The organism is Porcincola sp. LCP21S3_C12 (genome assembly GCF_052118625.1).
GTDB lineage: Bacteria > Bacillota > Clostridia > Lachnospirales > Lachnospiraceae > Porcincola.
The window spans coordinates 1-57,671 of the sequence record NZ_JBQKGW010000008.1 but is presented as its reverse complement, the minus strand read 5'-3'; the positions used below and the strand labels follow the sequence as shown (position 1 = coordinate 57,671).

Annotated in this window: 44 protein-coding genes (1 of these 44 running past the window's edge); 11 read left to right on the top strand and 33 right to left on the bottom strand. The window is 54.8% G+C overall.

Annotation, left to right across the window (positions count from 1 at the left end):
- The 8 genes from ACTQ1N_RS06100 to ACTQ1N_RS06065 form a co-directional block, all read right to left on the bottom strand.
- A protein-coding gene (locus tag ACTQ1N_RS06100; RefSeq protein WP_441955627.1) for a PD-(D/E)XK nuclease family protein crosses the window boundary here: on the bottom strand, positions 1 to 2,259 show its 5' portion. It extends 1,236 nt beyond the left edge of the window; only the first 2,259 of its 3,495 coding nucleotides appear in the window; the start codon lies at positions 2,257 to 2,259; its stop codon lies off the left edge, out of view.
- Between the two features lie 14 nt (positions 2,260 to 2,273).
- The gene (locus ACTQ1N_RS06095) at positions 2,274 to 3,383 is read right to left on the bottom strand and encodes a YARHG domain-containing protein (RefSeq protein ID WP_441955625.1); all 1,110 of its coding nucleotides are present in this window, start codon (positions 3,381 to 3,383) and stop codon (positions 2,274 to 2,276) included.
- A gap of 164 nt (positions 3,384 to 3,547) precedes the next feature.
- Positions 3,548 to 6,202, bottom strand: a complete 2,655-nt coding sequence (locus ACTQ1N_RS06090; protein ID WP_441955623.1) for a valine--tRNA ligase — start codon at positions 6,200 to 6,202, stop codon at positions 3,548 to 3,550.
- 182 nt (positions 6,203 to 6,384) lie between these two features.
- On the bottom strand, positions 6,385 to 7,209 hold the full coding sequence (locus ACTQ1N_RS06085; RefSeq protein ID WP_441955621.1) for a GTP-binding protein: 825 nt from the start codon (positions 7,207 to 7,209) through the stop codon (positions 6,385 to 6,387).
- Positions 7,210 to 7,333: 124 nt separating this feature from the next.
- Complete coding sequence (gene clpX / locus ACTQ1N_RS06080; protein WP_441955619.1) at positions 7,334 to 8,644, bottom strand: ATP-dependent Clp protease ATP-binding subunit ClpX; 1,311 nt, start codon at positions 8,642 to 8,644, stop codon at positions 7,334 to 7,336.
- 2 nt (positions 8,645 to 8,646) lie between these two features.
- On the bottom strand, positions 8,647 to 9,228 hold the full coding sequence (gene clpP / locus ACTQ1N_RS06075; protein ID WP_441955617.1) for an ATP-dependent Clp endopeptidase proteolytic subunit ClpP: 582 nt from the start codon (positions 9,226 to 9,228) through the stop codon (positions 8,647 to 8,649).
- 117 nt (positions 9,229 to 9,345) lie between these two features.
- Positions 9,346 to 10,689, bottom strand: coding sequence for a trigger factor (tig, locus tag ACTQ1N_RS06070; RefSeq protein ID WP_441955615.1), 1,344 nt, complete (start codon positions 10,687 to 10,689; stop codon positions 9,346 to 9,348).
- Between the two features lie 91 nt (positions 10,690 to 10,780).
- Entirely contained in the window at positions 10,781 to 11,344 is a 564-nt protein-coding gene (locus ACTQ1N_RS06065; RefSeq protein ID WP_441955613.1) for a DJ-1 family glyoxalase III, read from the bottom strand.
- A gap of 142 nt (positions 11,345 to 11,486) precedes the next feature.
- Here ACTQ1N_RS06065 and ACTQ1N_RS06060 point away from each other — a divergent pair, with 142 nt between their 5' ends.
- Positions 11,487 to 11,720: a helix-turn-helix domain-containing protein gene (locus tag ACTQ1N_RS06060; RefSeq protein ID WP_441955611.1), complete on the top strand. Its 234-nt coding sequence runs from the start codon at positions 11,487 to 11,489 to the stop codon at positions 11,718 to 11,720.
- A 128-nt stretch (positions 11,721 to 11,848) separates the two neighbouring features.
- Here the strand turns inward: ACTQ1N_RS06060 and ACTQ1N_RS06055 are convergent, their stop codons facing one another.
- The 8 genes from ACTQ1N_RS06055 to ACTQ1N_RS06020 form a co-directional block, all read right to left on the bottom strand.
- Entirely contained in the window at positions 11,849 to 13,159 is a 1,311-nt protein-coding gene (locus tag ACTQ1N_RS06055) for a hypothetical protein (RefSeq protein ID WP_441955609.1), read from the bottom strand.
- Positions 13,160 to 13,248: 89 nt separating this feature from the next.
- Positions 13,249 to 14,628 carry a sodium-dependent transporter gene (locus tag ACTQ1N_RS06050; RefSeq protein WP_441955607.1) on the bottom strand — a complete coding sequence of 460 codons (1,380 nt, stop codon included), beginning with the start codon at positions 14,626 to 14,628 and terminating at the stop codon, positions 13,249 to 13,251.
- Between the two features lie 20 nt (positions 14,629 to 14,648).
- Positions 14,649 to 15,137: a deoxycytidylate deaminase gene (locus ACTQ1N_RS06045; protein WP_441955605.1), complete on the bottom strand. Its 489-nt coding sequence runs from the start codon at positions 15,135 to 15,137 to the stop codon at positions 14,649 to 14,651.
- 245 nt (positions 15,138 to 15,382) lie between these two features.
- Entirely contained in the window at positions 15,383 to 17,179 is a 1,797-nt protein-coding gene (locus tag ACTQ1N_RS06040) for an ABC transporter substrate-binding protein (protein WP_441955603.1), read from the bottom strand.
- A 141-nt stretch (positions 17,180 to 17,320) separates the two neighbouring features.
- The gene (locus tag ACTQ1N_RS06035) at positions 17,321 to 18,301 is read right to left on the bottom strand and encodes an ABC transporter ATP-binding protein (protein ID WP_441955601.1); all 981 of its coding nucleotides are present in this window, start codon (positions 18,299 to 18,301) and stop codon (positions 17,321 to 17,323) included.
- 13 nt (positions 18,302 to 18,314) lie between these two features.
- The gene (locus ACTQ1N_RS06030) at positions 18,315 to 19,376 is read right to left on the bottom strand and encodes an ABC transporter ATP-binding protein (protein WP_154521512.1); all 1,062 of its coding nucleotides are present in this window, start codon (positions 19,374 to 19,376) and stop codon (positions 18,315 to 18,317) included.
- 5 nt (positions 19,377 to 19,381) lie between these two features.
- Complete coding sequence (locus ACTQ1N_RS06025) at positions 19,382 to 20,470, bottom strand: ABC transporter permease (RefSeq protein WP_441955599.1); 1,089 nt, start codon at positions 20,468 to 20,470, stop codon at positions 19,382 to 19,384.
- Positions 20,471 to 20,482: 12 nt separating this feature from the next.
- Complete coding sequence (locus ACTQ1N_RS06020) at positions 20,483 to 21,394, bottom strand: ABC transporter permease (RefSeq protein WP_320808193.1); 912 nt, start codon at positions 21,392 to 21,394, stop codon at positions 20,483 to 20,485.
- 219 nt (positions 21,395 to 21,613) lie between these two features.
- On the opposite strand from ACTQ1N_RS06020, the gene ACTQ1N_RS06015 reads away from it, so the two are divergent.
- Entirely contained in the window at positions 21,614 to 23,233 is a 1,620-nt protein-coding gene (locus ACTQ1N_RS06015; RefSeq protein ID WP_441955596.1) for a C69 family dipeptidase, read from the top strand.
- A gap of 178 nt (positions 23,234 to 23,411) precedes the next feature.
- On the opposite strand, the gene ACTQ1N_RS06010 is transcribed toward ACTQ1N_RS06015, so the two are convergent.
- The 6 genes from ACTQ1N_RS06010 to ACTQ1N_RS05985 all read right to left on the bottom strand — a co-directional run bounded on the left by ACTQ1N_RS06010 (position 23,412) and on the right by ACTQ1N_RS05985 (position 30,111).
- Positions 23,412 to 24,407 (bottom strand): glucosaminidase domain-containing protein, encoded by a 996-nt coding sequence (locus ACTQ1N_RS06010; protein ID WP_441955594.1) that lies wholly within the window; start codon positions 24,405 to 24,407, stop codon positions 23,412 to 23,414.
- Between the two features lie 101 nt (positions 24,408 to 24,508).
- Complete coding sequence (locus ACTQ1N_RS06005) at positions 24,509 to 25,261, bottom strand: amino acid ABC transporter ATP-binding protein (protein WP_441955592.1); 753 nt, start codon at positions 25,259 to 25,261, stop codon at positions 24,509 to 24,511.
- Complete coding sequence (locus ACTQ1N_RS06000; protein WP_441955590.1) at positions 25,242 to 25,919, bottom strand: amino acid ABC transporter permease; 678 nt, start codon at positions 25,917 to 25,919, stop codon at positions 25,242 to 25,244. Before ACTQ1N_RS06000 ends, ACTQ1N_RS06005 begins: the two co-directional genes overlap by 20 nt.
- A gap of 215 nt (positions 25,920 to 26,134) precedes the next feature.
- Positions 26,135 to 26,965 (bottom strand): transporter substrate-binding domain-containing protein, encoded by an 831-nt coding sequence (locus ACTQ1N_RS05995; RefSeq protein ID WP_441955588.1) that lies wholly within the window; start codon positions 26,963 to 26,965, stop codon positions 26,135 to 26,137.
- Between the two features lie 285 nt (positions 26,966 to 27,250).
- Positions 27,251 to 28,216, bottom strand: coding sequence for an AEC family transporter (locus ACTQ1N_RS05990; RefSeq protein WP_441955586.1), 966 nt, complete (start codon positions 28,214 to 28,216; stop codon positions 27,251 to 27,253).
- 47 nt (positions 28,217 to 28,263) lie between these two features.
- Positions 28,264 to 30,111, bottom strand: coding sequence for an ABC-F family ATP-binding cassette domain-containing protein (locus tag ACTQ1N_RS05985; RefSeq protein ID WP_441955584.1), 1,848 nt, complete (start codon positions 30,109 to 30,111; stop codon positions 28,264 to 28,266).
- Positions 30,112 to 30,642: 531 nt separating this feature from the next.
- Here ACTQ1N_RS05985 and ACTQ1N_RS05980 point away from each other — a divergent pair.
- The 3 genes from ACTQ1N_RS05980 (at position 30,643) to hypB (ACTQ1N_RS05970) (ending at position 32,407) form a co-directional block, all read left to right on the top strand.
- Positions 30,643 to 30,990 carry a hydrogenase maturation nickel metallochaperone HypA gene (locus ACTQ1N_RS05980; RefSeq protein WP_154521541.1) on the top strand — a complete coding sequence of 116 codons (348 nt, stop codon included), beginning with the start codon at positions 30,643 to 30,645 and terminating at the stop codon, positions 30,988 to 30,990.
- Positions 30,991 to 31,061: 71 nt separating this feature from the next.
- Positions 31,062 to 31,745 (top strand): hydrogenase nickel incorporation protein HypB, encoded by a 684-nt coding sequence (gene hypB / locus ACTQ1N_RS05975; protein ID WP_154521544.1) that lies wholly within the window; start codon positions 31,062 to 31,064, stop codon positions 31,743 to 31,745.
- Positions 31,742 to 32,407 carry a hydrogenase nickel incorporation protein HypB gene (gene hypB / locus ACTQ1N_RS05970; protein ID WP_441955581.1) on the top strand — a complete coding sequence of 222 codons (666 nt, stop codon included), beginning with the start codon at positions 31,742 to 31,744 and terminating at the stop codon, positions 32,405 to 32,407. The genes hypB (ACTQ1N_RS05975) and hypB (ACTQ1N_RS05970) overlap by 4 nt, the downstream gene beginning before the upstream one ends.
- A gap of 99 nt (positions 32,408 to 32,506) precedes the next feature.
- Here hypB (ACTQ1N_RS05970) and ACTQ1N_RS05965 read toward each other — a convergent pair whose 3' ends face one another.
- The 6 genes from ACTQ1N_RS05965 to ACTQ1N_RS05940 all read right to left on the bottom strand — a co-directional run bounded on the left by ACTQ1N_RS05965 (position 32,507) and on the right by ACTQ1N_RS05940 (position 41,635).
- Positions 32,507 to 35,269, bottom strand: a complete 2,763-nt coding sequence (locus ACTQ1N_RS05965) for an FAD-dependent oxidoreductase (protein WP_441955707.1) — start codon at positions 35,267 to 35,269, stop codon at positions 32,507 to 32,509.
- 208 nt (positions 35,270 to 35,477) lie between these two features.
- Complete coding sequence (locus tag ACTQ1N_RS05960) at positions 35,478 to 36,890, bottom strand: FAD-dependent oxidoreductase (protein ID WP_441955579.1); 1,413 nt, start codon at positions 36,888 to 36,890, stop codon at positions 35,478 to 35,480.
- Between the two features lie 12 nt (positions 36,891 to 36,902).
- A complete protein-coding gene (locus tag ACTQ1N_RS05955; RefSeq protein ID WP_154521552.1) occupies positions 36,903 to 37,913 on the bottom strand; it encodes an ABC transporter permease subunit in 1,011 nt (336 codons plus the stop codon).
- A gap of 1 nt (position 37,914) precedes the next feature.
- Positions 37,915 to 38,973, bottom strand: a complete 1,059-nt coding sequence (locus ACTQ1N_RS05950; protein ID WP_441955577.1) for an ABC transporter permease — start codon at positions 38,971 to 38,973, stop codon at positions 37,915 to 37,917.
- Positions 38,970 to 40,490 (bottom strand): sugar ABC transporter ATP-binding protein, encoded by a 1,521-nt coding sequence (locus ACTQ1N_RS05945; protein WP_441955575.1) that lies wholly within the window; start codon positions 40,488 to 40,490, stop codon positions 38,970 to 38,972. The genes ACTQ1N_RS05950 and ACTQ1N_RS05945 overlap by 4 nt, the downstream gene beginning before the upstream one ends.
- A 164-nt stretch (positions 40,491 to 40,654) precedes the next feature.
- Positions 40,655 to 41,635 (bottom strand): ABC transporter substrate-binding protein, encoded by a 981-nt coding sequence (locus ACTQ1N_RS05940; protein WP_154521561.1) that lies wholly within the window; start codon positions 41,633 to 41,635, stop codon positions 40,655 to 40,657.
- A gap of 403 nt (positions 41,636 to 42,038) precedes the next feature.
- Between ACTQ1N_RS05940 and ACTQ1N_RS05935 the strand changes: the two genes are divergently transcribed.
- A complete protein-coding gene (locus ACTQ1N_RS05935) occupies positions 42,039 to 43,154 on the top strand; it encodes a GntR family transcriptional regulator (protein ID WP_441955572.1) in 1,116 nt (371 codons plus the stop codon).
- Positions 43,155 to 43,158: 4 nt separating this feature from the next.
- Here ACTQ1N_RS05935 and ACTQ1N_RS05930 read toward each other — a convergent pair whose 3' ends face one another.
- The 4 genes from ACTQ1N_RS05930 to ACTQ1N_RS05915 all read right to left on the bottom strand — a co-directional run bounded on the left by ACTQ1N_RS05930 (position 43,159) and on the right by ACTQ1N_RS05915 (position 47,926).
- Positions 43,159 to 44,745 carry a response regulator transcription factor gene (locus ACTQ1N_RS05930; protein WP_441955570.1) on the bottom strand — a complete coding sequence of 529 codons (1,587 nt, stop codon included), beginning with the start codon at positions 44,743 to 44,745 and terminating at the stop codon, positions 43,159 to 43,161.
- Between the two features lie 40 nt (positions 44,746 to 44,785).
- Positions 44,786 to 45,808 carry an ABC transporter substrate-binding protein gene (locus ACTQ1N_RS05925; protein ID WP_441955568.1) on the bottom strand — a complete coding sequence of 341 codons (1,023 nt, stop codon included), beginning with the start codon at positions 45,806 to 45,808 and terminating at the stop codon, positions 44,786 to 44,788.
- A complete protein-coding gene (locus ACTQ1N_RS05920) occupies positions 45,805 to 47,313 on the bottom strand; it encodes a sensor histidine kinase (RefSeq protein WP_441955566.1) in 1,509 nt (502 codons plus the stop codon). Before ACTQ1N_RS05920 ends, ACTQ1N_RS05925 begins: the two co-directional genes overlap by 4 nt.
- 136 nt (positions 47,314 to 47,449) lie before the next feature.
- Positions 47,450 to 47,926, bottom strand: coding sequence for a CinA family protein (locus ACTQ1N_RS05915; protein WP_441955564.1), 477 nt, complete (start codon positions 47,924 to 47,926; stop codon positions 47,450 to 47,452).
- A gap of 472 nt (positions 47,927 to 48,398) precedes the next feature.
- Between ACTQ1N_RS05915 and ACTQ1N_RS05910 the strand changes: the two genes are divergently transcribed.
- The 5 genes from ACTQ1N_RS05910 to ACTQ1N_RS05890 all read left to right on the top strand — a co-directional run bounded on the left by ACTQ1N_RS05910 (position 48,399) and on the right by ACTQ1N_RS05890 (position 53,555).
- Positions 48,399 to 49,742: a threonine/serine ThrE exporter family protein gene (locus tag ACTQ1N_RS05910; protein WP_441955562.1), complete on the top strand. Its 1,344-nt coding sequence runs from the start codon at positions 48,399 to 48,401 to the stop codon at positions 49,740 to 49,742.
- 363 nt (positions 49,743 to 50,105) lie between these two features.
- The gene (gene larE, locus ACTQ1N_RS05905; protein WP_441955560.1) at positions 50,106 to 50,963 is read left to right on the top strand and encodes an ATP-dependent sacrificial sulfur transferase LarE; all 858 of its coding nucleotides are present in this window, start codon (positions 50,106 to 50,108) and stop codon (positions 50,961 to 50,963) included.
- Positions 50,964 to 50,974: 11 nt separating this feature from the next.
- Positions 50,975 to 51,763, top strand: coding sequence for a nickel pincer cofactor biosynthesis protein LarB (larB, locus tag ACTQ1N_RS05900; protein WP_441955558.1), 789 nt, complete (start codon positions 50,975 to 50,977; stop codon positions 51,761 to 51,763).
- Positions 51,760 to 53,181 carry a nickel pincer cofactor biosynthesis protein LarC gene (larC, locus tag ACTQ1N_RS05895; protein ID WP_441955556.1) on the top strand — a complete coding sequence of 474 codons (1,422 nt, stop codon included), beginning with the start codon at positions 51,760 to 51,762 and terminating at the stop codon, positions 53,179 to 53,181. Before larB ends, larC begins: the two co-directional genes overlap by 4 nt.
- Complete coding sequence (locus ACTQ1N_RS05890; protein WP_441955554.1) at positions 53,163 to 53,555, top strand: metal-sensing transcriptional repressor; 393 nt, start codon at positions 53,163 to 53,165, stop codon at positions 53,553 to 53,555. Before larC ends, ACTQ1N_RS05890 begins: the two co-directional genes overlap by 19 nt.
- Positions 53,556 to 53,638: 83 nt before the next feature.
- Here ACTQ1N_RS05890 and ACTQ1N_RS05885 read toward each other — a convergent pair whose 3' ends face one another.
- Positions 53,639 to 57,439: an InlB B-repeat-containing protein gene (locus ACTQ1N_RS05885; RefSeq protein WP_441955552.1), complete on the bottom strand. Its 3,801-nt coding sequence runs from the start codon at positions 57,437 to 57,439 to the stop codon at positions 53,639 to 53,641.
- Positions 57,440 to 57,671 lie beyond the last annotated feature (232 nt).

Genomic DNA, 57,671 nt, shown 5'->3' with positions numbered 1-57,671 from the left:
CAGTGCCTTCAGAAGCCTGCGGGTCTGCTCTGGTCTTTCTGCGGCAGACGCCAGATACAGCTCCCGGAGCATGGGCGTTTGCTCCTCCTTCTCCGCTTTCGTCCAGTCTCTGCCCGCCGCCAGGACTCCCGCCAGCGCATCCGGCGCTTCTTTGGGAAGAAAGACTGTCCCGGCCAGGCCGCCCGGCAAGCCATCCTGGATCTCAATCTTCGGGAAGAGCTGACGGATCTGCAGCAGCGCTGCAGCCGGACGGAGTATACTTCCGTCCATCGTCGTCCGGGAACAGGAAAGAATCAGAAAATCCGAAGGCTTTGTCAGGCTCAGATACAGGTAGAACTGCCGGACTGCAGCTTCCTCCCTTGCGGATGGAGCCAGATGGAACGCCTGACGTCTCAGATAATCCCGTTCCACATCGGTCAGGATCCCGCCTTCATGGCTTCTCCCCGGCACAAACTCATCATTCATGCCAAGAAACAGAATCGCCCTGACATTCGTAATCCTCGACCGCATCAGATCTCCGATCTGCACCTCGTCGATTCCCGGCGGGACAATGCCGATCTTTGACTCCGAGAGTCCGGCCTCCAGAATCTGCTCAAACTGCGACCGCCTGATCTTCTCGTCTCCAAGAAGAGAAACCGCCTCGTCAAGCACCTCTGCGATGGCGGGGGCTGCCTGGCTGTACACCTCGGAGTCAGCGCGCAGTCCGCTCTCCTCCCGTTCCCGGGCGAGAAGCGCCAGCTTCCCCTGGAGGTCAAAGGCATCTGTCAGCTCCCACAGAGCTCTCGCGTAGTCTTTCAGTTTCCCTGCCGAAAACCTGCATACGCCGGCAAATGGCTCAAAACGCTCCGCGAACGATTCCCGCAGTTCCTCAAGCTCGGCGATCTCCTCCTCCCGGCAGTCTCCTGCCGGGCGGCTCCACCTCTGTGTCCAGGCCTTATGCCCGCGAATGCCGGCCGCCAGCAGATAGTTTTCGAGAATGTCCACCGTCTCCCGGTCATCGAACACGAAACCGGTGCGGAAGAACGCCATCATTGACTCATAACTGTAGTTGGCATCCAGGATGGCAAATGCCGCCCTGACAAATTCAAAAGCCGGATTCAGCGTGACTGGCACCGACCGGTCGACAAAATACGGGATTTCCGCTCTGCCGAATGCCCGTCTCAGATGCTCCGCGTACGTCGGAAAGTCCCCTGCCACAACGGCAATGTCCCGGTATCGAAGCGTTTCTCCGTCATTCTCATTCGTCCGGGTCAGCCTGCGTATCCACGCGACCGCAGCCTGTGCCTCCTCTGCCGGATTGGCGCAGGACAGAATCCGGATCTGATGCCTGCCGCTCTGCCCCGGGAAAGGGTTCCGCCTTCCAGGCCGGAGCAGGTGCGCTTCCAGATACTGAAGCTCACTCCCCTCCTTGAACCTGCCTGTTCCGGACTGTTCCATGACGAGCGGGGGCTCCATGACCGTCCCCGTCTCTGCGGCAATGCGCCCGAGTGCCTGAACCGTCTTCTTTGTCAGCGCGAACAGCTCCTCCTCACGCGGCCTGCTGAATCCATCCACCTTCGCGTCGATCGTGAAGGCGGCCGTCACCCGCTCCGCTTTCCGCATCAGTCCGCTCAGCACATTCAGCTGCGCAGGTGTGAAGCCTGTGAACCCGTCCAGATAGATACGGCTCCCCTCCAGCATCCTGGATGCCGGAATTCTCCCGCAGAGCGCCTCCGGTACAGTCTCCGCCGTCTGCATCTGATGCGTCTCCTGAAACTGCCGGTACTTTTCCCGCAGAACGGACAGCTGCGCCAGCTTCTGTGCCAGGACAGGCCTTGCGCCGCATCCGGAAACCATCCGCTGAATCTCCTCATCCGTCACCTCATACTGGTCCATTTCCGAGAGAATGCTCTTCAGCTCCCCAAGCACCCCCGGGCGGTCGACCGCCCCTGAAAGAAGAGAAAGACCGGCTGCCTCCCTGTCCGCGATCAGGCGGAGCAGCAGAGTTTTCCCGGTCTCCTTCAAAAGCGTTTTTCTTCTGACGCCCGTCTCCTCAAACACGCGGACCGCCAGTCTTGAAAAACTCAGGATATCAATATTCAGAATGCCGCCGCTTTTACTCAGAGAGCAGAGGCTTTGCTGCGTCTGCATCGTAAACTGCTCCGGAACCAGGATGATGTGCTGCCTGCCCGGATTCTGCGCGGCGTCCTCAAGCGCCGTCTCGAAGAGCTTTCTGCTCTTCCCGCAGCCGGAAGGACCCAGGATCAGTTTCAGAGACATTCTCATTCCCCCTGTCAGTATAGCTGGTACCCGTTCGGGTTGATTGCATACTCATGCTGCTTCAGAAGCGCAATATTCGCAGTCTCGAATTCATTGAAGACAGATTCGGAAAATGAATCTGCCGGCAGGGTCGGCGAATACCAGGGCTTGCTTCCGAAATACTCTCTCAGTTCCGATGACTGGAAGATATAGCCTCTCCGCGCATAGATCTCATTGCGCGCGTAGCACAGCTGCTGAAGACCCATCCCTGAGACATCCGCATCCGTCAGATAGCGGAGCGCGCTGTCATAGAAGATATAATCGTTCTCGGAAACGGTTGCGGCTGCCTGAGCCGGGAAAGAGCGCACCGCCGAGTAGCTGTAGCCCGGCTGGTCCGTCGCATAGCCGCCCTGCGCCTGCTCCTGTGCCTGAAGAGAATCGATGTTCTGGATCTCCACATAGTTCAGAAGACTCGGAGAGAATGCAGAGGCATCCACCGTCCCCCAGTACCAGTTCTTGGCGTTGAAATAGTCGGACAGCTCCGTCGAAGAGAAGATGTAGCCGTGTCTCGCATAGATCTCATACCGTGCGTAGCACAGCTCCTGGAGTGAAAGCTGGCTGATCTCCTGCGCCGTCAGGACCCGCGCGCTGCTGTCCGAGAAAATATAGCTGTTCGGATCAACCGTGAAAGAATCCGCCAGGGACTCCGTTGCCTGCTCCCCCTCCTCCGCATAAGGGGTCAGCGAATCAAACGAGTACCCCGGCTGATCAAGAACATACTCTCCCTGGTTCTTCTCGATGTCCAGAAGGGTCTGAACATTCGCCGTCTCGTAGGCGTTCAGCATCGAATCGCTGAACTGATCAGGTGTATATATCCCATGATACCAGTACTGTGAGTTGAAATATGCCTGCAGCTCCTCCGACTCAAACATCTTGCCGTTTCTCGCATAAATCTCGTTCCTGGCATAGCAGAGAGCCTGAGACGGCCAGCCCGAGACCTCCTCCTGCGTGATATAGGCATAGGAACTCTGCGGAAGCAGGTAGCCCGAGGGCGCTGCCTTCGGGCGAATTGAAAAGATCAGCAAAAACAGCAGAAGCAGGAAGAATCCCTCCGCCACCTTTGCACGATATCTGAATCTGGTCATAAATACCCTCCGTGGTGTTTTGACCATTGTAGCATGAAACAGGCTGACCTTACCTGGTACATTTTATTAAATAAAAATGAAGGCGCCCGGACGCGATTGTATCCGGGCACCTTCCCTTTCTCTGGCCGGCAGAAGCCTCATATCCCGGCGGTCTGTCTTCGGCCTTACCGCTTCAGCTGCTGCAGTCTCTCCGTCACCTGCTTCATCAGCTGTGCATACTTTTCTCTCTTTGCCTTCTCTTCCGCAACCTTCGCCTCCGGTGCCTTGCTCAGGAACCGCTCGTTGCCCAGCATACTGTCGGACCGCTTCAACTCACCTTCCAGCCGCTTCTGCTCTTTCTCAAGGCGCTCGATCTCCTTGCCGACATCGACCAGCTCCTCCATCGGCATGAAAATGGTCGCATTGTGAATCACGCAGGAAGCCGAAGACTCCGCAACCCCTTCCTTGTCCTTCTGGACCTTCACCTCGCTCGCCATACCGAGAGCCGCAAAGAACACGCTGTTCCGCTCGAAGATCCCGCGCACCTCCTCGTCATCCGACACGACGATCACCTTTGCCTTCTTTGACGGCGGAACGTTCATGCCCGTACGCACATTCCGGATTGCACGGACCGCATCCTTGACGGCGTCGATTTCCTTCTCCTCCTGCGGATCGTTCCAGTCCTCCCGGAAGACAGGCCATGCAGAGCGCATGATAGTCTCCTCTTTATCCTGCAGCGATGTGAAGAGTTCCTCCGTGATAAACGGCATGAACGGATGGAGCAGCTTCAGTCCCTGGATCAGGACTGTTTTCAAAGTCCAGAGTGCCGCACCCTTCGTCTGGTCGTCATCGCTGTAGAGCCGCGGCTTCACCATCTCGATGTACCAGTCACAGAACTCGTCCCAGAGGAAGTCATAGACCTTCTGTACGGCAATTCCGAGTTCAAACTTATTCATATTCTCGGTGACATCCTTTGCCAGCGTATTCGCCTTCGAAAGGATCCACCTGTCTGCCGGGGTCAGCTCCTCTGGTGATATATGCTCCGGCGCCTGCTGTCTCTCGAGACTCATCAGAATAAACCGGGTCGCATTCCAGATCTTGTTGCAGAAATTTCTGGAATTCTCCACGCGCTCCCAGTAGAACCTCATATCATTCCCCGGTGCATTCCCGGTCATCAGCGTGAGTCTCAGCGCATCCGCGCCGTACTTGTCGATCACCTCAAGCGGGTCAATTCCATTTCCGAGAGACTTGGACATCTTACGGCCCTTGTCGTCCCGGACAAGGCCATGGATCAGCACATACTTGAACGGGCTTTTTCCAGTCTGCTCCAGCGCCGAGAACACCATTCGGATGACCCAGAAGAAGATGATGTCGTAACCTGTCACAAGGACATCGGTCGGATAGAAATACTTCAGCTCCGGGGTATCATCCGGCCAGCCCAGTGTCGAGAACGGCCAGAGGGCGGAGGAGAACCAGGTGTCAAGGGAATCCGGATCCTGCGTGAAATGCCTGCCGCCGCACTTCGGACACACGTCCGGCGCCCCGCCGGCTCTGACAACGACTTCTCCGCAGTCGTCGCAGTAGTATGCCGGGATCCGGTGTCCCCACCACAGCTGTCTGGAGATGCACCAGTCCTGGATATTCTCCAGCCAGTGTGTATATGTTTTTTCAAAGTGCTCCGGCACGAAATTCAGATCGTCGGTCTTCACGACCTCAAGCGCTGCCTTTGCCATTTCGTCCATCTTCACAAACCACTGCGGCTTGAGCATCGGCTCAACCGTCGTGTGGCAGCGGTCGTGTGTTCCAACCGAGTGTGTGATCGGAACAACCTTGACAAGCAGCCCCTGCTCCTTCAGATCCTCGACCATCGCCTTCCTGGCTTCGTAGCGGTCCATTCCAGCGTACTTGCCGCAGAGGCTGTTCATGGTCGCATCATCGTTCAGGATATTGATCTCCTCCAGATGATGCCGCTTGCCGACCTGGAAGTCGTTCGGGTCATGAGCCGGCGTAATCTTGACACAGCCCGTTCCGAACTCCTTGTCCACATACGCATCCGCAATCACCGGAATCTCACGGTCTGTCAGAGGAAGCTTCAGCATCTTTCCGACCAGCGTCTTATACCGGTCGTCGTCCGGATTCACCGCGACAGCCGTATCTCCGAGAAGCGTCTCCGGCCTGGTCGTTGCGATCTCGACAAACTTTCCTTCCTCGCCGACAATCGGGTACTTGATATGCCAGAAAAAGCCATCCTGGTCTACATGCTCGACCTCCGCGTCAGACAGAGATGTCTGGCACTTCGGGCACCAGTTGATGATGCGGTTTCCCTTGTAGATCCAGCCCTTTTCATAGAGCCTCACAAACACGGTCTCGACAGCGCGGGAGCAGCCCTCATCCATCGTGAAGCGCTCTCTGTCCCAGTCGGCGCTGCAGCCGATCTTCTGGAGCTGCTTCAGGATTCTGGAACCGTACTCATCCTTCCACTGCCAGCAGTACTTCAGGAACTCTTCGCGGCCGATCTGATGCTTGTCGATGCCCTTATCCTTGAGCATGTTCGTGACCTTGACCTCGGTCGCGATGGCTGCATGATCGGTTCCCGGCTGCCACAGCGCCTCGTACCCTTCCATCCGCTTCCAGCGGATCAGGATGTCCTGCATGGTATTGTCAAGCGCATGCCCCATGTGCAGCTGCCCTGTGATATTCGGCGGCGGCATGATAATGGTAAATGGTTTTTTGTCCGGATTCACCTGTGCGTGAAAGTATCCCTTCTCCAGCCACCTGTGATAGATCCTGTCTTCCATTCCGGACGGGTTATACGTCTTCTCAAGCTGTTTCGTGCCCATCTGTTCCTTCTGCTCCTCAAAAATTCCAATTTGGTATTCGCTTTTCCTGAATAAGTCCCCTCGCGGCACTTCGCTGCTCCGCAGCTTTCGTGCTAATACCTTTGTCGCCGCACGTACACAGGTCTGCTGGCACGCAAGCGTGCCGCAGTTCTGCGCATGGCAGCTGGGACTTATTCAGTATATCATATCACCTGCTGGATCACACGGTAGATTTCGCCCAGGCCTTGTCCGGAAGGGGCGGAGAATGGCAGGATTTCTGCAGTCTCCGGTGCTTTTAAGGTCTTCCGGATGACCTCAATCTGGCGGAGCTGCTGGCTTTTCCCAAGCTTGTCGGCTTTTGTCGCGATGATGACCGGCGTAAACCCGCTCGCCCGCACCCAGTCGTACATCTGAATGTCATTCGCATTCGGCTCGTGCCGGATATCGACAAGCAGAAAGACCTTTTTCAGCCCCGGGGAGGAGTTGAGGTAGCGCTCAATCATCTCTCCCCACTTTCCCTTCTCCGACACTGACACATTCGCATATCCGTAACCTGGCAGATCCACCAGGAAAAAGGGCTTCCGCTCGGTCGGAACGCGGCCTGCAGTCTGAGATGCGTCTTCCTTCTGGCTGCTCCTCACGTGTGCCTGTCCGGTCTTCGCGCTTAGCGCCTTCTGTCTGGACGGATCCTTTTTCCAGCGAAGCTTCTTTTTCCGGACGGCTTCAGCCTGCAGACTGTCTGCAGCCCCTGCGGCATTCTCCACGTTCTGCTGCAGGGAAGACGTATTCTCGCTGCCATTCTCCGGCGCCTTCGGCACCTCCGCCACCACATGATAGAAATTGATTGTCCGGGTCTTGCCGGGGGTCTCCCCAACCCTCGCAAGACGCCTGCGTTTCATGACTGCGTTGATCAGGGAGGACTTTCCCACATTCGACTTCCCCGCAAACGCAATCTCCGGTTCATCGAAAACAGGAAGGGTACTCGTATATCCGCAGACCGTGTCCAGCTTCACATCTATTATCTTCATCCCTGACGCTCTCCTTCCTGCACGGGAATTCTAAAAATGAGGCTCATGCGGTATTGGCGCACGAGCCTCGTTCATCTTCTGTTCCCTGTCTTTCATTCTGAAAAACAGACACTCCCGGAGTCAGTCAGGCTGTCGCTCCAAGCTTTTTTCTTTTTTTGCGGCTTTGGGGCTCCTCAACGACATCCAGCGGTTCATCCGTGAATGTGATCTCCGGCTTCTCTTTTCCGTCAATGACATCTTTTGTGACATGGCAGACTGCTGCCCGGTCTTCACTCGGCAGGTCAAACATGACATCATTCATCGACTTTTCAATCACACTCCGAAGCCCGCGGGCGCCGATCTTCCGTTTAATGGTCAGATCCGCGATTTCCTCAACTGCATCCTCATCAAAGGTCAGCTTCACCTTGTCCAGGGCAAACAGCTTCTTATACTGTTTGATAATCGCGTTCTTCGGTTCTGTCAGGATCCGGATCATCGCGCTGCGGTCCAGCTCATCAAGCGAAACGACAACCGGCACACGGCCGATAAACTCCGGGATCAGGCCAAACTTGATGAGATCCTCCGGCTGTACCTGCTTCAGAACATCGCCGATGTTCCGTTCCTCCTTTGTCCGGATATCTGCCTTGAATCCCATGCTCCTGGTATCCATCCGGCTCTCGATGATCTTGTCGAGCCCCTCGAACGCGCCTCCGCAGATAAACAGGATGTTGGTCGTGTCAATCTGGATCAGCTCCTGCTGCGGGTGCTTTCTCCCGCCCTGCGGCGGAACCGATGCCACCGTTCCCTCCAGAATTTTCAGCAGCGCCTGCTGGACACCCTCGCCGGACACATCCCTGGTGATCGAGACATTCTCGCTCTTGCGGGATATCTTGTCAATCTCGTCCACGTATATGATGCCCTTCTGCGCACGCTCTATGTCATAGTCCGCAGCCTGAATCAGCTTGAGCAGGATGTTCTCAACATCCTCGCCGACATAACCGGCTTCCGTCAGGGAGGTCGCGTCCGCGATCGCAAACGGGACATTCAGCATCTTTGCGAGCGTCTGGGCCAGGTACGTCTTACCTGATCCGGTCGGTCCCAGCATCAGGATATTGCTCTTCTGAAGCTCCACCTCATCATCGCTCGCCCGCTCATTTGACAGAATCCGCTTGTAATGATTGTATACAGCGACCGAAAGCGTCTTCTTTGCCTCGTCCTGTCCGATGACATACTGGTCAAGAAACGCCTTGATCTCCCGGGGCTTCATCAGATGGATGTCGCTTTCCATCTGAAGCTCCTCCTCTTCCCCCAGCTCTTCCTCGACAATCTCCGAGCACACACTGATGCATTCGTCGCAGATATACACATCCCCTGGCCCTGCAATCAGCTTTCGGACCTGATCCTCCGACTTTCCGCAGAAGGAGCACCGAATCTTCTCATATCCTTTATTCGCCATTCTTACCTCGATGTTACAACCTCGTCAATCAGTCCGTATGTCTTCGCTTCCTCAGCCGTCATCCAGTGATCGCGCTCTGTATCGCGTTCAATCACCTCAAGCGGCTGTCCGGAATTCTGGGAAAGAAGCCGGTTCAGTCTCTCCCGTGTCTTGATGATCTCATCGGCGGCAATCTTCATGTCAGATGCCTGTCCCTGCGTCCCGCCGGACGGCTGGTGGATCAGAATTTCTGAATTCGGAAGCGCGTATCTCTTGCCCTTCGCGCCGCCTGCAAGCAGAAATGAACCCATGCTTGCCGCCAGTCCGACGCAGATCGTTGATACGTCACACTTCACATACTGCATGGTATCATAGATCGCCATGCCTGCCGTGACAGAGCCTCCCGGACTGTTGATATACAGATGGATGTCCTTGTTCGGATCCTCCGACTCCAGAAACAGCAGTTCTGCAACAATCACGTCCGCTATGGAATCTGTGACTTCTTCCCCAAGGAAAATGATCCGGTCCTCCAGCAGCCTGGAGAAGATATCATACGATCTCTCCCCTCTGGACGTCTGTTCTATGACATAAGGTATCAGGCTCATGCGAATCCTCCTTAAACGAAAAGTCCCCGGTGGAAACGGTACGGACGAATTCGTCCGTCCGAATCCGCATATGGGGACTCTCACAATCAGTATCCTGCCGGTTCCGCTGAGAACGGCTTATACATCCGCAGGCTGCTCCTGCGGAATATCCTTCTTCTCTTCCTCTGCCGGCTTTTCAACCTCCACCGCATTGTCTGCGATGAACTCTGCCGCCATCTGGGTTGCGATCTCATCCTTCATTGTCTTGACGGACTCCTCACCCATCAGAGAAGTCAGCTTATCCTTCTCCATATTGTATGCCTTCGCAAGCTTTTCGATCTCCTCGTCGAACCGCTCATCGCTGCATTCAATCTTCTCCGCCTTCTGAACGGCTTCCAGCACCAGGCTGTTCTGGATTCTCTTCAGTGCTTCCGGCTTCATCTGGTCCATCATCTTCTTGCGGTCCATGCCGGTAAACTGCATGTACTGATCGATACTCAGACCCTGCTGGCCGATCCGCTGGCTGAACTCATCGAGCATACGGGCAGCCTGCTCCTCAACCATCGCTTCCGGAATATCCATCTCCGCATTCTTGACAGCCTCGGCAAGCGCCTCACTTTGCTTCTTCGCCTTGGCCTCATTCTCCTTGCGCTCGCGGATCTTCTGAGCGACATCCTTCTTGTACTCCTCAAGCGTATCGAACTCAGAGACGTCCTGGGCAAAGTCATCATCAAGTGCCGGAAGCTCCTTGACCTGGATGCTGTTTACCTTGCACTTGAAGACAGCCGCCTTCCCCTTCAGGTTCTCCGCCTGATAATCCTCCGGGAATGTGACATTCACATCGAACTCCTCGCCGATGTTCTTTCCGATAATCTGATCCTCAAATCCCGGGATGAAGGAACCGGATCCAACCACCAGCTCATAGTTTTCCGCCTTGCCGCCGTCAAACGGAACGCCGTCAATGCTTCCGTCAAAATCAAGCTTGATGTGGTCATCCTTCTGAACCGGGCGGTCATCCACATCGACCATGCGGGCGTTCCGCTCTCTTTCCTTGTCAAGTTCCTTCTGAATCTCCTCGTCAGAGACAGAGATCTCCGTCTTTGCAACCTCCACGCCCTTGTACTGACCGAGCGTCACAGCAGGCTTCAGAGCGACCTCTGCAGTATAGATGAACGGCTTCCCTTCCTCGATCTGAGTGATGTCGATCTTCGGGCGGGAAACAACCGTCTCCCCGCTCTCCTCGACAGCCTTGTCATAGGTTCTCTGAAGGACCAGATTCGCAGCATCCTCAAAGAAGACGCCCTTTCCGTACATCTGCTCAATCATCTTTCTCGGTGCCTTTCCTCTGCGGAAGCCCGGGATATTGATTCTCTTCCTGTCCTTTTTCCACGCATCGTTGAGAGCCTGCGTCAGCTCCTCTGCGGTGGCTGTGACAGTCAGAACCGCCATATTATGCTCTTTCTTCTCTACCGTAACGCTCATTGCAGCTTTACTCCTTCTGATTCGAATCGTTATTTATAAACAGCCGTTGTGGTATTATATCACACGGACTTTAAGTATACTACCGATTTTTTCAGCTGTCCACTCTCTCGCAAAATACAATACTCTGAGCGACGCGAGCCGCATTCTCACGGTCTGTCAGGCGCTCAATGATCTTCAATGAGAATGGAATGGCTGTCCCTGCGCCGCGGCTGGTGATAAAGCTGCCGGACTCCACAACCTCGTCTGTCGAAAGCTCTGCCCCGGTCAGGCCGCTCTCACAACCCGGATAACAGGTCGCCTTCTGTCCCTTCAGCAGCCCGAGCCCGCCGAGGACGGTCGGGCCGGCGCAGATTGCGCAGATCAGCTTTCCTTTTCCAGCTGCGTCCTTCAGCGCTTCTGCGAGTCCCTGATGCTCTTTGAGGTACGTGACGCCCGGCATCCCGCCCGGAAGAACCAGTGCGTCCGCTTCATCAATTCCGCAGGTCTCGAAGAGGCAGTCCGCTTCCACCGGAATCCGGCTTCTGCCGGTCACCGTCCTGCGTCCCATAATGGAAACCGTAGTCACATCCAGTCCGCCTCTGCGCAGAAGATCGACTGGTGTGAGCCCCTCAACCTCCTCAAAACCATCCGCCAGAAAGATCAGTACCTTTTTCATAGCGCTCCTCCTGTCATAATTATATGATTTTTTGATTCATAATAAAAATTTGGCTAAATTAGGTTAAATAAGTAGTGAAATCTCTGTCATTCCGTTTATAATAATATCATCTTCGCTGATCTCAATCGAAGGAGGGAGTAACATGAAGAATGAACGGCTCAGTCAGTTCAAGCAGCTTGGACTGACAATTGCTTACTACAGGAAATTAAAAGGATATACCCAGCAGGAGCTCGCAGAAGCCTCCGGCCTCAGCCGAACGCATATCAGCAACCTGGAAGCCCCGAACATGCCCACATCCATATCTCTTGAGAAGCTTTTCGACATCGCCGACGCGCTTGAAGTCCCTGTGAAGGTATTCTTTGACTTCAGAGCCTGAAACCGGAACGCTGCATCCATTCTTCCATAAAGCCAGCCTCTCAGACATCTCTGTCAGAATAGCCGGCTTGTCATTTGCAGGGCCATGTTTCTCCGCCAGGCGGACAGCCGCCTGACGGTTTCTTCTGCTCAGGCGGCGCCCAGCAGAAGGCTCAGAACCTGACGGGCATTCATGCCTGCAAGGCCGTCCGGATCAGACAGAACGCTTTGATTCCCGCTCAACGTCCAGCGCATCCTGGAATAATCGGTCAGATAGCTCGTTCCTCTGCTGCTGTCCGGATACTTCCTGTACCAGCGCGGGAAATACTTTTTCATATACCTGGCCGCCAGCTTCACCGCGCGGCTGTTCTTTTTCCCCCGCCTTGTCGCCGTCCCTGTGATCATGACACCCTTCGGACTCGAATGCACAAGGACAACACTTCCGTCGCTGCACTGTCCCAGAACAATATAGACATGCCCTCCCCGAAGGCTCATGATGTCTCCAGGCCTGAAATCCCTGAAGCTTCCCGCAGGCGAATAGTCTCCCCAGCCCCAGCCGGCGTATGTCCTTGCCATGTTCTGCGCCGGCATGACATAGTCTCCATGCCCGCTGACAGAATTGAATGTATTGTAGAGCACCCACCCTACATAGCCTGAACAGTCAAGCCCAAGGTGGGACAAATACCGGAAGTTTTTAAAGTTATAGGACCTGGAAGCCTTCTTGAAAAACTGCTCCCATCTCGGAGATACCCCGATTGTAGTTGCCTCGATGCTGCCTTTGTGCGTTTTCTTTTCGGCACCGGACGCCCAGCCTCCTCCCCAGATATACATCGTCTTTCCGACCGGAAGCAGCGCTGTAGTCAGAAAACTGCGGAGAGTCGCCTTTTGAATCTGGTAGCCTTTGTTGTCATAAAATGCTCCGCTTTCATCAAACTGCAGATTCAGGGCTGTATTCCGTACGGTGACCTGATCTTCCGGCGGTTCAGTCATCGGTGCCGTATTCGGCACCCCACGCACAACAATGACCGCAGAGCTCCTCGCACCGTGGTCTGCCGGATCGAAAAAGTAAGTTACTTTTCCGATTTTAATATAACCGAACTGCTGAACACCATTCTTCCGGAAATAATAATTGTTTTTCCCAAGTCTGACCTGCCCCGTTACGCGGAATCCGCCTTGATCCAGGTAATAGGTCCGGGTCCCGGTTTTCAGCCATCCCCGCAGCAGCCTGCCATCCGAAGAGACAAAACGGTATCTTTTTCTGACTTTCTTCCATCTGCCGCGTACCGGAAGCGGTTCCCTTTTCAGCGTCCGCTGAATTGTCCCCTGAAGTTCCTTTTCTTTGGCGAATGCGGCAGACGGCAGCATGCACATACAAAAAAGTGCGAGGAGCAGAGCCGTCATGGCACGGTGCCATCTCTTCCGCCGAGGGCTGCCTGTGTCCATCTCTTTCCAACTCTTCATTCTTTTCATCCTTCCCCTTTCTCCAGAATCCGGGCCGCCTCCGGCTGTATTTTACGCCATCCGGAGCCAGCGGCAGATTCACTTCCCGGTCATCCGGCGAACTTCTGGACGTACCCGCCGATCAGGATGGCCAGAATGCCGAGCGGAAGAATATAGGTCATGTAAAACCGGAACTTTCTGCTGAACTTCGGCCCCTCCCCGGCATTGGCTTCCTTCAGAAATGCATCAAAGCCCCAGCCGCTCTTCCTTGTACAAAACAGCACATAGATCAGCGACCCGATCGGAAGAATATTGTTGGAAACCAGAAAATCCTCAAAGTCCAGGATCGTCGATCCAGCTCCAAGCGGCTGGACCGACGAGAGAAGATTATAGCCCAGCGCGCATGGAAGTGATAAAAGGATCAGAAGGATCCCGTTCACCAGAACCGATTTCTTCCGCCTCCAGCCAAACGCATCCATATTCATCGCAATGATGTTTTCAAACACCGCGATCACCGTCGACAGGGATGCGAATACCATGAACAGGAAGAACAGCGTTCCCCAGAAACGTCCGCCTCTCATCCGGGCAAACACCTTCGGCAGGGCAATAAAAATCAGTCCGGGGCCCTGATCCATTTTCACATCGTAGGCAGAACACCCCGGAAAGATGATCAGTCCGGCCATGATCGCAACGAAGGTATCGAGTACGATCACCATTGCCGACTCGCCCGGAAGTGATTTTTCCTTGCCGATATAGCTGCCAAAGATCGTGAGCGCGGCGATTCCCAGCGAAAGCGTGAAAAATGCCTGTCCCATTGCCGCAAAGATGACGTTAAAAATCTCCGTCCCCTTCCACTGGCTGAAATCCGGAACCAGATAAAATTTCAGCCCCTCACCGGCTCCCGGCAGCGTAATGCTCCGGATCGCCAGAACCAGCATCAGGATAAACAGAATCAGCATCATCGGCTTCGTGACCTTCTCCACGCCATTCTGTACGCCCTGCGCAACAATCAGTAGTCCGATCACCGTCACGGCAAGCATCCAGAGCGCCATCTGCCTGGGGTCTGCAAGCATGGAATTGAAGATCTGACCGGCCTCATCCTCTGCGAGCCCGGACAGCTGCCCGGAGGCCATCTTGAACATATAGTTCAGCATCCATCCGGCGACCGTCGTATAGTACATCATCAGCAGATAGTTGCCGATAATCGCAAAAACAGTATAAAACCGCCACCCGGACCTCTCACCTCCTGGCGCCAGAGCCTGAAAGCACTTTCCTGCACTCTTCTTTGCGGCCCTCCCTACGGCAAACTCCATCGTCATGACCGGCCAGCCCATCACGACGAGGAAAACCAGATACAGCAGCACGAAAGCCGCTCCGCCATACTGTCCCGTGATAAACGGAAATCGCCAGACATTGCCGATGCCGATCGCGCATCCCGCGCTGACCAGAAGGAACCCAAGCCTTGAACCAAAACTTTCCCTTTTCTCCATCCCTGTACTCCACCTGACTTTCAGTATCCGAATTCCCCAGTCAGAGACTCATCGTTGTCAATCCATTCCTGCACTGGAATAACCCTGTAGTGCTCATCATCGTCCCGCACGATCACCTTCTCAATTCCGGCATTGATGATCAGGCGCTTGCACATACTGCAGGAGCAGGAATTGCGCACGTATTCCCCGTTTCCTGCTTCTCGTCCCGACAGATAGATGGTCGAACCGATCATCTTATCCCGCTCTGAGGAAATGATTGCGTTCGCCTCCGCATGGACAGAGCGGCAGAGCTCGTACCGCTGTCCCCTCTGTACGCCCAGCTTTTCCCGGATGCAGTACCCCAGATCCGTACAGTTTTTCCTTCCTCTTGGGGCACCATTGTACCCTGTTGAAATCACCTCATCGTTCTTGACAATCACTGCTCCGTAATGCCTTCTCAGACAGGTAGACCGCTTCGACACAACATCCGCCAGGTCGAGGTAATAGTTTACTTTATCGCGGCGTGCCATCCAGACCTCCTCCTTTGCAAACCACATGTTCAGATAACATTTGGCTGATATTATAGCATGGCCGGCCCCATTCGAAAAGCCGGCCTCATCTCGTGCTCCGCGCTCGATGATGAGCGGCCGCCTTTACAAAAAAGACGGCCTGCATGCACATATGCATACAGGCCGCCTTTTCATTCAGATGTCCGAGAGGACTCTCCCTGCATCAGCAGATTGTCCATCCATCCGGATCCGGCACACAGCCTTGATTACCTTCCGAACTGCGCGTCATTGTTTCCGGAGCTTGTCTGCCACATCTCGAGCATGTTGATCGGATCATTGTAGTCAGCAAGCCATCCCTCACGAGCGAAGTCGAAGTTGCCGTTCTTTCTGTCGTTCAGGAAGACGTTCCACTCCTCGGAGTTGATCGTCATGTTGATGCCGATTGCTGCCAGATCCTGCTGCATCGACTGAGCGACTGCGACATGCGCGGTACCATCGTTGGTCAGATACTCGATATTGATCGGGGTGGAGTCGGACAGCTTGTTGTCGTCCGTGAACTCATAGCCGGCATCCTCAAGGAGCTTGCGCGCCTCTGCGATGTTGTCATCGGTCGGGCCGGTTGTGCTCGGATCAAAGTATCCGACTGCATCCTTGTCTCCGAACTTCCAGGTCACCGGATAGGTGTAATCATCATCATTTGTGTCAAAGACACCACCCATTCCATCAGCCATACCATCCGGAATAAAGGTGCCTGCCGGCTCCTGTCCGGTCTGACCGACAGAATCAACGATCCACTGGCGGTCGATCAGCAGAGAGAAAGCCTTTCTCATCTCGGCAGCCTGCTCCGGTGTCTTGCCGTCGAACAGAGAGCTGTTGACGTTGAAGCACGCATAGTAGGTTCCAAGGTTCGGGATGATGTAGAAATCATCATTGTTGATGACGTTCGGGATCTCATCGTTCGGAACCGTATCGATGAACTGAAGAGATCCATCCTTGTATGCATTGTAGATCGCAGTGTCATCTGCGCTCAGCATGAAGTTGATCTTGTTCAGAGAAACCGCATCTGCATTCCAGTAGTTCGGGTTCTTCTCATAGGTCATGGACTGGTTGTGTGTCCAGGACGTCAGCGTAAACGGACCGGAACCGACAAAGCCAGCCTCAAGTGCCCATGCACCTGGGTTCTTTCCATCCGGATCAGCCTTCTCAATCGCCTGCTGCGGAACCGGGAAGAATGCCGGGAATGCGCACAGATCAAGGAAGTATGCGCAGGGCTTCGCGAGATGGACGGTGAAGGTTGAACCATCATCGGATGCCTCGATGTCGAGGGTACCATCATCCTTCTTTGCAAGGTTCATGGAATCGATCAGATAGCTGTAGTCCGCTGCAGTATCCGGGTTTGCCAGACGGTTCCAGCTGTAGACAACGTCGTTGGCATCCAGTGTATCGCCATCCGACCACTTCAGACCCGGCTTCATCTTGAAGGTATAGGTCAGTCCGTCTTCAGACTCCTGCGGCTCACCGTCAGCAAGCTCCGGGACAAGCTTGTTGTCCTTGTCATATGCATACAGCCCTGCGAAGTTCAGAATTGCGAGGCAGGCGCCATCAACCGTGGAGTTCAGTGCCGGGTCCAGATGGTCCGGTTCAGAAGCCAGGTTCGCGTTCAGCTCATTGTTCGGCGCTGACATATATGCAAAATACTTGAATCCGAACAGGTTCGCGTAGAGGCCTGTGCAGTCCTTGTTCAGCATGTAGATGTCGTTGTAGAAGTAGAGCGGAACGATTGCTCCGGTATCCATGAGCAGGTCTTCTGCCTTGTGCATCAGTGCCTTGCGGGCTTTCATGTCTGTCTCAGAGTAGATCTGGTTGATGAGGGAATTGTACTCATCCCAGTCCGGAGCAGCTGCGCTTGACTTTGTCGATGCAGCACCCTCCGTCGCACTCTCCGTTTCATCTGTCGCAGCAGCTGCTTCTGTAGCAGCTTCCGTCTCGCCTGCAAAAACAGGTGCAGCTGAAGAAAGTACCATTGCACCCACAAGGAGCGCGGTGATCACACGATTCTTCATTCAAACTTCCTCCTGGTTCGTGTAATGCCGGCGTTTGGCCGGCGCCAATAGGGTTATTTCTATGATTATACCGCAGTCTGCTGTAAAAATAAAGCCGATTACGATTAACCATGCAAATTATTACGGTATGCCTTCCGTCCCTTATTTGTTCCAGCAGGCGACCATATGTCCGCCTCCTCTGTCTGTGAGCGGAGGCATCTTTGCCTTGCACTCGTCGGTTGCGTATCTGCAACGGGTCCTGAAAGGACAACCCGACGGCATGTTCAGCGGACTTGGGACATCTCCTTCCAAGATGATCCGTTTTCGCTCCTTCGCCTGCTTCGGGTCCGGGTACGGGACTGCCGAAAGCAGGGACTGGGTATACGGATGAATCGGGTTGCTGTTGAGCTCGTTGGAGTCTGCAGTCTCCACCATCCGTCCCAGATACATGACAGCGATCCGCTTTGAGATATGATGCACGACCAGAAGATCATGGGCAATAAACAGATACGCGACCCCCAGCTGCTTCTGCAGATCCTCGAACATATTGATAACCTGCGCCTGAATCGAGACATCCAGTGCGGAGACGGCCTCATCGCAGACGATGAAGCGCGGATTCGTCGCAAGGGCACGGGCAATCCCGATTCTCTGGCGCTGACCGCCGGAAAACTCATGTGCATAGCGCGTCGCGTGCTCCGCATTCAGCCCGACCAGCTCCATCAGATGGAGAATCTTGTCTCTCCTGTCCTGTCTGGACGTATACAGCTTGTGGACATCCAGTGGCTCGCCGATGATATCCTCGACCGTCATACGTGGATTCAGAGAAGAATACGGATCCTGGAAAACCATCTGCATATCTTTCCTCAGTCCACCAATCGATTTTGCGTCGACCTTCTTCCCGTCAAAATAAACTTCTCCGCCTGTCGGGTTGTAAAGGCGCAGGAGCGTGCGTCCGACCGTCGTCTTGCCGCAGCCGGACTCTCCGACCAGCCCGAGTGTCTCGCCCGGTCTGATATCGAACGATACGCCGTCAACCGCTTTCAGCGGCTTGGAGTGAAACCATCCCGTCTTGATCGGGAAATACATCTTCATATCATGTGCCTGGACCAGATACTGACTGTCCGGCGTGAACTTTTCTTCCATCCTCTGCGCCTCCTCAGTCTTTTCCGGAACCTGCACCAGCAGTGTCATCAGCCTTCAGCGATCTGCCGCTGTCACCCGTAAAATTGATCATCCCAGCTTCCGCTTCCTTCTTCACCGCCATCCAGCAGGAAGCCAGATGACCGTCGACCGTTCTTGTCTCCGGCGGAACCTGCTCCAGGCAGATCTTCATCGCCGCATCGCATCTCGGGCAGAATGCACAGCCCTTCGGGAGATTCAACAGATTGATCGGTGTTCCGGAAATCGGTACCAGTCTCTGGCCGATCTTGTCAACACTCGGGATTGATCGCAGAAGTCCCTTCGTGTATTCATGTGCCGGACGATAGAAGATGTCCTCCGCCGTCCCTCTCTCGCAGACCCGGCCGCCGTACATAACGATGATTTCATCCGCCATCTGCGCAATGACACCAAGATCATGGGTGACAATGATGATAGCCATCCCCATCTTCTTCTGAAGATCCTTCATCAGTTCCAGGATCTGCGCCTGGATGGTGACATCCAGCGCTGTCGTCGGCTCATCCGCGATCAGGATGTCCGGCTCACAGGCAAGTGCCATGGCGATCATAACTCTCTGGCGCATACCGCCCGAGAACTCGAACGGATATTGGTGAATTCGCTTCTCTGGCTCATTGACTCCGACAAGCTTCAGCATCTCGATCGCGCGTTCCTCGGCAGCCTTCCCCTTCCGGTCAGTATGAAGCTTGATCGCCTCCTCCAGCTGCCAGCCGATCGTGAAGACCGGGTTCAGGGAAGTCATCGGGTCCTGGAAGATAATCGAACACTTCTTTCCGCGGAAGTCCCTCATCTTCGACTCCGGCCACTTCGTAATGTCTTCGCCCCGGAATAGAACCTTTCCGGATTTGATCGAGCCATTCTTCTCAAGAATCTGCATGATGGAATAGGCTGTGACGGACTTACCGGAGCCGGACTCACCGACGATTCCAAGCGTCTTGCCTTCTTCCAGATTGAATGTTACACCGTTGACTGCCATCACTTCGCCATGATCGGTCGTAAAGGAAGTGTGCAGATCCTGTACGGACAGAATATTTTCAGCCATCTTCCTTACCTCCGCAGCTTCGGATCAAACGCGTCGCGCAGACCATCTCCAAGCAGATTAAAGGCAAGCGTGATGAGCGCGATCATGATTGACGGGAATATCAGTTTATAGGTATATGTCGTGATGCCGGACCTTGCCGCAGAAGCAAGGGATCCCAGAGACGGCATCGGCGCCTTCACGCCCAGTCCGATGAAGCTCAGGAAGGACTCGGTGAAGATTGCGGACGGAATCTGCAGGGCAGCGGAGATAATGATGACGCTGATGCAGTTCGGCAGGATATGTTTGCGGATGATATGGCTGCTCTTCGCGCCGGAAACCCTTGCTGCAAGCACATAGTCGTTCTGCTTGATCGTCAGGATCTGTCCTCTGACCAGTCTTGCCATCCCGACCCAGTACAGAAGTCCAAACACAATGAACAGAGATATCATATTGGTTCCCAGGCGGGCAAGCAGGCCGTTCCCGGTCGGCTTGATGATCTCATTCAAAACGACAGACAGCAGGATGATCATCAGAAGATCCGGAAGCGAATAGATCACATCGACAATCCGCATCATGATCAGGTCGACCTTCCCGCCAAAATATCCGGAAATGGAGCCGTACAGGATTCCAATGATCAGGACGATCAGAGCAGCGAACACACCGACGGTCAGGGAGATTCTGGTGCCATAGATGACACGAATGAAGTAATCTCGCCCAAGCTCATCCGTTCCCATGATGTGCGGGAATACCTTTCCGCCCTGTGCCATGTACTGCTGTTCCATCTTTGAATAGGTAAATGGAGCAAGATTGGTTGCGCTCTTGTCTCTTCTGCCGTTGACCGTGATGATCTCAGAATAGCTGTAGGGCACGACACGCGGTGCGATCAGGATCGTTGCAATGATGGCGATCAGAACAATGATGCTGAAAACGGCGAGCGGGTTCTTCATCAGCCGCCTCATGCCGTCACGGAAGAATGAGGTCGACTCACTCATGACATCGGCCTGCTTCTTCTCCTCATCCGTTGCTTTTTCGAACTTTGACACATCGAGCTGGAGCGAAAGAGGATGCTTCTTCGGTGTCTTGCCCGGGCTGTATGGTTCGGTACTGATACCCATGATTTTCCTCCTTTACTCAAGTGTAATGCGTGGATCGATCAGCTTGTAGACGATATCCGTGATCAGATTCATCGTGACCATGAAGACCGCCAGGAAGATCGTCACGCCCATGATCATCGGATAGTCGCGGTTCGTGATGCTCTGGACAAATTCATTGCCCAGACCGCCGACCGTGAAGATCTGCTCTACAACCAGTGACCCTGTCAGAACAGACGCGATCATCGGTCCGACATAGGTTACGACCGGAATCAGAGCATTGCGGAGAGTGTGTACAAACAAAACCTTTCCCTCGCGCACACCTTTTGCTCTTGCTGTCCGGACATAGTCCTGTCCGAGGACATCCAGCATCGAGGTCTTTGTCAGTCTTGTGATATAGGCAGCCGGATATGCCGCCAGCGACAGCACCGGCAGAATCAGGCTCTGATGCTGTGGACTCCATGCCTGCACCCAGCCAAGCTTCACGGAGAAGATAACCAGCAGGAAAGAGCCGAGCACAAAGCTGGGAAGTGACGTAAACAGGGTTGATACAAATATAATCACCCGGTCCGGCCACTTGTTCCGCTGCAGGGCCGCAATGCTTCCGAAGAAGACACCCTCCACGACAGCCAGAAGGACCGCCAGGATTCCCATCTTTGCAGAAACCTTGAACTTGGAATTGATGGTTGCAGAGATTTCACGACCGGTCTTCGCCGATACGCCGAAATCACCGTGCGCGATATTCTTCATGTAAAGAAGAAACTGCTCTCCGACCGGCTTATCCAGATTAAAACGCTTCTCGAGCGCCGCCTGAACCTCCGGAGACTTGGCTTTCTCGCCGCTGAACGGTCCTCCCGGGATCGCATTCATCGTGAAGAATGTAATCAGACATACGATGAAGATCGTTGCAATGGCAAGAAGAATTCGCTTGACAATGTACTTGAACATGTTCAGACCTTTCTCCTTTGTAAAAAGTTGTCAATACGCTTCATTATAAAGTTCTTCAAAATCACAGTCAACGTAAATGTTTCACAGAATTGACATATATACCGCATTGTTTTGTCTTTGTGTGTTAGAATAAGGACATCGCTGGAAGGTTTCCGGCTGTACAATTCACCAACCCTGGCAGCGAAAGCGCTGCCAGGCAGCATTCAGGAGGTATTCTTCATGTCCTGTACAACCATACTTGTAGGAAAAGATGCATCATATGACGGAAGTACCATGATTGCGCGCAATGACGACTCCGGTGCGGGCCATTTCACCCCGAAGAAGATGGTCGTTCTGCCCGCCAGAGAGGGCGATACGGAATACACCTCCGTTCTCTCACACGTAAAGGTCTCTCTTCCGTACAAGGCGTACCGGTGTACGATCATGCCGAACGCCGTCAAGGGCAAGGGGCTCTGGGGAGCCTGCGGCGTCAACGAAAAGGAAGTCGGCATGACGGCCACCGAAACCATCACATCCAATCCGCGCGTGCTCGGTGCAGACCCGCTTGTGGAATATCAGCCGGCGGACGATACGCATCCGGAAGTCCCAGGCGGAATCGGCGAGGAGGACCTCGTCATTCTGACACTCCCTTATATCAACTCTGCCCGCGAAGGCGTCCAGCGTCTCGGTGCTCTGCTTGAAAAGTACGGCACCTATGAGATGAACGGAATTGCATTTTCAGATAAAGATGAGATCTGGTGGCTCGAGACCATCGGCGGCCACCACTGGATGGCAAGGCGTGTACCGGACGACAGCTACGTCGTCATGCCGAACCAGCAGGGGATTGACGAGTTTGATTTCGAGGATGCACTCGGAGAGCAGGCGGACTTTATGTGCTCCAGTGATCTTCTGGAATTCGTGGAGCGGTACCACCTCGACCTCACCCAGTATTTCAATGACGAGCTGGAGCTTGAGGAGGACGACGAGGATCCGGACAATACTGCCGGCGATGTGATTGACTTCCGCCGTGGATTTGATGACGATTCAGACACGGACAGTGAGGACGATGAATCAGACCAGGCTCTCTCCGAATTCGACCCGCGCGCGGCCTTTGGCAGCCACGATGATGCCGACCATGTCTACAACACGCCCCGTGCCTGGTTCATGCTGCGCTACTTCAATCCGACCGACTTCGTCTGGGACGGTCCGGATGCTGATTACAAACCCGAGTCAGATGATCTCCCGTGGTGCCTGGTCCCGGAGAAAAAGATCACCCCGGAGGATGTGAAGTATGTACTGAGCTCCCATTTTCAGGGAACTTCCTACGATCCGTACAAGAGCTATGGGGATAAGTCGCTTGCCGGCGCCTACCGTTCGATCGGCATCAACCGGAATGATTTTCTCGGTTTTATCCAGATCCGCCCCTATATGCCGGAGGGCAGCCGGGCCATCGAGTGGGTGGCATTTGCATCCAATGCCTTCAACGCGATGATCCCGCTGTATCCGCAGGTGGACCGCTTCCCGGATTATCTGTCAAACACGACCGGCAAGGTCTCCACCGACAATTTCTACTGGACCTCCCGCCTGATCGCTGCACTCTCAGATGCCGGTTTCAGGAAAAATCAGAATCATATCGAGCGATACCAGCTCCTTGTTCAGTCAAAGGCAAACCGGATCATCAATACAAGCGACGACGAGCTACGTGTTCTCGGCGATCCGGAAATGATCCGGAGCGTCCAGGAGAAAGCGAATGCGGCTGTCGCAGAGCTCGCCAGCAAAGCTGCTTCGGACACGCTCTTGCAGGTACTCGATGAGACGAGCAATCTGATGAAGAATCAGTTTGCCCGCTCAGACGCCTGATTTTGTCCGATGCCAGCGCAACGTCTCTTTCAATGTTCTGCCCAGGTGTCATGATATACAACCAGGCTTGCATCATGGTTCCCGGCTCATCGCTTCCCAAAAAAGCGGCATCCCGCCCGACGCGGGATGCCGCTTTCTGCCGCCCGGATGACACATCCGTCAGCCTTTCCTGTTTTCTTTACTTTGCATATTTTGTCAGGCCATTCTGACTGATGATCTGCAGCAGTGCAGATGTATATCCGCCTGCCTGCGCATATCCGCCGTTCCCGATCCGGCTGGCATATGTGTAATAGTTCCGGCATCCGATCAGACTCGGGAAATACCTCCGGATGTAGGCATTGTATCCTTCCAGGCTCTCCGCTTCACTGCTGTAACGTCCTCCGTAGATGCCAAAGAGATTGTTGTGTGGCTTCACGGAACCATAGCCTGTCTCCAGGATCGCCTGGGCAACAGTGACCGTTGCCAGAATATTATTCTTTCTCTGGTTGTGCCTGGCCATCTCCCCGATGCGGCTCACAAAGCTGCCGGTCCCGCCGGCATACCTGCACCCGGTGAAAACACCCTCCTGGTTGAAGACACAGGATATGCCATTGACCTTCTTCGTGCATCCGGCATACGCCCGTCCAATTGCTCCTGCTCCGCCCGTCTCAGAGAAGTAGTACTCTTTCCCGCCAATCGTCTGCCAGCCGGTCAGAAGACTGCCCTTCCGGCTCCCTGACGTTCTTCCATAATACTTCCGTCCGCCGACATGAATCCAGCCGGTCATCATTCTGTGATCTTCGCCGTAGTAGTACCATCCGGATCCGATCTTCACAAATCCCTGCCGGGCAGCGGCTGTCTTCTTTGCTGCTGCCTTCTTCGTTGATGCAGCCTTCTTTTTCGAGACAGATTTCTTCTTGGAACTCTTTTTTGAGCTTTTTGCTTTCGTACTTTTTCTGGTATTTTTCTTTTTGTTGCTTTTTGAGATCTTTGTTTTCTTTTTTGCCGACTTCTTTTTCGTCGTCTTTTTCCGTGAAGTCTTCTTCGAGGTTTTTTGATTCTCAGCCGCTGCCGCAAAGGTGACCTGCGTCTGATTGAGAGCGGGCCATTCCGGCAGACCGGCCAGCGTCATTGTCATCAGGACTGCGGCAGTCAGCGTTCTGACACGGCGGCACTTGTAATGAAGCATTTTCATACTGACCCTCCTTAATCGAATTCATTCGATATGTTACAATATTATTAAGGAATTGTCAATATTTGTGCCTTTGATACCGTTTCCCGGTCATATTGCCAGCTTCACAGAACCTTGCTCAGGAAATCCTTCGTCCGCTTCTCCTGCGGGTTGGACAGCACTTCGCGCGGGTCTCCCTGCTCGACAATATAGCCGCCGTCCATGAACAGCAGCCGGTCGCCGACCTCTCTTGCAAAGCCCATTTCATGGGTGACCACCACCATTGTCATACCCTCGGAGGCGAGCTCCTTCATGACCTCGAGCACCTCCCCGACCATCTCCGGGTCAAGCGCGGACGTCGGCTCATCAAAGAGCATGATGTCCGGGTGCATGCAGAGAGCCCGTGCAATCGCAACTCGCTGCTGCTGTCCGCCGGAGAGCTGATCCGGGTAGGCGTGTGCCTTCTCGTCCATGCCGACTTTTTTCAGCATCTGCATGGCGGTCTGTTCCATCCGCTCCTTGTCGTCCTTTTTCAGCTCCAGCGGTGCCATCATCAGGTTCTTCAGAACGTCCATGTGCGGAAAGAGATTGAAATGCTGGAACACCATCCCGATATTCTGGCGGACATGATTGATATCGGTCCGTCTGTCCAGGATATTCTCTCCATCCACTGTAATCTCTCCGCCGGTAGCCGTCTCCAGCCGGTTCAGACATCTGAGAAATGTCGACTTGCCGGATCCCGACGGACCGATCACGACAACGACCTCCCCCTCGTGAACATCGACTGAAATGTCCTTCAGCACCTCCAGCTTCCCGAAGGACTTGCTCAAATGGGAAACATGAATCTTGACATTTCCCTCAGACTGCTTTTCTGCCACGGTTAAGCCTCCTCTCGATGACCTTTGCCGCCTTCGACAGGGCAAGGATGATAATCAGGTACATCACCGCGACGATAAACCATGTCTGGAAAGACCTGAACGTATTGGCAACAACATTCTTTGCCGAATTGACCAGCTCTGGGAAACCGATCACGGAAAGGATCGACGTATCCTTCAGTGTGATGATGAACTGGTTGATGATCGTCGGGATCATTGTCCGGATCGCCTGTGGCATCACAACCTTGCGCATCGCCTTTCCATAAGGCAGCCCCAGCGAGCGGGCTGCCTCCATCTGCCCCGGGTCCACCGACTGGATGCCCGCGCGGATAATCTCCGCCATGTAAGCGCCGCAGTTCAGCGACAGGCAGATCGTGCCTGCCGTCAACGCGCTGAGCGTCACATTCTGTCCCATCATATTGTTCAGGAAATAAGGAATGCCAAAGTAGACGAAATAAGCAAGAACAATCATCGGAACGCCGCGGATGACATCCACGAACACTGTCTCGATCACATTACAGGCCTTGTTGTGTACCACTGCGAGCAGACCGAAAATCAGGCCGATGATCGATGCAAAAAACAGGCCGGACAATGCCAGAAGCAGCGTCTGTCCCATCGCCCTCAGCAGAAGACTGCCATAGTTACTGAGTATATAAGCCATCAGTCGTATCCTTCCTGTCTTATCAGCACAGACACCAGTCAGGCAGCCCCTTTTTTGTCGGGTCATGCGGTGTCATCCGCCACACCAGTGTACAGATCTGCATGCAGATGTGCGGACGGCTGTATGGATGTCCGGTTCCCTCTGAAAAGGCCGCCGGTCTTCTAAGCCGGCAGCCCGATTCACATGTCAGGTTGCTTCGGGATGCTCCTGCTGCATCACTCTGCTTCCGTTGAAACCTCTGTATCTGCCTCTGTCTCAGAAGGAACCGCGTCCGCGCCGAGATACTTCGTTATGATCTCTGCATATGTACCGTCAGCCTTGATGTCCTTCAGCCCGGCGTTGAACAGATCGACAAGCGCCTGCTCATCCTTGTTGAAGACCGCAAACCCATAAGGAGAGCCTTCATTCTGCGTATTGTCGAGGACCTTCAGCGCAAGCTTTCCTTCCTTGATGGAGGTCAGCATAATCGGCGTATCCTCAAAGCAGCCGACCACCTGTCCGCCAAGGACAGCCTGATACATGGTCGGCGAATCCTCAAAATAGGTAATGGAGAAGCCATACTGTTCCTTCAGGCTTTCCGCATAGGACGCCCCCTGCGTGCCCGTCTTGACACCGACCGTCTTTCCTTTCAGATCGTCAAAGCCTGCAAGATCAGAGTCTTCCTTCACTGTCAGAGACTGCGTGGCGTTAAAGTATCCGTCAGAGAACATCCATCCGCTCTTCTTTCTCTCATCTGTGATGGATGCGCCGGCGATCATACCGTCCGCCTGCCCGGCCTGGCAGGCCGCGATCGCGGAATCCCAGCCAAGGCTCTTCAACTCATAATCAAAGCCCTGATCTTTTGCAATCGCCGCGAGAATGTCCACATCAATCCCGACAAAATCTCCCTTGTCATCCGTGTACTCAAACGGCTTGAAAACCGTGTCGGTAGCAATGACATACTTTTTCCCGGAAGGAGCAGCTGCCTCCGTTTCACCTGCCATTGCGGGCACGCACATCACTGCACTCATCAGAACTGCCGCTGCACAAGCTACTGCTTTTTTCATTGCGAAACCTCCTCTTTCAAAACCAGTCAGGGCAACAAGAGAGCTGCGGGCTGACCCCCTGTTATCCGGCACCGCAATTTCTGCATATTTATGCAGAAAGGCGCCTGACTCTTCTGTGTCCGGCGCCCTCGTCAAAAACAATATTACTCATACTTATTCTGTTTGTCAACAAAACATTATGTAATTGCAGGATATTCCGAAATTTTTTCTATCCAGCATAAGTGTTCGCACATGTATATACTTTTCCTCTTCCCTGCGCTGCATCCAGGGCGGTTTTGTCTTGTCTCAGATCAGTGCCAGACTCTTCAAAATATACAGCCACAGTGCCAGCGAGAACGAACAGCCCGCCGTTGTCATCATAACTGTGCTGGATGTCAGGGTTCCCTCATGTCCCATACTCGTCGCCATCACGTAGCAGGCAACCGTCGAGGCAGACCCGAGCATTACCGTCAGAGCCACAAGCTGCTGTCCCCGGAACCCGAAGGCAACGGCAGCAGGCAGAAAGACTGCCTCCAGCACCAGAAGCTTCATCAGGGAGGCCGCGATCGCCGGCCCCGCCTTCTTTCTGGCTGCCGCCGGGTCGAACATCGCTCCCATCGCAATCAGCCCCAGCGGTGTCGCCATTTTCCCGACATCCGAGATGACCTTTTTCGGAATTCCCGGGAGCGGCAGTCTGAGAAGTGACCAGGCGAACCCGATGAAGATGCCAAGCAGGATCGGGTTTGTGATGATCCCCAGCACTGTCTTTCTCACAAGGGACTGCCTGTCTGCGCTCTGCGGCTGCGCGTTCTGAGCGGTGGTCATCAGCACAATCACCGCGAAGATGTTGTACAGCGGAACCGATCCGATCATCATCAGCGCCGCCATCGCCGTATGGCCTTCCCCGTAGATGTTCTGGATGAATGCCACCCCGAGAATCGCCGCGCTGGAGCGGTAGGCCACCTGTATGAACTCGCCCCGCTCCGCCCGGTCATTCCGCAGAACAATCCGCGAAATGAGGGCAGCCAGGCAGATCGAAAGAAAGGTGGCAGCCAGACAGAACAGGACAAATTTCCCGTTCCACGCGGAGGCAAAGTCCTGCCCCGCCATATCCACAAATAGTTCAAAGGGCAGCGCAATTTTGAAGACAAATGAATTCAGCTGCTTTGCGAAATCCCTGCTGACCAGCTTCAGGAGGGACAGCACGTACCCCAGAACCATCAGCAGAAAGATCGGCAGCGTTGCATTGATACTGAAGATCAGATTTTCCATAAGATTCTCACTCCTCCGCCTTCGCCCGGCGGCACATATTCTCCCGGTCATTCCTTTCCGGAAGCTTCCGCGATCTCCTCTGCAAGCTCCTGGAGCTCCAGCCAGCGGTCCTCCTTCGCTGACAGCTCCTCCGCTGTCTTCTGCCGCTCTGCCGTCAGCTCCTCCAGCTTTGTGTACTGCGTGGCACACTCCCCAATCTGCCGGTCCAGCTCATCAAGCTTCTCCTCAAGAGCAGCGATCTCCTCATCGATATGGTCGTACTCCTGCTGCTCCCTGTAGGTCATACGGCGCTTCTGATTCTGGCGGCTCTGTGCCTTCTGCTGCGCATAGGCCTGTGCCCCGGTCAGCTCCTGCACTGCGCCTGTCGGAGCCGGCTTCCGTCCTGTTTCCTGTCCGCCATCCCCGCTCCGCGCCTGCCGCTTGTCATAGTAATCCGTAAACCCGCCCTCATACTGGACAAGCTTTCCATCCTCGAACGCAAAGATCCGGTTCACAACCCGGTCGAGGAAATACCGGTCATGCGAGACCACGATGATGATGCCAAGGAAACGGTCGAGGTAATCCTCGAAAATCTCCAGCGTCTCGATGTCGAGATCGTTCGTCGGCTCATCGAGCAGCAGCACATTGGGCTGGCTCATCAGAACCAGAAGCAGCTGGAGCCGCCGCCGTTCCCCGCCGGAGAGATTTCCGATCTTCGCCCACTGCATCTTCTTGTCAAACAGGAACTTCTCGCACATCTGGGAGGCTGTGATCAGCCCGTCCGTCGTCCGGACGTATTCTCCGACCGCCTTCACACAGCCCAGAACCGTCTCCTCCGGATCCATTTCCCCGGACTCCTGACGGAAATAGCCGATCTTCACCGTCTCCCCGACCGTCACAGTACCGGTATCCGGCTGAATAAGCCCCGCAATCACATTCATGATGGTCGACTTTCCGCATCCATTTCTCCCGATGAAGCCGACCCGGTCATCCCGCAGAAACCGGTAGGTGAAATGGGAAAACAGTACCCGGTCCCCGTAGGCTTTCGAGATATCCTCCAGCTCGACCGTCTTCTTCCCAAGGCGTGTGGATATGGAGCTGACCGTCAGCGTGCTCTTCTCCATCCGTGCCCGCGCTTCCCTGGATGCCTCACGAAGATCCTCAAAACGATCAATCCGCGCCTGCTGCTTGGTGGAGCGTGCCTGTGCTCCCCGCCGGATCCAGGCCAGCTCCGTCCGCAGCAGGTTCTGCCGTTTATCCTCCGCCCGGACTTCTGCCTGATCCCGCTCCTGCTTGCGCTCAAGCCAGATTTCGTAGCCGCCGTCCACGATATACAGCCTGCCCCGGTCCAGCTCCGCAATCCGGTTTGTCACACGGTCCAGAAAGTACCGGTCGTGTGTAACCAGCAGCAGCTCGCCCTTGAAGCGCCGGATGGCATCCTCCAGGAAGAGGATCATCTCCTGGTCGAGGTGGTTGGTCGGCTCGTCCAGAATCAGCACCTCAGCGGGCGACAGAAGCGTCTGCGCCAGTGCGATCCGCTTCCGCTGTCCGCCTGAAAGACTGGACAGCTCAGCCGTGTGGTCCGTGATTCCGAGCCGGTTCAGCATGGCGCGCGCCTGAGCTTCCTCTTCTGTCCCCGGACGCCTGCCATGCATCACCGCTTCGTAGGGAGACCGGTCTGTTCCGAAGTCAGGCGTCTGTGCCAGATAGGAGATACTGACATCCCTGCCCTTGACCACGGTTCCCTCATCCGGCTCCAGAATGCCTGCCGCGATCTTCAGCAAAGTGGACTTTCCTGTCCCATTGACACCGATCAGGCCGATCCTGTCACCGCTGCTGACTCCCAGAGACAAGTCCGTGAACAGCTGATGCGTCCCGTAGTTTTTCGTGATATGTTCAAGATTCAGTATATTCATTCGCTATGATTCCCGTCTGTCTTCCATCCGCCGGCGCGCCTATCCTGACGCTCCTGTCATTCCAAATATTACCTGCGCCATGCATGCGGTCTGCCCAGAATGCTTCTGCCAGGCAGAATCATTCTGGCGGAGCTGATTGCCGTGATTCTCCGTTTCCCGGAAAAGGAAAGGCACAGGAGCAATCCTGCCTCCTGCGCCTTGTCATCACTTGCTCTTCTTCGCCGCCTGGCGTCTCTTCAGGGCTGCAAGCTGCTGCTTGACCTTCTTTGCCTCCGCTTCCTTGCTGTCCTTGTTCTTCTTTCCCATCTTACTCATGGCGCAAACCTCCTTCACTGCATAATCCCGGATATCATAGCACAACTGTACAGGTCAAGGAAGAGCGGATTTAAGCAAGCGCTGAACAAACAGGCTGCAGCATTTGCCGTGCATTCTTTCTGTGTGGTAAAATATTACGGTGTCTGCACAGCAGGTCTTCGTGCAGCAAAACGTTTCGGGTGCAGAAAAAGTCCCGGCAGGCAGGAGAATCCGGATATGCATGAAATGGGAATCGTCTACCACGTGGCGGACGAGGTGGAAAAAATTGCGGCACAGAATGACATCCGCCATATCGGGAGCGTCACGCTTCAGATCGGAGAGGTAACCGGCGTCATCTTCGACTATATGTCCGACCTCTGGGGCTGGGTCTCCGACAAAAGCAGCCTTCTGAAGGGCAGTCGCCTTCTCTATGAGCAGATTCCTGCCGTCACGCTGTGCAAAAGCTGCGGGCAGCGTTACGGCACCGTGCAGGGCGGCCGTCAGTGCCCGCACTGTGGAAGCTGGGATACCGTCCTTGTCCAGGGGAATGAATACATCATCAAGCAGATCGAGGCGGACAGCTGAGTCCGGTTCAGAAATCCGGGGGGCCGGGGTCAGGCAGATCATTCAGCAAATCATTCAAAGGAGCTTCACAGATGGATAAAGTTAAGATCATCGAGGCGAAGGAAAGTCTTCTCGCCGACAATGACAAGGACGCGGACAGACTCCGCGGGGAAATGAAACAGCAGGGAACGTATTACGTCAATCTCATGTCTTCCCCCGGTTCCGGGAAGACTTCAAGCCTGAAGCAGATCATCGCAAGGATGAAGGACCGTTTCAGAATCGGCGTCATGGAGGCGGACATCGACAGTGATGTCGATGCGAGGACGATTGCCGCATCCGGCGTTGACGCGATCCAGATCCATACGGGCGGCATGTGCCACCTTGATGCGGACATGTCGCGCCAGGGTCTTTCCGCGATCGGGTCGGAGAAGCTCGATCTGGTTTTCCTCGAGAACGTCGGCAACCTGGTCTGCCCGGCAGAGTTCGATACCGGCGCGGATCTCAACGTTGTCATCCTGTCCGTTCCGGAGGGAGACGACAAACCGCTGAAATATCCGCTGATGTTTGAGAAGGCGGATGCGGTTCTGATCAACAAGATCGATGCGATGGAGTGCTTCGACTTCAGCCTGGATCAGGTGAAGACAAACATCCATCTCAGGAAGCCATCCGTTCCGGTCTTCCCTGTCAGTGCTGCAACCGGAGAAGGGTTTGAGGCCTTCTGCAGCTGGCTGTCCGGTCAGATACAGGCGCAAAAGGAGGGCGCAGAACAGTCATGAGCAAGGTTCGTGTAATCGATGTCCATACGGGCATCTTTGATGAAAACAACAGGATTGCGGACGAAATCCGCCGGCAGAATCAGGCTGATCAGACCTTTCTGGTCAACATCATGGCATCCCCGGGCGCCGGAAAGACATCGGTCCTGCTCCGCACCATCCGCGAGCTGAAAAAGCAGTATCGGATCGGCGTCATGGAAGCGGATATCGACTATGCCATCGATGCCGAGAAGATGGAGTGCGAGGGTATCCCCTCCATCCAGGTTCACACCGGCGGCGAATGCGCCATGGATGCCGCTATGACAAAGCAGGCACTTTTCGAATTTTCATCGAAGGATTTCGATCTGATTTTTCTGGAGAATGTCGGAAATCTTGTCTGCCCGGCAGAGAATGACACCGGCGCCAGTGTCAACGTTGAGATTCTCTCCGTTCCCGAGGGCGATGACAAGCCCCTCAAATATCCGCTGATGTTCCAGGTCTGCCAGGTTGTCTTGATCAATAAAATCGACACAAAGAAATTCTTCGCCTTTGACGATGAGGCTGTGACGGCAAGGATCCACGCCCTGAATCCGGACGCGAAGATCTTCTTCCTCTCTGCGAAGACCGGCGAAGGCTTTGACCAGTGGACAGACTGGCTGAAGGCGCAGCTTGAGTCCCGCGGCTGAGTCTGACGGCCCAAAGAAGCTATCTTCAGAAGCTATCTTCAATAAGACGCCCGCCCTGCCTTCCGGCAGGGCGGGCGTCTGTTCTGTTATTTAATCCTTTTAATCTTTTCCAAGCTTCGAGCGGACGATCTTTACGCCTCTTGAGATGGCGTACTTTCCAATCTGTCCGAACTTCTGCTCGGCCTTGTACATGTCGGAGGCTGCCGGCACATCCCTCGTCAGATGAATCGCGTCGAAGTTGCACTTCGTCGTACACAGGCCGCAGCCGATGCAGCGGTTGTCGTCGACCGTCGTTGCCCCGCAGCCCAGACATCTGGCGGCCTCGGTCTTCACCTGCTCTTCTGTCAGCGGGATTCTCAGATCCTCAAAGGTCTGCGTCGCGATGCCGGCCTTGTGCCCCGGAATCTGGCGCTTTGCATTGTCGAAGCCTTCCACCTCGATATCATCCCGGTCAAGCTCGATGAACGCCCGCAGGTCGCGGTTGATGGTGAGCGACTGCCCCGGGTGGACAAACCGGTTGATGGACACCATTCCCTCGCGGCCGTCCGCAATCGCGTCGATCGCAAACCGCGCGCCGTGGTACACGTCGCCGCCCACAAAGATATCCGGCTCCGCCGTCTGAAGCGTCACCTTGTCCGCCCTGGCGGTTCCATTTCCGTTCAGCTCAACCCTGGTGCCCTTCAGCAAATCCCCCCAGATCACCGACTGTCCGATTGAGAGCAGCACGTTCTCGCACTCAAGCGTGATGGTCTCATTCTCGTCATAGGACGGATTGAAATGCTTCTGGCTGTCAAAGACAGCTGTGCACTTTTTGAACGTGATGCCGCAGACCTTCCCGTCCTTCGTCAGGATCTCCTTCGGTCCCCAGCTGTTCTTCACATCGATGCCTTCCGATCTGGCCTCCTCGACTTCCTCCCTGGACGCCCGCATCTCATCCGGCGCCTCGAGGCAGAGCATCGTCACCTTGTCAGATCCGGCGCGGACGGCCGTCCGAGCGACATCGACCGCGACATTGCCGCCGCCGATGACCACCGTGCGCCCCGACAGGCGGATGGAATGGTCGTGGTTGATTCTTCTGAGAAAATCGACGCCGGTCTCGACGCCTTCCGCGTCCTCACCCGGCACGCCGGTTTTTCTGCCGCCCTGCATCCCGATGGCGAGGAAGAATGCCTTGTAGCCCTCCTCCCGGAGTTTCTGGATCGTCGTATCCTTTCCGACCTCCACACCGCACTCAAACTCCACGCCCATCTGACGCAGAACATCAATCTCCGCATCCAGCACATCCTTCTCCAGACGGAAGCTCGGGATGCCATAGGTCAGCATACCGCCCGGCGCCTTCTCCTTCTCAAAGACAGTGACCGGATAGCCTTCCCTTCTGAGGAAGTAGGCAGCCGACATCCCGGCGGGACCTGCCCCGATCACGGCGACCTTCTGCGGGAAGAACTTGCCCTCGCCGTTTTCGCACAGCGGCACATAGCGGCTCTCCGCCTTCAGCTCCTGCGCCGCCAGGAACTTCTTGATCTCATCGATCGCCAGCGGCTGGTCGATGGTCCCTCTCGTGCAGCGGTCCTCGCAGCGCCTGTTGCAGACAGACCCGCAGACCGCCGGGAACGGATTGTCCTGCTTGATCAGCTTCAGCGCATCCAGATAACGCCCCTCTGCAGCCATTTTGATGTAGCCCTGGACGGACAGATGCACCGGACAGGCCGTCTTGCAGGGCGATGTGCCGGTCTCATAGCAGTTGATCTTCGAGGTTTCCCGGTAGTTGTAGTTCCAGTGCTCCGGTCCCCAGCTCTTCGCATCCGGGAGCTCCGTCACCGGATAGGTGACATCCCCGTGTTTCGTGCAGAGCTTCTGTCCCAGCTTCGCGGCGCCGACCGGACATACCTCCACGCATTTGCCGCAGGCGACACACTTTGTCTTGTCGACATGCGCACGGTATGCGGATGCCGACATGTTCGGGGTGTTGTACAGCTGCGAGGTCCGGATTGCGTTGCAGACGCCCGGCGCGCAGTTGCACAGACCGACAATCTTGTCGGAGCCGTCGATGTTCGTGATCTGATGGACATAGCCCTTGCGCTCCGCCCGCTGTACGATCTCCATCGCCTCGTCGTAGGTGATGTACCGTCCCATGTGGCGGTCAACGCTGTACTCTGCCAGATCGCCGAGGCCGATGCAGTATTCGCCCTCGATCTCCCCGCTGCCCTCTCCGCGCATCCGCTGCTGCTTTCTGCAGGTGCAGATGCCGACGGAAAGCTTGTCATACTTCTTCAGCCAGTGAGAAATGAACTCAACGGACACAGACCGGTTGTCCGCCTGGATGGCTTCCTCAACCGGGATGACATGCATCCCGATCCCGGCGCCTCCGGGCGGCACCATCTGGGTGATTCCCCCGAGAGGCAGCTGAGTCATCAGATTGAAGAACGTCGCCAGCTCCGGATGCTCCGTCGTCAGCTGATCGTTCATCATCATGAACTCCGCGATGCCCGGCACAAAGATCGGCAGGTCGTACATCTTCTCATGGGGCTCCTCCTTGCGGCGGACAGACTCCAGAAAACCGTAGACGCAGAGGTGGATGCACATCTCCTTTGCTTCCCCGTTCGTCATACGGTTCATCTTCGCGAGCTGATCGACCGAATACGGAACCCGGGTCTTTTTAAAGGACAGCAGGAAGCTGGCCTCTTCCTTCGTCAGGATTCTGTCCAGCATCCAGTACTCCGGATCCTTTGTGTTCAACGTATGGGTAAACTTTTTGGCATAGCGGTCGGTGATGATGGTCGCAAGCTTCAGGATCATCTTCTCCTTCTCCTTGTCGACGGGCTTCCCATCCTCGTCCGGCCAGAAATCGTGCTCGTTGATCATCGGATCGCCGACCTTCCATGCCGCCATCCGCTCTTTGTTCTTCGGATCATCGCTGATCATATCTGTACACTCCTTTTCCACACATCTCACTCAGACGCTCATATGCCCTTCCACAAAGCCCGAGGTCCTTTTTTCAGTCAGGACCTCCCCCGGCGGCGGCGTCCCACCGCCTCACAGCACTGCAAAGCCAGGGGCATCCGGCATTCAGTCAGAAGAATCTGCCGACGATGTCACGTGAGGATGCGCAAGTATCCTCCATATCGCCGAAGGAGAGAATCTCCCCCGCATAGTACGTCCCGCGTCTGCCCTGCAGCGCGTCCAGCCTGTCATACCAGCCGGCTGCGTAATCCTCAGGCGTTACATGCGGGCAGTAGTAGGTCTCCTGCTCAAGCAGCCGTTTCTGCACAGGGAACCCGCAGATCGCCATATCGTCCGTCATCTTCCGGATCGTCTCGTCATACGGCACATCCTCGTCTCCGGCATGGTTCCGGAGCGCATACACCGAGCACGGGCAGTTGTCGGTCAGATCCTTCCACCGATGATAGTATACCATCGCATGGCCTCTCCGTTCAGGTGTCATGTTGTCGAAAATATAGCCGGAAATCGTCGGGCCGTCATTCGGCCGGAACGTTGCGAGGAAGTCGACGTACTCCTCATGCCGGATCTTTGTGAACAGGGTGTGCTCGTCCTCGTCCGCATCCGCATAGGTCAGGAAATGATCGAGCGGGGTCGTGATGATCAGCCTGTCGAACACTTCTGTCCGCTCGGTTCCATCCTGGCGCACCGTCACATAGACCTTCCCGTCATCCGGACGCTCCACCTTCACGACCTCCGTGTTCAGGTGAACCGGGTTCTCCAGCTTTCTGTTGACTGCCTCGTAGATGCTCTGGGTCCCGTCCTTCCAGGTCCAGAGCCGCATCGCAATGAACTCGATGGCCGTCGTCGTATCGAGATACTTCATGACATAGGCAGCCGGGATTTCATCGAAGAACCCATATCCGAAGGAGGTAAAGGGTGCAATCCAGATCTTCTGGACATCCTCGACCCCGTTCTTTCTGCAGAATTCGTCAAATGGAAGCGCCAGGTCCTTCAAGTTCGGGTTCACACCGCTGACCCTGTGGAGCGCCCGGCTTTCTTCCTTGGAAAGACCGGAATACCGCCCCTTCGCCACGCCGACATGGCCATACAGATCATAGCCCTTGTACTTCGTGTCCATGATCTTCACGAGCTTCTTCATCTGGCTCTTCATCCGCAGGAGCCCGGCTAGCTTGCCTAGGGAAAATTCCTTCTGAGGGTCAAACGGGAAGATTTCCTGCCCGTCCGCATTCCTGTACATCCGGCGCATCTCAGGGCCGTCGTGATCGATTCCCGCAAACCGCTCCAGCTCATGTACCGCGTAGTAGGTCTTCGCACCCATGATCGCGCCCATCTCATAGGCGCGGCTTTCGCCGTTCACCTCGAATCTGGGCGACCAGGCCTTGCCTCCGACCTTATTCAGCTTCTCATAGATCTCGACCTGGTGATATCCCTTTTTCTGGAGATACATGGCGGCGGAGACACCCGCCGGCCCGCCTCCGATGATGCAGATCCGCTCCTTGTGATCGTTCCCAGCACGTTCCATTCTGCCGCCTCCTTATTTCTTCTGCATCTCACGGATCTTCGCGAACACAGCCTGCAGTACGATGAAGAGCATCAGCAGAAAGGCTGTCACGATGTTCGCCCAGGAGGCGAGCAGATGTCCGTTGAATTTGACAAGTGACGAGATTGTTCCGTTGATCAGCACGCCAAAGACGGAGCCGATGATCGTGCCGACACCGCCGGTCAGAAGCGTCCCGCCGATGACCGCGGAGGATATGGCGCTCATTTCCATGCCGACCGCCTGCGTCGTGGTGCCGCACATCGTGTTCAGAACGTAGCAGAAGCCGCCGATGCTGGTCAGCACACTGGAGAGCACGTACGCCCGAAGCTGCGTCTTCTTGACATCCAGCCCCATCAGGGTCGCGCTGACCTGGTTTCCGCCGACCGCATACAGACTGCGTCCGAAGCGGGTCTTGCGCAGCATGAAGCCGGTCAGCAGGACAACAATCAGCGCGATGATCACGGAAATCCGGATAAACGGAGCCACATACATGCCTTTCGGGTTTGTGTATCCGCCGAACGGAAGCGTGATCTTCAGGCTGGACAGCTTCGTGAACGTCTCATCCGTGACAGAGATCTGATGAACATCCAGAACGGCCGTCATGCCTCTTGCGAAGAACATACCGGCCATCGTGATGATGAACGGCTGGATCTCCAGGTACGCGATGCAGAAGCCCTGGACAAGCCCGAACAAAACACCCACTGCCAGGATAAACAGAATCAACGCCCATGCCGGCCACATCCAGCGGGTGACACCGACTGCGATGATCATGCAGTCCATCGCGACCAGAGAACCGACGGAGATGTCGATCCCGCCGGTCAGCATGACGCAGGTCATGCCGCAGGTCACGCAGATCAGTCCTGCGTTGTTGATCAGGATATTCAGAAATGTCTGAAAATGCGTAAAGCCTTTGCTTCCGTAGATGACAATGCCTGCTATATACATCACGACGAACAGCAGGATCGTGATCAGAAGCAGCACATTGACGCTTCTCTTCTTATTCATGTTATGCCGCCTCCTTCACTGCTTTTCTTGCCGCGCGCGCCGCGAAGAAATCCTTCACCGGCTGCGCCTGGATGACAACGATGATCAGAACCACGACTGCCTTGAAGACCGGTGCCTGTGCCGGATCCACACCGAGCGCGTACATGGTCGTCGTGATGGCCTGGATGGTGTAGGCCCCGATCAGGGATCCCGCCAGCGAGAACTTGCCACCGGCAAGGCTGTTTCCGCCAAGCGCGACAGAAAGGATCGCATCCAGTTCCATGTTCAGACCGATGTTGTTCGTATCAGCCGAGTAGATGCGGGAGGTCGCAACCATCCCTGCAAGTCCCGCGCACAGACCGCAGATCACGTAGGCCAGAAAGATAATCCGCGCCGAATTGAAGCCTGCAATCCGGGCCGCTTTCTTGTTGATGCCCACAGACTGCACATAGGTTCCGAGCGCCGTGAACTTCAGAAGCAGCGTCATGATCGTGATGCAGATGGCGACAACCAGAATCGGTGTCGGAAGAAAACCGATGTAGCCGCCGATGACACGGAAGGACGGAACACGGATATAGACATACTGGCTGTTGCAGAGCAGAAGCCCGATCGCCCGGCCGGCCGACCAGAGAATCAGCGTGGCCACCATGGGCTGAATGTTCAGGTAGGCGACGAAGAAGCCGTTGATCACGCCGCACAGGACACAGACCATGATCCCGAGAAGGATGCCGACAATCAGCGGCCTTGCATAGGTGCTGGTGTTTGTGACCCCGAAGCCTGCAAGCGTCACGCAGCAGACCGCGGAATAGAGCGCCATGACCGAGCCGACGGAAATATCGGTTCCGGCCGACGCCGACACGACGATCGTCATTCCAATGGCCAGAATTGCGATCTCGCTGCCGCGATTCAGAACATCAATCAGTCTTCCATAGAGGACACCGTTCTTCACCGTGATGTAGAAGAATGAGAATGGCGCGCTGCCGGTCGCCGTATCGTAGATGACGTTGATCAGCATGACCAGAATCATACTGACGATCGGCAGAAACAGCTTTCTGTGCGTCAGTGCTTTCAGTTTACTCATTTCTCCGCACCTCCTGCAATTGCATCCATGACCGACATCTGGTTCATATCGCGTCCTTCAATCTCTCCGACCTTCGCCCCGTCTCTCAGGACAACCATCCGGTTGCAGGTACGAAGCATCTCCTCAATCTCCGAGGATATGAAAATCAGACTCTTTCCTTCCTTCGCCAGCTGAATGACCAGCTTCTGAATCTCCGTCTTTGTCCCGATGTCGATGCCTCGCGTCGGCTCGTCCAGAATCAGGAAATCACAGTTTGTCGCAAGCCACCGGGCAAGGATGACTTTCTGCTGGTTCCCGCCCGACAGCTGTTTGACGAGCGTCTCACGGCTTGCCGTCTTGATCTCAAGCAGCTTGATGTACTTGTCCGCGATCTCAATCTGCTTCTGCATCGGAATCTTTTTGAAGATCCCGGCCTTCGCCTGGATCGCAAGGCAGATATTCTCCCGGACCGACAGGTCCCCGATGATTCCCTCGACCTTGCGGTCATCCGGGAGCATGCCCATGCCGAGCATCATGGAATCAATCGGCGCCTTGATCTTCGAAGGCTTCCCGTTGATGCTGATGCTTCCGGTGGAGGCTCTGTCCGCGCCGTAGATGACACGGGCCATCTCGCTTCGCCCGGACCCGAGAAGTCCTGTCAGACCGATCACCTCGCCCTTGTGAATGGTCAGGTCAAACGGCTTGATCGTCCCGGTATGACTCAGTCCCTTTGCCTCGAGATAAACCGGAGCCTTCGACTTGTCCTCGGTGCTGTCTGTCTTGATGGCGGCCAGATCATCGAAGTCCTTTCCAAGCATAGCCGCAACAAGGCGCACCCTCGGCAGCTCCGCCACCGTATAGGAACCGACCAGGCGTCCATTTCTGAGAACCGTGATGGAATCGCAGACCTCATAGACCTGTTCCAGGAAATGCGTGACAAAGATGATGCCGACGCCTTTCTTCTTCAGCGCGCGCATCATCGTGAACAGCTTCTCAACCTCCTGGTCATCGAGCGAGGAAGTCGGCTCATCCAGGATCAGAACCTTCGAGTCCATATCCACCGCACGGGCGATGGCCACCATCTCCTGGAGCGCGATCGAATAGTCCTCCAGCTTCCTGCGCACATCAACCGGAAGATTCAGGCTCTTCATCAGCTCCTCCGCCCGCTTGTTCATCGCGCGGCGGTCGACTGTATGGAACTTTGTCATCGGCTCCCGCCCGATAAACAGATTCTCCGCGACCGACAGATTCGGGCATAGGTTGACCTCCTGGTACACGGTTGAGATCCCCTTCTTCTGGGCATCCAGCGTGTCCTTGTTGACAATCGCCCCGTCTATCCCCTCCAGATGAATCTCCCCCGCTTCAAATTTGTTGACGCCTGTCAGGCATTTGATCAGAGTCGATTTCCCGGCGCCATTCTCGCCCATCAGCGCCATGATCTCCCCTTTTCGCAGCGTGAAGTCTACATGATCGAGCGCCTTGACACCCGGAAATGTCATGCAGATTCCTCTCATCGTCAGTATTACATTGTCTTCCATTCCACTCCTCCTGCTGTCCTGCCTGCAGCCGCCCTCGGTGAACACGTCTCCGCCTTCATCCCCGATGCTGAACGGTCGCCTTCAAAAAGAAGGGGAGAAAAGCCTTCTCAGGTTTTCTCCCCTCCTGCCGGCTGGATCAAAGCCCCTGCCTGCTTAAGCTTTCATCAATATGCGCGCTTGTCAAGGATATCCTTGGTGATCTCTGTTGCGAACTCGGACTTGATACCAGGAGCGTTGAAGGCCTCATCCTTGATCAGGGTCTTCTTCTCATAGTCTTCCTTGTTCTGGATCTTCTGAATGACATCAGAAACGGTCTGTGCCTGGATCGGGTTGCACTCGACGTCGAGGTTGAACTTTCCATCCAGCGTGTACTGAAGTCCGTCATGGGTTGCGTCATAGGAAATGAGCGTCACGTCGCCGTCTACACCGTAGGTGATGCCTGCCGCATCCATCGCATCCATCGCGCCGTATGCTTCGTTATCGTTCTGGCAGACCACTACATTGAACTTGCCCTCATAACTCTTGATGAAGGACTCCATGACCTGCTGGCCGCCGTCCTGTGTGAAGTCGCCGGACTGGCTGTCCAGGATCTTCCAGTTGTCATGCTTGTCAACTTCCTCCTGGAAGCCCTCTGTTCTTCCGATTGCCGCAGAAGCACCGACAGAACCCTCGATCTGAAGGATGTTCGCTTCCTTGTCGCCAAGCTGCTCCCCGAGCCACTTTCCTGCCGTCACGCCCTCATCGTGCGGAGCGGTTCCGACCCATGCGGTGTACAGAGACTCGTCTGCGTCGATCTCACGGTCAGCGATGATCACCGGAATGCCGGCATCCTGTGCTTCCTGAAGGACGGTGTCCCAGCCTGCAGACTGGATCGGAGCGATGATGATGTAGTCCAGCCCCTCCTGGATGAAGTTGCGGACTGCCTCGATCTGTTTTGCGTGGTCGTTGTCGCAGTCAACCAGCTCCAGAGAGTAACCATTGTCCTCTGTGAAGGTATCCTGATAGTTCTTCGTGTTGGCTGTACGCCAGTCCGATTCGTGTCCGACCTGCGCATAACCGACCTTGATCAGGTCTGCTGCGTTGGCTGTCATCGCCATTCCCATTGCAGCTGCTCCGATGACTGCGATTGCGAGTAACTTTTTCATGTCTTTTCCTCCATCTGTGAAACAATCGGTTGTTTTTTGGAAGAACACCCTCTGTCCTTCCGTTCATGTACAATTATATAAACATCTCCTGTTATCTCAATATGAATCTGGCATTTTTCATAAGAATCAGCTTGTTTAACAATACATATTTGCGCTATTATGTGATCAATAAAGTACATATTCTCCGGACAGTGGTCCCTGGCCGGGTGATTTTTTAAGATTTGCCCCAGGAAGGGGTACTTTCTTACGATCCGAAGCTGACAGGCGGATGCAGGGTTATCCGTCAAAAGATCGAAAGCGAATGAAAAGGGGAATAATTTCTTATGACAGATGGTGTCTGTGCTGAAAATCTTCCCATTTTGGGGAAGTCCTGCAGGCTGTCTTCACAGAGAAAAGGGAAAAAATGATGCAAAATACAGATCACAGTCACCGAAAAGGCCTGAAATATCAGGAATTGTATGACGCACTCTGCGGACAGATTCCGGACCTGTTAAAAAAAGGAACGGCATTCTTCACGCAGCTGCAGATCCAGGAGCGCTATGGCGTCAGCCGTCAGACGGTTCTGCGGGCGCTCCGCCTGATGGAGGCAGACGGACTGATTGTCAGTCGCAGAGGAAGCGGCACCATTCTGACGGGTCTTCTTCCGGAAGCGGAGAAAAACCAGGTTGTCCTGCTTCTGTCCTCTGGCAGCTCCTACACCTACCCATCCCTCATCAGCGATGTGTCCTCTGTCCTGCGCGCCGCCCGCTACAGCATCTCCGTCTGCCTCTCGCATGGAAGCCTCAGGGAGGAGCGGAAAATCCTGACCCGGCTTTGCGGCGATCCGCCGCGCGGCCTGATTCTGGAGTGCTGCCACAGCGCCCTCCCGACTCCGAACGCAGACCTGATCGGGTCGCTGTCTGCCCGAAAAACCGCGATTGCCGTCATCGGAGGTGTCTGTCCGAATCTCACCGGACTCGTTTCTGTACGTGAAGATGATCTGAACGCGGGCCAGACGCTGTGCAGGTATTTTCTCAGACGCGGGCACCGGCAGCTTGGAGGGATCTTTCTGTCCGACACAGTCCGCGGCCAGGAGCGCTACTATGGCTTTGTCTGTTCCATGAAGGAGGCCGGGTATCTCCCGCTTCCAGAGGATATTCTCTGGCTGACCGGAGATACCTTCACAGATATCGAGGAGAAGGAGCCGCGGCACCTGCTGGCAGTCCTTCAGTACTTTCTGATGCAGCGGGCGCACAGCCTGACCGGAATCCTCTGCCAGAACGACCTGGTTGCCTGGTATCTCGAGCGTGCCTGCCGCGCCGCCGGCATCCGTGTCCCGGAGGACCTGAGCATCGGCAGCTTCGACGGAAGCTACCTGAGCCAGGCAGGCAGCGTCAGTCTCGTATCGATGGCGCACGAAAAGCACGAGCCCGGGCAGACTGCTGCCCGGACTCTGATCCGCGCTATGAGCGGGCAGCGCAGCCTTCCGGCCTCTCTCCCGTGGACCCTCCAGCCCGGGAAAAGCATCCGGGCGATTTAGAGATTCAGGCAACGGGACTGCTGCTCTGCCGGTATTCCCTCGGCGTCATCCCCTGCGTCTTTCGGAAGACAAAGCTGAAATAATGCGCATCCTTGTACCCGATCTGCGGTGCGATCTGGGATGAGCGCAGGGTCGTCGTGCGCAGCAGCTCCTTCGCCCTCTCCATCCGCGCCGCCGTCACATACTCGATGAAGGTCTGCTTCATCTGCTGGCTGAAGATGGCGCTGAAATAATTCGGGCTGACGCCGCACTCACCGGCCGCACTGTTCAGTGACAGACTCTCCTCCGCATAGTGCGCCGCGACATAAGCCTTCGCCCGGTCGATCAGTCCGCCGTTGCGCTCGGTCTCCCGCTGCTGCCTCAGCCTGATGGCGCCTTCCAGAAGACGCCTTGTGTACGCACAGATGTCCTCCGGGCTCGTGAGTGTCCGCAGCTCCGCAGCACTGCTCCCCGGCAGCTCGTCTCTGTCAAACCCAATCGATTCCACGAACGCGATGACGGTAAACTGCAGGTTTAAAAGCAGATAGTCCCTGAAGATACGGGAGGACAGAATCTCCGACACGCTTGAGATATAAGTCTGTGCGAACTCTTCCGCCTCGTCCAGGCTTCCCTGCTCCAGAAAGCCGCGCACAATCGCCGGATTCACCTTGTTGACATCGATGGCTTCCAGCTGGCTGCTGTCCCTTCCGTCCAGCATCACTTCCGCCATCTCTCTCGTCAGGATATGCTCCTCCGGGCTCAGAAAGCGCAGAGAGAAAACCCGGTTCAGATCCCGGTAGCAGTCCTTCAGCTGGCTGAAGCGCTCCACACTCTGCCCCGCACACGCATACCACCGGCCAGCCGGTTTCCCCTCCGTGCAGGCCCGCTCGATTTCAGCGATCGCAGCCTTTGTGCAGGCGTCCACACCCGCCCGGTCTCCGCGGACCAGCGCGCCGAACGAGTCGATTGTCCAGTGGAAGTAGAAAAACTGAGTGTATCTCAGAAAATACTGGCTGAGCACCTCCCTTGCGTGGTCCATGCCGTCACTGAGACTGAAGAACAGCAGATTGTAGCAAGGGCTGTCCAGCTCCAGTCCGAGGCGCCCAGCCTGGCTGTACATTTCCTCGAAGGTGAGCTTGCCCTTGAAGACACTCTCAAAGAAGACACGGCGGTAGAACTGCTCATACTCCTGCCGCTCCGCGCGGTACTGCTGGAGATACTTCTCCTGCTCCAGCCCCTGGTCCAGCTTCTTTCTCTCCTCCTCAAGCGCACTCTCCATCGTCTTCCGGGTGACGGGCTTTGACAGATACCGGTCCACGCCCTCGGATATGGCCCGGCGCGCATATTCGAAATCATCATAGCCACTGATGATGATCACCCGGATCTTCGGGTTTTCCTGATGGGCCATGTGACACAGTGTCAGCCCGTCCATGAACGGCATCCGGATATCTGTGATCAGCAGATCCGGTTTTGTCCGCCGGATCCCTGCAAGCGCCAGCTCTCCATCTCCCGCTTCCCCTGCAAACTCGAATCCGTGCTGCTCCCATGGGATATTGTCCCTGAGCCCCTCGCGCACCACCCGCTCATCTTCCGCCAGAAATACCTTCCACATGCTTCCCTCTTTCGCTTCCTTCTCAAGTCCCGCCGGCCATTCAGTACCGCCGGTCCGGCAGATACCGTGCGACATTCTCCTGCGTGAAAACCTTCTCGTCGACCGGATTGGAGCGCGGCACGCTTTCGCCCTTCTCCAGCTTCCTGATCAGTCTGTCCACATACGGTCCGAGCAGAGGACTGCACTCGATGTCCGCATTGATCTTTCCATCCTGCACCAGCTCCAGCGCCTTCTTCACGGAGTCAAAGGAAATGACTGTCACCTGTCCATCCTTCCCGTAGGTCACACCGGCCTCGTCCATCGCCTCCATCGCCCCGAATGTCATATCGTCATTCTGCGATACAAGAACATCAATCCGGTCAAAGCTTTTCAGATAGTGCGCCATGACCTCCTTGCCCCGCGCTGTCGTGAATTCCGCATCCTGACACGCCAGAATGTGCCAGTTCGGATGCTTTTTCGCGACTTCCTCAAAGCCCTTTGACCGTCCGACCTGGGCGGAGGAGCGGGCGGTTCCCTGCAGCACAACAAGGTTGATGTCCGCATCCGCCCGGCCGCTCTTCTCAAGATCCTCCTCCAGCCATTTTCCCGCGCGGACTCCCTCCGCGGTCATGTCACCCCCGACCCAGGCTGTGTACAGACGGTCATCCTTCACATCGACCGACCGATCAGAGACGATGACCGGAATCCCGGCATCCCTCGCCTCCCCGAGGACAGTGTCCCAGCCATCCTCCGTCACCGGTGAAAAAACAATATAGTCCACCTGCTGGGAAATGAAGCTCCGGATTGCCTTGATCTGGTTTTCCTGCTTCTGCCGTGCGTTTTCAAACAGAAAGAAATATCCGTTCTCCGGGCTGAAAGTTTCCTGAAAGGACTGTGTGTTCGCCGTCCTCCAGGCGGACTCGCTTCCGATCTGCGAGTATCCCACTATGATCTGGCTGCTGCCCGGCTCATGTTCCGTGTCTGTCTGCCGCACAGCCGGCTGCGGCCTGAACACGCAGCCCGTCAGCGCAGCGCACAGGGAGACCATGGCAAGCAGGACGGCAGCCATTTCTCCTCGTTTCATGAGAGCGCCTCCTCTCCCGGCTTTCCGGCATCGAGCGCCGGCAGCCGGACCGTCACAACCGTACCCTTTCCCTGGACAGAATCGATGCTGAGTCCATAGGGCTTCCCATAATTCATGCGGATCCGCTCACTGACATTCGCCATCCCATAGCCACTCTCGGTCTGGGAGCTGGGCCTCGTAACCTCCTCCTGAAGCTTCCGAAGCTCCTCCCCGCTCATCCCGACGCCATCATCCTTTACCCTGAAGCACATCTGATTTCCGTCCTCCATCTTCCCTGTGATGATCAGCCTTCCGAGCGACCGCCGGTGCTTGATGCCGTGATAAAGCGCATTCTCGACAAGCGGCTGGAGCGTCATTTTCGGAATTCCGTAGGGATACAGCGCCGGGTCGATCGCAATCTCATAGGAAAGCAGGTCACTGTAGCGGTACCGCTGGATCTGCAGATAGCTCAGGATGTGCTGTTCCTCCTCCCGAACCGTGATGATCTCCCGTCCGCGGCTGAGCACCAGCTTGAAAAAGGTCGAAAGCGACATGATCATATCCTCGGCATCGTCGTACTTCCCGCCCTCGATCAGCCAGACAATCGTATCAAGCGTATTATATAGGAAATGCGGATTGATCTGCTCCTGGAGAAGCCGGAGCTCCTGCCACCGCATCCGCCGCTCATCCTCCTTGATCTGGCGGACCATGATGTCCAGATGTCTGGCCATGTCGTTGACTGAGTCCGAGAGCGCCGCGATCTCATCTTTTCCGCCGGTATCCGCAGCCCTGGCCTCAAAATCCCCCTGCGCGATCCTGGACGTGACCTGCACGAGCTCCTCCAGCGGTCTTGTGATGCTTCGGACGATGCGCGCGCCCCAGGCCAGGACCGCAAGGATCAAAGCCGCCAGCAGAATACCTGAAAAAACCATCATGTTCCGGACGGCGGCATTGAGTCCTTCCTTCAGCCCCTCGATGCTCCGTGTCTGGTAGTAGATGTAATACTGGATGTCATCCTGGATCAGCTCGGTCAGGATATAGATATTGTTGTCGAGCATGTCCAGGTTTTCCTGGTAACTGCCGCCCTTCGCCAGACTGTCCCTGATATCGTCCAGCCGCTCCTTCAGCGTGTTGATATTGCGCAGCAGACTGCCGAGCCACTGCCGGCTCTGGCTGTCTGTCGTGATGCCCTCTAGCCGCTTGAAATCATGCCTCAGTTCATCGATCTGTGCATAAGGATCCGCCATCGTGCTGTCATCCTCAAGCGCCTCTTCCATCGGAAGCCCCCGGACCACCAGCTTGTAGATACTCTCGTCCAGTTCATTTCTGAAGTCGAGGTTGTAGCTTCCGGCAACCGTCAGGTTCGAGACAATCTCGTCATACGCTCCGGCATAGCTGTGCAGCGCGATCAGAAGATAGACAGACATCGCTGTCAGCGGCACACCGATCAGCAGAAACAAGCCGGTCAGCCGCTTCCTGATCCCGTGCCTGCCCGGCGTCTTCTGTTTTTTTCCTGCTCTCTCCATCAATCTGCTCCGTCCATTCAGGAAGCATTTTCCATCCCCGGGACATCGTCAATCCTTCCATCCTTCGCCACAGCCACATCCCTGCATGAAACAACACTTTTTGCTCCCGGTTCTGGTTTGTCTGCACTGCCCGCTCTTACCTGGCAAGCGCCTCCGCCATCAGGCGGAGCGCGTCCTCCCGGGCAGCCTTCCGCACCTCGTTCCGGCTTCCCTGATAGTGATGCTCCTCCACCGTCACCTGCCCTCTGTAGCAGCAGCCCAGGAAAACGAGTCCGACAGAATGGTCATCCGGGCCGGACGGCGGACCGGCATACCCCGTCGCCGCCAGGCAAAGCGCGGCATGTGCCTGCCGCGCGCCGCCAAGCGCCATCTCCTGCGCCGTCTGGGCGCTGACGGCTGTGTACGTCTCAAGCGTCTGGCGGCTTACCCCCACCATCTCATGCTTGGCCTCGTCGCAGTAGGTCACGTAAGCGCGTTTCATCACGTCAGAAGCTCCCGGAATATCTGCAATTCTTGCTGCGATCAGACCGGCTGTCAGCGATTCCACAGTCGTGACCGTCTCCCCACGCTGTCTCAGAATGTCCAGAAATTTACCGAGCGCGTCATCGCTCATTCCGGGTCTCCGTTCTGCATTGATTTCATCTTGCATCCCACTCTGACAGTCACGGCATAATCCGTCCTGCCGCCGGCTGATTTCAGAAGCTCCCTGGCCGTTTTCCATCTCTCTCATCTCCCGCTTCCTGGGCAATCCCGACCTTCTCCCGGTTTTTCTCCGGTCGTTTCGTCATCCATTTCTCAATAAAACGCATTATCTGTCATGTTATCATTCAGAAATTGTTCATGCAAGTCTTCCGTCACCCCGGCCGATACAGCGCAAAGCAATCCGTCATGCATCTTCTCGCGCGGTTACGGCCGTTCCCTCTGCCGATACAGCGCATCGTCCGGAGGCTTCCAGCGCCCGGGCTGACGACCGCACATGTCATCACAAGTCATCATCACTTGCCATCATATGGAAAAAAGTGCCCGATCATGGTAGAATATCCCGCGGTTTCAATCGTCTGCTGCAGAAAAAGGAGAAATGTTTCATGTGTGCCGTCATCGCTGAAAAGATGGAGTTTTTCGGAAAGAACCATGTCATGATTCCCTGGCACGAAAGTGTTAAGGATGAATCCGTTCCGATCAAAAAAGCCAGTATCAAGGATCGTGCAACGCTGATCGGCCGCGCCGGGATGATTGAGCTTTCCTGCGGGACAGGAGCCTGGCGTGTCAGGGATTCGATGAACATCCTCGGCCGTGTCATCGGCGTCGCCGTCACCGCAGACGTCGGGCTGACTTCCATCAACTTCTCCGTTTCCGATAACGACCAGTTTTATTCCGAGAGCCTGACGCTCACGGGTACAGGCGTCAACACCGAAAAGCTCATGCAGATGGAAAGCTTCATGGATGAGATGGTGCTCCACGACGGCAACTACACACTCGGGGAAGTCCATCGGATGCTGGACGAGATCGACAAAGCGCCCCAGCACTGGGGCAATGTCAGCGCAGGTCTTGCTTCCGGTCTTGCCTGCAGCTCCTTCACCTTCCTGCTCGGGGGTGGCCTGACCGAGATGGCCGGCGCCTTTGTCGGCGCAGCCATCGGGCACTATGTCCGCAAGAAGATGCTCGGCAAAAGGCTGCAGCTGGTACTCGCAATCTGCACAAGTGTCGCGGCAGCCTGTCTCTCCTACGAGCTGGTGTTCCTGCTGCTGCGTTTCCTGTTCCACGTCGAAACCTCCCACGAAGCCGGATACATCGGTTCCATGCTGTTCATCATCCCCGGTTTCCCGCTGATCACAAGCGGTCTCGATATGGCAAAGCAGGACATGCGGTCCGGCCTTGAGCGCCTCGGGCACGCCCTGGTAATCATCGTATCCGGAACGATGACCGGCTGGCTGGTGGCATACTTCATGAACATTCAGCCAGGCAACTTCCTGCCGCTCGGGCTCAGCCCTCTGACGCTGTTCCTGCTCCGGCTTCCGGCCTCCTTCTGCGGCGTGTTCGGTTTCTCGACGATGTACAACAGCAGTCCGAAGATGTCCGCAACAGCAGGCCTGATCGGCATGATTTCCAATACCCTCCGTCTCGAGCTCATCGACCTGTTCGGGATTCCAGGCGCGGCAGCCGCCTTCATCGACGCGCTGGTCTCCGGTCTTATCGCTTCGAAGGTGCACCACAAGCTCGGATATCCCCGTATCGCGCTGACCGTCCCCTCGATCGTCATCATGGTGCCCGGGATGTTCATGTACAAGTCGGTGTATTATCTCGGAACCGGCGCCCTTTCCGTCGGCATGGGCTGGATGACCAAGGCCATCCTGATGGTTGTCTGCATGCCGCTCGGCCTGCTCTTCGCCCGCGTCCTGACCGATAGAAGATGGCGGTACGACAACTGATGGTATCGATCAGAGAGTCTGAAGCTGATTGTTTCTCACATCCGGCCTCCTTCTGATCCTACCTCATGATGGGCATCCTTGCCTTCGGTTATACCCTTCCCTCTATCAGGCAGATTCGGGACTTTCACCCGTTAGAAGCATGCACTGCCAGATATACTTCAAAAGCTCCTGCTCACCGGTTTTCACCAGCTGAGCAGGAGCTCATTTATGATTACGCGCGTTTTCGCTGCTTCGCAGCTCTCACCGCGCTGCCACTTTCAGGGTTCTCTTCGTTTGTGCATATCCATTGACTGAATCATGTATAATGATCGTATTCGGAAGAAAGACGAAATATGCTATAGAAAGGGTATATAGTCAATCCATATGACAAACCAGAAACAGACAGATATCCTGCATGAAAAATACAAAAAGCTCAGAGAGATTCTGGCCTCCTACGGAAGCGTGGCGGTGGCCTTCTCTTCCGGCGTGGACTCGACATTTCTGCTGGACACCGCTGTAGACGTGCTCGGAGACAAGGCGGCAGCCGTGACGGCCGTGTCCTGTTCATTTCCAAAACGGGAGCGTGACGAGGCAAAGGAATACTGCAGGGCTCATGGCATCCGGCACTATATCGTGGAGTCGGAGGAGCTCGACATCGACGGCTTCCGCCACAATCCGGTGAACCGCTGCTATCTCTGCAAAAAAGAACTGTTCACGAAGCTGAAGGATCTGACCGCCCGTGAGGGCATCCGCGAGATTGCGGAAGGTTCCAATCTGGACGACAATGGGGACTACCGGCCGGGGCTTCTGGCAGTCGCAGAGCTTGGAATCCGAAGCCCGCTGAGAGAAGCCGGACTTGGGAAGGAAGAGATTCGGCTTTTGTCGAAGGAGCGGGCTCTCCCGACCTGGGACAAGCCCTCATACGCCTGCCTGTCCTCGCGCTTTGTCTACGGCGAGGAGATTACCGAGAAGAAACTGGCGATGGTGGACCGGGCAGAACAGCTGCTCATCGATCTCGGGTTTCGCCAGGTCAGGGTCCGGATCCATGAAAATCTGGCTCGGATTGAGGTCCTGCCGGATGAAATTGCCCGGTTTTCGGATGAGTCGCTGCGGCGCAGCGTATACGAACAGCTACATGGGTTCGGCTTTGCTTATGTAACCCTCGACCTGATGGGATACCGTACAGGAAGCATGAACGAGGTTCTGGACAGCCGGCAGGCTGCATCTGCAATCAGAACGTGAGGCTAAGCGGGATGGATGAAAAAGAACTTAGGGCACTCCTATCTTCAGTTCAGGACGGTTCGACAGATGTCGATGAGGCTCTTCTGAAGCTGCGCATGAAACCGTTCGATGACCTTGGCTACGCAAAGGTTGATCTGCAGCGCGGGGTGCGGACTGGCACGGCTGAAGTGATCTTCGGAGCCGGAAAAACAGCGGAGCAGATCACGGGTATCGCCGGATCGATGCTGGAGAATGGCCAGAAAACCATCCTGGTCACGCGGCTTGACAGAGAAAAGGCCGAGCAGCTCAGGGTCCAGGCGGCAGGCAGATGGCAGGCAGAATTCTCCTACAATGAAAGCGGAAGAATCGCTGTGATCGGAAGCTGTCCGAAGCCTGACGGAATCGGCCGGATCCTGGTCATGACAGCCGGGACCTCCGACGTCCCGGTTGCCGAGGAAGCTGTCGTCACAGCCGAGGCACTTGGAAATGAGGTTGTCCGCATCTACGATGCCGGTGTCGCGGGTCTTCACCGGCTGCTTGCGCACCTTCCGGAGATTATGGACGCAACCGTTATCATCACGATCGCGGGGATGGAAGGGGCTCTTCCGGCTGTCGTGACAGGGCTTGCGGACTGTCCGGTCATCGCGGTTCCGACCAGCGTCGGATATGGCACCTCCTTCCATGGTGTCTCAGCGCTGCTCTCCATGCTGAACTGCTGCGCCAGCGGAATGTGTGTCGAGAACATCGACAATGGCTTTGGCGCAGCCTATTTTGCAAGCATGATCAATCACCTCAAAGGATACGGGGAGGCAGAGCAATGAAAGTTCTCTATCTTGACCTTGGAATGGGCGCCGCAGGCGATATGCTCTCCGCGGCGCTTTTTGAACTGCTCTCCGGAAAAGAGCAGGAAGACTATCTGTCCGCGATGAATCATCTCGGGCTTGACGGCGTGTCGGTTCAGGCTGAACGCTCGGAGAAGTGCGGCATCACCGGAACGCATATGGCAGTCCTCGTGGATGGCAGCGAGGAGGCGGATATCCCTGCCCATGTTCGTGACGGCCAGGGCAGGCATGAACATGGCCACATACAAACAGAGCCCCATCCCTATTCCTTCGCATGTGCTCATAACACCGAACATGTACACGATCATGTACCTGATCATGATCATGCACATCATCACCATGCCCTGGCTGAGATTCACGAGGCCATCTGGAACCTGAACCTCCCGGATACTGTGAAAACAGATGCGCAGCAGGTCTACCGCCTGCTGGCGGAGGCTGAAAGCCACGCGCACGGCGTGGAGGTAGAGCAGATTCATTTTCATGAGGTTGGAGAGAAGGATGCGATTGCCGATATTGTCTCCGTCTGCCTTCTGATGCGGATGATCCGTCCGGACAAGGTGATCGCCTCCCCGGCAGCGACAGGCACCGGCACCGTGCGATGCGCCCATGGCCTGCTCCCGGTGCCGGCGCCAGCCACAGCTTACATTCTGAAAAAGATGCAGATTCCCTGCCTCGCCGGGACAGAGGACGGTGAGCTTCTGACCCCGACAGGAGCCGCACTGACCGGCTTTTTCGCAGATGCATTCGGAACGATGCCGGAAATGACCCTCGATGGCATCGGCTACGGTATGGGAAAGAAGGACTTCAGCCGGGCGAACTGTGTTCGTGCGCTGCTCGGGCAGACAGCGAGCGAAGAAGACAAGTTGGACGGCGCCCGCGACGAGATATCCGAACTGTCCTGCAATCTCGATGACATGACACCGGAGGATCTGTCCTTCGCGGTGGACCGGCTTTTTGAAGCCGGCGCCCTCGATGTATTCACAACCCCGGCCGGTATGAAAAAAAGCAGACCGGGCGTCATCCTGAGCGCCCTCTGCCACAGAGAACAGAAAGCTTCTGTCATCAAAGCGTTTTTTGCGTATACGACAACACTTGGTATCCGGGAAAAGATCTGCCAGCGCTACATCATGAAATCCGGCTTTGAAACGGTCACGCTCTCAGAAGCGGACTTCGGAAGACCGGTGCATGAAGGCAGCCAAAGATCCACCGTCATCCCCGTTAAAAAATCGGAAGGGTACGGAGCGGTGCGGCTGAAGCCGGAATACGACCCAATCGCAGCAGCAGCGAAACAGTTTGGCTTACCAGTTGCGGAAATCCGCCGGAAAGCCCTGGAACGCTGCGGAGAACCGGACAAAACCATACTGAAAGGAGTTTCTTCGTGTCAGAAGAATCACTGAATACCGCACCACACAACCATTCCGATGGCGAATTTCATACACACAGTCATGGAAGCGGCACGCCGGATACCGCCTCCAGCCATACACATGAGCACTCTCACTCCCACACCCACTCTCCGGCCGAGATGCGGAAGATTGTAAACCGCCTCTCGAGATCGATCGGGCACCTGGAAGCCGTGAAGCGGATGATCGAAAGCGGACAGGACTGCTCGGATGTTCTGATCCAGCTGGCTGCCGTGAGGGCAGAGATCAACAACGCCGGCAAGGCGCTCCTCAAAGAGCATCTGGAGCACTGCATCGTGGAGGCTGTGGAGGAGCAGGACAAGGAATCGATCGAGAAAGTCAATAAAGCCATCGACCAGTTTATCCGATGATAAAACGACCGCCCTGGCCTGAAAGCCAGAGCGGTCGTTCTAAATCCTGACTCTGATTCTAAAAATCTTCGGTTTCCTCATTCTCAGCTGTTTTTATACCCGTGTTTTTTCCTGAGAAGCAGAATTGCTATGATCAGGACAAGTCCTACTGCCATTGCCAGATTATATATAATCAGATTTGTATCATCTCCTGTCTTTGGCGAACTGGAATTTTTCTGTACGCTCGTTGAAGGAGTTGTAGATGCCTTATCCGGTTCAGATGCCTCTGTGCCTTGTGTCTGTCCAATCTTCTCCCACTTCGCCGTATAGATCACATCACAATTGACTGTGTCACTGATCTTCGGAGACCACCCCTTGAAGGCGTAGCCATCTCTCTTGGGTGTTCCATTGAAATCAGGCGTCTTCTGTCCATTTTCCACTGTATAGGTTTGATCTTTGAAAAGGCTTCCGCCTGCACCATCCTTATACGTAACAGAATAAACTTTGATCCATTTTGCGTAAACCCTGTTGCCATTCTCCTGAAGACGATCAACCAAAACCTTTTGCAAGGGTTCTGTTTCACAGCTCTTGTCAAGATACCAGCCTTTGAATTTGTATCCTGCCGGTACTGCACACAATGAGCTGATATCTGCCAGAGTGATTTTGCTATTGTTCTTCAACGCAAACACTGTCTCATATGTCTTGCCATCCACGTGAATACCAAACTGTTCAAAATTGAAATCATAGGTCAGCTTTGTTGTCTTTTCTTCTATCCCCCACTGTGCCGTAAATGTCATCCCGCCAAATGCCATAGGTGCAGATGCATTCGGGTAGTACAGTCTGCCATCACCACTGGATTTCCAGCCTAGGAAAACCATTCCCACCGGAGCCGTAATGTCATCTGCCGGGGCAACCGTTACACCGGCATTCTCGTAATATTTCTCGTCATCGAAAGGACATGCACCACTGCCACCGTTCAGATCATACTGCACACACCATGCATCAATGCTTCTCCACTCTGCTTTCAGAACAATGTTTTCAGTCACGCCGGACTCAAAGCTGTACGGCCTGCCTCCTAGTGTCCATCCAAGGAAGATATGTCCTTCATATGTCGGTTCCTCCGGCTTTGCAACAGTCGCACCATACCGGACATTTGTAATTTTTTCGACAGATGAGCCCTTCCCCGTATCAAACGTAACCGTATACGTTTTTGGAACCCACTTTGCATACAGATCCAGTTCATACGCCGGCATTGTCGAATTGAAATCAAATGGTTTTGTATATTCGGAATCCGTATACCAGCCGGCAAATACAAACTCCTCGTTTCCCTGCTTAATGGCCGTCTGATTCGCAATGTACGCTGATGGATTGAACTGGCTCAGAGAATCCTCATACAAAACATTCTGATCTTCCACTTTCGGGCCGCCTCCTGTGTGAAAAATCAGCGGATAATTGTTTCGTTTATAATAAATCCGAATCGGATTGTCCGGCCCGTTATACATGTGTTGCGTGCCGTCTGCGTTCATTGCAAGGTGGAGATTTTTGCTGGGATATCTAAACCACACCCTTGCACCGTTTCCACTTTTTAATAAAGCATAATGTCCATCTGAATGCTCCATTATAGGAGTAAAACCGGTAAAATCAGAGGTGGTAACATCAATACAACCAAACGTACCGCTGGTAAAATATCCATCGACTTGCAGATAATATGTTCTCGTGTCTCCATCTGCTCTGATCGATTGATTCAAAGCTGTAGTTTTTCCATCAGGTGCCTTTCCATGCAGTGTTTCAAGGAAAAATTTATAATAAGAATTGGATTTTCCAAGTCCCTGAATAAACAATGCAGCATTTTTACTGGGCATGGAGCTTAATTGCGAAGCACTCTCCACAAATTCAACACCACCACTTGGTAAATAATAGAAGAACCTGTGACTTCCATCAAACAGTTCATCCTCACGCCTATTAGAGAAAACTTCGTCCCAGAAATTGGCAAGGCTGGAAGAATATTTCACCTGTTCATAGCTTAATTGGGTAGATTTTCCGTTCGCTAAGGGAATCACTATCGACAGGTCATATTTTTTACATTGATAATACACGTCAAAAACTGTTGAACCATCCGGAGCTATTTCATGAGTAATTGTTTTCTCATTGTTTATCTCATATGCCTGGGCAGACAACCCATAAGGTTCCGTGAAAATCAAGTTTTCATTAAATGTTGCTGCCTCGCCGGTAACTCCCTTCCTGCTTTCAACTGCCAGGAATTTATAGTCCCATGTGCCGTCTCCCACTCCAGTTCCGGGTTCCTTCTGATATTCAATCCAGTATCTGACCGTATATTCGGTGTCGGAGGCAGGTTTGTATCCCGCATACAAGGTGAGAGGCTTCGTCACTTCTTGTGTAAAATCATACGGTTTGCTCAGATCCTGGTCTGCATACCATTGATCAAAAACATACCCCTGCTTTACCGGATTTGTTTCCGGCTTCTTTACCTGCCTGTCCGTTCCTTCTGCATTTCTGGAGATAAATTGTCTTGCAATAGAGGATTCGCTGTTGGTCTGGAAATCAACCCAGTAGCCTTCCTTCAGAATCGGATAGAGCTTTACGGATTCCATTCCAACGGTAAAGGATCCTGACACATCTACTGTGCCTCCCTGTACCGTACTCCATCCATCCTGACACTCAGTAAGCGGCTGTACCTGTACTAACGGCGTATCTGCGGCAATGGTTACCGTGGAATTCGGTGTCACTGGCTGACTTTTGATCAGGTTGTCATACTGATCATAATAGTAAAGATAGATCGCGTCCTGATAGTTGGCGTGCAGCTGTATCTTTGCACCGTCCTGAGCAACGTTTCCTATTACTCCAAAGCCATCGAAGGTATTATTCGAACTGTCTTTCCACCCGGAAAAGACTTTCCCGTTCAGAGTTTCTGGTACTTTCGGTTCAAGAAGGGTATCGCCTTTTTTTACCGTCTGCGACGAAACCAGCTTTCCGTCTGAGTTATAGAATTCATAGGTTTCCGTAGGGATGTTGGCTTCACCGGTTCCAACAATAGCATACACTGAAAAACTGCCTGCCGAGAATTGTGCGGAAGCACCGGTAACACGGTTGACTGAATCCACCGTTTCTGCTGTACCATCATCCGTTATGTGAATAACTTCATGGCTGTCCCCTTCAACTGCGTTTTCTGCATGCAGCCCGATCTGAACTTGCTTTCCATCAGCTGGCTCGATCTCCACCCCACTCGGACCAATGAATGAAATGTCAACAGCCGCTGCATCAACAACATGCCCTTCAAACAATGGCTCTGCTGCCTGAATTGCTGTATCAGCAGACACCGGCGTAATTCTGACAGAAGTACCATCCGGAAAAACCCCTGCTGCGGCATGTACAGTTACCGTTATCTGATTTATAGTCATCTTCGTTACATCAATCGCAGGCATCGAGAGATCGCTTTTTGCGTCTGACTGCTCATGGCTTGCTTTTTCGATGCTCTCTTCCGATGACTTGTCCCTCACAGCCGACTCTTCTTTCACCGGCGTTTCCTTCTGATCGGCCTGCCCGGTTGTCTGCGAGACTTCTGACTCTGCAGGAGAAACAGCATTCTGTGTACTTTTTGAATCAGCGGTTTCATCAGACACCTCTCCTGAAGCCACACTCTCCGCCTCTGTTTTTTCTGAATCCGGACTGTCCATTGCAGACTTTTCTTCTGTTTGCTGAGTATCAACTGGTTTTTGTACATCCGGGCTCTGAGATTCTGATACTGCTTCCTCGGAGGTTTCTGTCTGCTGAACAGGAACTGACTCATCAGCACTGGCATTGACCGGCATTCCCGTGACAAGCATCAGGCAACTCAACAACACTGCCATAGCTGAACTACAGATACTTTTTGGTTTACGTTTCATCTTCCTCCGTCCTTCTTGAATTGCCCTCTCAATACGCCATTAAACTCCCTGATCAGAGAATTGATGCATGTTCAGAAGCACAATGAGAAAAACAATGTTTCCGGACATCTACCTAGCTAATTAGTGTCTGCTGATTAATTAAATGACGCTATAAAATATGGTTTTTATCATCATATATGTTATAATGAATGCAAAGATATTTTAACTATTGCTGTTTATCTTTGCATTTAAG

Excerpts from the sequence above, each read along its gene's own strand:
- ACTQ1N_RS06095 (WP_441955625.1), bottom strand. The coding sequence starts at position 3,383 with ATGACCAGATTCAGATATCGTGCAAAGGTGGCGGAGGGATTCTTCCTG.
- ACTQ1N_RS06090 (WP_441955623.1), bottom strand. The coding sequence starts at position 6,202 with ATGGGCACGAAACAGCTTGAGAAGACGTATAACCCGTCCGGAATGGAA.
- ACTQ1N_RS06085 (WP_441955621.1), bottom strand. The coding sequence starts at position 7,209 with ATGAAGATAATAGATGTGAAGCTGGACACGGTCTGCGGATATACGAGT.
- clpX (WP_441955619.1), bottom strand. The coding sequence starts at position 8,644 with ATGGCGAATAAAGGATATGAGAAGATTCGGTGCTCCTTCTGCGGAAAG.
- clpP (WP_441955617.1), bottom strand. The coding sequence starts at position 9,228 with ATGAGCCTGATACCTTATGTCATAGAACAGACGTCCAGAGGGGAGAGA.
- tig (WP_441955615.1), bottom strand. The coding sequence starts at position 10,689 with ATGAGCGTTACGGTAGAGAAGAAAGAGCATAATATGGCGGTTCTGACT.
- ACTQ1N_RS06065 (WP_441955613.1), bottom strand. The coding sequence starts at position 11,344 with ATGAAAAAGGTACTGATCTTTCTGGCGGATGGTTTTGAGGAGGTTGAG.
- ACTQ1N_RS06060 (WP_441955611.1), top strand. The coding sequence starts at position 11,487 with ATGAAGAATGAACGGCTCAGTCAGTTCAAGCAGCTTGGACTGACAATT.
- ACTQ1N_RS06055 (WP_441955609.1), bottom strand. The coding sequence starts at position 13,159 with ATGAAGAGTTGGAAAGAGATGGACACAGGCAGCCCTCGGCGGAAGAGA.
- ACTQ1N_RS06050 (WP_441955607.1), bottom strand. The coding sequence starts at position 14,628 with ATGGAGAAAAGGGAAAGTTTTGGTTCAAGGCTTGGGTTCCTTCTGGTC.
- ACTQ1N_RS06045 (WP_441955605.1), bottom strand. The coding sequence starts at position 15,137 with ATGGCACGCCGCGATAAAGTAAACTATTACCTCGACCTGGCGGATGTT.
- ACTQ1N_RS06040 (WP_441955603.1), bottom strand. The coding sequence starts at position 17,179 with ATGAAGAATCGTGTGATCACCGCGCTCCTTGTGGGTGCAATGGTACTT.
- ACTQ1N_RS06035 (WP_441955601.1), bottom strand. The coding sequence starts at position 18,301 with ATGGAAGAAAAGTTCACGCCGGACAGTCAGTATCTGGTCCAGGCACAT.
- ACTQ1N_RS06030 (WP_154521512.1), bottom strand. The coding sequence starts at position 19,376 with ATGGCTGAAAATATTCTGTCCGTACAGGATCTGCACACTTCCTTTACG.
- ACTQ1N_RS06025 (WP_441955599.1), bottom strand. The coding sequence starts at position 20,470 with ATGGGTATCAGTACCGAACCATACAGCCCGGGCAAGACACCGAAGAAG.
- ACTQ1N_RS06020 (WP_320808193.1), bottom strand. The coding sequence starts at position 21,394 with ATGTTCAAGTACATTGTCAAGCGAATTCTTCTTGCCATTGCAACGATC.
- ACTQ1N_RS06015 (WP_441955596.1), top strand. The coding sequence starts at position 21,614 with ATGTCCTGTACAACCATACTTGTAGGAAAAGATGCATCATATGACGGA.
- ACTQ1N_RS06010 (WP_441955594.1), bottom strand. The coding sequence starts at position 24,407 with ATGAAAATGCTTCATTACAAGTGCCGCCGTGTCAGAACGCTGACTGCC.
- ACTQ1N_RS06000 (WP_441955590.1), bottom strand. The coding sequence starts at position 25,919 with ATGGCTTATATACTCAGTAACTATGGCAGTCTTCTGCTGAGGGCGATG.
- ACTQ1N_RS05995 (WP_441955588.1), bottom strand. The coding sequence starts at position 26,965 with ATGAAAAAAGCAGTAGCTTGTGCAGCGGCAGTTCTGATGAGTGCAGTG.
- ACTQ1N_RS05990 (WP_441955586.1), bottom strand. The coding sequence starts at position 28,216 with ATGGAAAATCTGATCTTCAGTATCAATGCAACGCTGCCGATCTTTCTG.
- ACTQ1N_RS05985 (WP_441955584.1), bottom strand. The coding sequence starts at position 30,111 with ATGAATATACTGAATCTTGAACATATCACGAAAAACTACGGGACGCAT.
- ACTQ1N_RS05980 (WP_154521541.1), top strand. The coding sequence starts at position 30,643 with ATGCATGAAATGGGAATCGTCTACCACGTGGCGGACGAGGTGGAAAAA.
- hypB (WP_154521544.1), top strand. The coding sequence starts at position 31,062 with ATGGATAAAGTTAAGATCATCGAGGCGAAGGAAAGTCTTCTCGCCGAC.
- hypB (WP_441955581.1), top strand. The coding sequence starts at position 31,742 with ATGAGCAAGGTTCGTGTAATCGATGTCCATACGGGCATCTTTGATGAA.
- ACTQ1N_RS05965 (WP_441955707.1), bottom strand. The coding sequence starts at position 35,269 with ATGATCAACGAGCACGATTTCTGGCCGGACGAGGATGGGAAGCCCGTC.
- ACTQ1N_RS05960 (WP_441955579.1), bottom strand. The coding sequence starts at position 36,890 with ATGGAACGTGCTGGGAACGATCACAAGGAGCGGATCTGCATCATCGGA.
- ACTQ1N_RS05955 (WP_154521552.1), bottom strand. The coding sequence starts at position 37,913 with ATGAATAAGAAGAGAAGCGTCAATGTGCTGCTTCTGATCACGATCCTG.
- ACTQ1N_RS05950 (WP_441955577.1), bottom strand. The coding sequence starts at position 38,973 with ATGAGTAAACTGAAAGCACTGACGCACAGAAAGCTGTTTCTGCCGATC.
- ACTQ1N_RS05945 (WP_441955575.1), bottom strand. The coding sequence starts at position 40,490 with ATGGAAGACAATGTAATACTGACGATGAGAGGAATCTGCATGACATTT.
- ACTQ1N_RS05940 (WP_154521561.1), bottom strand. The coding sequence starts at position 41,635 with ATGAAAAAGTTACTCGCAATCGCAGTCATCGGAGCAGCTGCAATGGGA.
- ACTQ1N_RS05935 (WP_441955572.1), top strand. The coding sequence starts at position 42,039 with ATGATGCAAAATACAGATCACAGTCACCGAAAAGGCCTGAAATATCAG.
- ACTQ1N_RS05930 (WP_441955570.1), bottom strand. The coding sequence starts at position 44,745 with ATGTGGAAGGTATTTCTGGCGGAAGATGAGCGGGTGGTGCGCGAGGGG.
- ACTQ1N_RS05925 (WP_441955568.1), bottom strand. The coding sequence starts at position 45,808 with ATGAAACGAGGAGAAATGGCTGCCGTCCTGCTTGCCATGGTCTCCCTG.
- ACTQ1N_RS05920 (WP_441955566.1), bottom strand. The coding sequence starts at position 47,313 with ATGGAGAGAGCAGGAAAAAAACAGAAGACGCCGGGCAGGCACGGGATC.
- ACTQ1N_RS05915 (WP_441955564.1), bottom strand. The coding sequence starts at position 47,926 with ATGAGCGATGACGCGCTCGGTAAATTTCTGGACATTCTGAGACAGCGT.
- ACTQ1N_RS05910 (WP_441955562.1), top strand. The coding sequence starts at position 48,399 with ATGTGTGCCGTCATCGCTGAAAAGATGGAGTTTTTCGGAAAGAACCAT.
- larE (WP_441955560.1), top strand. The coding sequence starts at position 50,106 with ATGACAAACCAGAAACAGACAGATATCCTGCATGAAAAATACAAAAAG.
- larB (WP_441955558.1), top strand. The coding sequence starts at position 50,975 with ATGGATGAAAAAGAACTTAGGGCACTCCTATCTTCAGTTCAGGACGGT.
- larC (WP_441955556.1), top strand. The coding sequence starts at position 51,760 with ATGAAAGTTCTCTATCTTGACCTTGGAATGGGCGCCGCAGGCGATATG.
- ACTQ1N_RS05885 (WP_441955552.1), bottom strand. The coding sequence starts at position 57,439 with ATGAAACGTAAACCAAAAAGTATCTGTAGTTCAGCTATGGCAGTGTTG.